Annotated in this window: 53 protein-coding genes and 8 pseudogenes (1 of these 61 running past the window's edge); 41 read left to right on the forward strand and 20 right to left on the reverse strand. The window is 61.0% G+C overall.

The window, feature by feature from the left end:
• Positions 1-87 precede the first annotated feature (87 nt).
• The 7 genes and pseudogenes from ACIGFL_RS17555 to ACIGFL_RS17585 all read left to right on the forward strand — a co-directional run.
• Positions 88-792, forward strand: a pseudogene (locus ACIGFL_RS17555) (tyrosine-type recombinase/integrase); the annotation flags it as partial.
• A gap of 10 nt (positions 793-802) precedes the next feature.
• Positions 803-2419, forward strand: a complete 1617-nt coding sequence (locus tag ACIGFL_RS17560; RefSeq protein ID WP_397498003.1) for a hypothetical protein — start codon at positions 803-805, stop codon at positions 2417-2419.
• Positions 2400-4253: a site-specific integrase gene (locus ACIGFL_RS17565; RefSeq protein WP_010794483.1), complete on the forward strand. Its 1854-nt coding sequence runs from the start codon at positions 2400-2402 to the stop codon at positions 4251-4253. The genes ACIGFL_RS17560 and ACIGFL_RS17565 overlap by 20 nt, the downstream gene beginning before the upstream one ends.
• Positions 4254-4324: 71 nt before the next feature.
• The gene (locus ACIGFL_RS17570) at positions 4325-4654 is read left to right on the forward strand and encodes a TetR family transcriptional regulator (protein ID WP_195883221.1); all 330 of its coding nucleotides are present in this window, start codon (positions 4325-4327) and stop codon (positions 4652-4654) included.
• A gap of 309 nt (positions 4655-4963) precedes the next feature.
• On the forward strand, positions 4964-5539 hold the full coding sequence (locus tag ACIGFL_RS17575; protein WP_195883222.1) for a recombinase family protein: 576 nt from the start codon (positions 4964-4966) through the stop codon (positions 5537-5539).
• Positions 5540-5543: 4 nt separating this feature from the next.
• The gene (locus tag ACIGFL_RS17580) at positions 5544-7181 is read left to right on the forward strand and encodes an IS481 family transposase (protein WP_254348506.1); all 1638 of its coding nucleotides are present in this window, start codon (positions 5544-5546) and stop codon (positions 7179-7181) included.
• Positions 7171-8142 carry an ExeA family protein gene (locus ACIGFL_RS17585; protein WP_195883223.1) on the forward strand — a complete coding sequence of 324 codons (972 nt, stop codon included), beginning with the start codon at positions 7171-7173 and terminating at the stop codon, positions 8140-8142. Before ACIGFL_RS17580 ends, ACIGFL_RS17585 begins: the two co-directional genes overlap by 11 nt.
• Positions 8143-8207: 65 nt before the next feature.
• On the opposite strand, the pseudogene ACIGFL_RS17590 reads toward ACIGFL_RS17585, so the two are convergent.
• Together ACIGFL_RS17590 and ACIGFL_RS17595 are read right to left on the reverse strand one after the other, a co-directional pair.
• A pseudogene (locus ACIGFL_RS17590) lies at positions 8208-8456 on the reverse strand (cointegrate resolution protein T); the annotation flags it as partial.
• A gap of 9 nt (positions 8457-8465) precedes the next feature.
• Entirely contained in the window at positions 8466-9362 is an 897-nt protein-coding gene (locus ACIGFL_RS17595; protein ID WP_375136126.1) for a cation transporter, read from the reverse strand.
• Positions 9363-9459: 97 nt separating this feature from the next.
• Between ACIGFL_RS17595 and cadR the strand changes: the two genes are divergently transcribed.
• The 5 genes from cadR to ACIGFL_RS17620 all read left to right on the forward strand — a co-directional run bounded on the left by cadR (position 9460) and on the right by ACIGFL_RS17620 (position 12721).
• A complete protein-coding gene (cadR, locus tag ACIGFL_RS17600) occupies positions 9460-9873 on the forward strand; it encodes a Cd(II)/Pb(II)-responsive transcriptional regulator (RefSeq protein ID WP_107320920.1) in 414 nt (137 codons plus the stop codon).
• 310 nt (positions 9874-10183) lie between these two features.
• Complete coding sequence (locus tag ACIGFL_RS17605; RefSeq protein ID WP_107320934.1) at positions 10184-10531, forward strand: DUF3703 domain-containing protein; 348 nt, start codon at positions 10184-10186, stop codon at positions 10529-10531.
• Positions 10528-11040, forward strand: a complete 513-nt coding sequence (gene lspA / locus ACIGFL_RS17610) for a signal peptidase II (RefSeq protein ID WP_107320919.1) — start codon at positions 10528-10530, stop codon at positions 11038-11040. The genes ACIGFL_RS17605 and lspA overlap by 4 nt, the downstream gene beginning before the upstream one ends.
• On the forward strand, positions 11037-11783 hold the full coding sequence (locus ACIGFL_RS17615) for an AraC family transcriptional regulator (RefSeq protein ID WP_107320918.1): 747 nt from the start codon (positions 11037-11039) through the stop codon (positions 11781-11783). Before lspA ends, ACIGFL_RS17615 begins: the two co-directional genes overlap by 4 nt.
• Positions 11784-11851: 68 nt before the next feature.
• Positions 11852-12721, forward strand: coding sequence for a sterol desaturase family protein (locus ACIGFL_RS17620; protein ID WP_107320917.1), 870 nt, complete (start codon positions 11852-11854; stop codon positions 12719-12721).
• Between the two features lie 276 nt (positions 12722-12997).
• On the opposite strand, the pseudogene ACIGFL_RS17625 reads toward ACIGFL_RS17620, so the two are convergent.
• A pseudogene (locus ACIGFL_RS17625) lies at positions 12998-13185 on the reverse strand (DUF4113 domain-containing protein); the annotation flags it as partial.
• A 33-nt stretch (positions 13186-13218) separates the two neighbouring features.
• Between ACIGFL_RS17625 and ACIGFL_RS17630 the strand changes: the two are divergent.
• The gene (locus ACIGFL_RS17630) at positions 13219-13401 is read left to right on the forward strand and encodes a hypothetical protein (RefSeq protein WP_008567184.1); all 183 of its coding nucleotides are present in this window, start codon (positions 13219-13221) and stop codon (positions 13399-13401) included.
• 142 nt (positions 13402-13543) lie between these two features.
• Here ACIGFL_RS17630 and merR read toward each other — a convergent pair whose 3' ends face one another.
• Positions 13544-13954 (reverse strand): Hg(II)-responsive transcriptional regulator, encoded by a 411-nt coding sequence (gene merR / locus ACIGFL_RS17635; RefSeq protein WP_008567182.1) that lies wholly within the window; start codon positions 13952-13954, stop codon positions 13544-13546.
• A 71-nt stretch (positions 13955-14025) separates the two neighbouring features.
• On the opposite strand from merR, the gene merT reads away from it, so the two are divergent.
• From merT to lhgO, 8 genes are all read left to right on the forward strand, one after another.
• The gene (gene merT / locus ACIGFL_RS17640; protein ID WP_008567181.1) at positions 14026-14376 is read left to right on the forward strand and encodes a mercuric ion transporter MerT; all 351 of its coding nucleotides are present in this window, start codon (positions 14026-14028) and stop codon (positions 14374-14376) included.
• Positions 14377-14389: 13 nt separating this feature from the next.
• Positions 14390-14665, forward strand: coding sequence for a mercury resistance system periplasmic binding protein MerP (merP, locus tag ACIGFL_RS17645; RefSeq protein ID WP_008567180.1), 276 nt, complete (start codon positions 14390-14392; stop codon positions 14663-14665).
• A 12-nt stretch (positions 14666-14677) separates the two neighbouring features.
• Positions 14678-15112 (forward strand): organomercurial transporter MerC, encoded by a 435-nt coding sequence (gene merC, locus ACIGFL_RS17650; protein WP_008567179.1) that lies wholly within the window; start codon positions 14678-14680, stop codon positions 15110-15112.
• A gap of 32 nt (positions 15113-15144) precedes the next feature.
• Positions 15145-16827, forward strand: coding sequence for a mercury(II) reductase (merA, locus tag ACIGFL_RS17655; protein WP_008567178.1), 1683 nt, complete (start codon positions 15145-15147; stop codon positions 16825-16827).
• 18 nt (positions 16828-16845) lie between these two features.
• Positions 16846-17262 (forward strand): hypothetical protein, encoded by a 417-nt coding sequence (locus tag ACIGFL_RS17660; RefSeq protein WP_008567175.1) that lies wholly within the window; start codon positions 16846-16848, stop codon positions 17260-17262.
• A 374-nt stretch (positions 17263-17636) separates the two neighbouring features.
• Positions 17637-17840 carry a hypothetical protein gene (locus tag ACIGFL_RS17665; protein WP_397498004.1) on the forward strand — a complete coding sequence of 68 codons (204 nt, stop codon included), beginning with the start codon at positions 17637-17639 and terminating at the stop codon, positions 17838-17840.
• Positions 17841-18259: 419 nt separating this feature from the next.
• A complete protein-coding gene (locus tag ACIGFL_RS17670; RefSeq protein WP_397498005.1) occupies positions 18260-18958 on the forward strand; it encodes a FadR/GntR family transcriptional regulator in 699 nt (232 codons plus the stop codon).
• A 92-nt stretch (positions 18959-19050) separates the two neighbouring features.
• A complete protein-coding gene (lhgO, locus tag ACIGFL_RS17675) occupies positions 19051-20241 on the forward strand; it encodes an L-2-hydroxyglutarate oxidase (RefSeq protein ID WP_397498006.1) in 1191 nt (396 codons plus the stop codon).
• Positions 20242-20333: 92 nt separating this feature from the next.
• Here the strand turns inward: lhgO and ACIGFL_RS17680 are convergent.
• The 3 genes and pseudogenes from ACIGFL_RS17680 to ACIGFL_RS17690 form a co-directional block, all read right to left on the reverse strand.
• A pseudogene (locus ACIGFL_RS17680) lies at positions 20334-20714 on the reverse strand (IS1595 family transposase); the annotation flags it as partial.
• A gap of 101 nt (positions 20715-20815) precedes the next feature.
• Complete coding sequence (gene istB, locus ACIGFL_RS17685) at positions 20816-21571, reverse strand: IS21-like element helper ATPase IstB (RefSeq protein WP_317527411.1); 756 nt, start codon at positions 21569-21571, stop codon at positions 20816-20818.
• Between the two features lie 17 nt (positions 21572-21588).
• Positions 21589-21954: pseudogene (locus ACIGFL_RS17690) on the reverse strand (IS21 family transposase); the annotation flags it as partial.
• Positions 21955-22442: 488 nt separating this feature from the next.
• Between ACIGFL_RS17690 and ACIGFL_RS17695 the strand changes: the two are divergent.
• Both ACIGFL_RS17695 and ACIGFL_RS17700 read left to right on the forward strand, forming a co-directional pair.
• Positions 22443-23252 (forward strand): AraC family transcriptional regulator ligand-binding domain-containing protein, encoded by an 810-nt coding sequence (locus ACIGFL_RS17695; protein ID WP_397498007.1) that lies wholly within the window; start codon positions 22443-22445, stop codon positions 23250-23252.
• Between the two features lie 235 nt (positions 23253-23487).
• Positions 23488-24468, forward strand: a complete 981-nt coding sequence (locus ACIGFL_RS17700) for a GntR family transcriptional regulator (protein ID WP_397498008.1) — start codon at positions 23488-23490, stop codon at positions 24466-24468.
• Positions 24469-24475: 7 nt separating this feature from the next.
• Here ACIGFL_RS17700 and ACIGFL_RS17705 read toward each other — a convergent pair whose 3' ends face one another.
• Positions 24476-26011, reverse strand: coding sequence for a UxaA family hydrolase (locus tag ACIGFL_RS17705; RefSeq protein WP_397498009.1), 1536 nt, complete (start codon positions 26009-26011; stop codon positions 24476-24478).
• 228 nt (positions 26012-26239) lie between these two features.
• Here ACIGFL_RS17705 and ACIGFL_RS17710 point away from each other — a divergent pair, with 228 nt between their 5' ends.
• The 7 genes from ACIGFL_RS17710 (at position 26240) to ACIGFL_RS17740 (ending at position 33471) form a co-directional block, all read left to right on the forward strand.
• The gene (locus ACIGFL_RS17710) at positions 26240-26743 is read left to right on the forward strand and encodes a TRAP transporter small permease (RefSeq protein ID WP_397498010.1); all 504 of its coding nucleotides are present in this window, start codon (positions 26240-26242) and stop codon (positions 26741-26743) included.
• A 66-nt stretch (positions 26744-26809) separates the two neighbouring features.
• Complete coding sequence (locus ACIGFL_RS17715; RefSeq protein WP_397498189.1) at positions 26810-28087, forward strand: TRAP transporter large permease subunit; 1278 nt, start codon at positions 26810-26812, stop codon at positions 28085-28087.
• A gap of 103 nt (positions 28088-28190) precedes the next feature.
• On the forward strand, positions 28191-29210 hold the full coding sequence (locus ACIGFL_RS17720) for a TRAP transporter substrate-binding protein (protein ID WP_397498011.1): 1020 nt from the start codon (positions 28191-28193) through the stop codon (positions 29208-29210).
• A gap of 65 nt (positions 29211-29275) precedes the next feature.
• On the forward strand, positions 29276-30193 hold the full coding sequence (locus ACIGFL_RS17725; protein ID WP_397498012.1) for an NAD(P)-dependent oxidoreductase: 918 nt from the start codon (positions 29276-29278) through the stop codon (positions 30191-30193).
• Entirely contained in the window at positions 30190-31038 is an 849-nt protein-coding gene (locus ACIGFL_RS17730; protein WP_397498013.1) for a fumarylacetoacetate hydrolase family protein, read from the forward strand. The genes ACIGFL_RS17725 and ACIGFL_RS17730 overlap by 4 nt, the downstream gene beginning before the upstream one ends.
• A gap of 50 nt (positions 31039-31088) precedes the next feature.
• Positions 31089-32294, forward strand: coding sequence for an alpha-hydroxy acid oxidase (locus ACIGFL_RS17735; protein WP_397498014.1), 1206 nt, complete (start codon positions 31089-31091; stop codon positions 32292-32294).
• 202 nt (positions 32295-32496) lie between these two features.
• A complete protein-coding gene (locus ACIGFL_RS17740) occupies positions 32497-33471 on the forward strand; it encodes an IS1595-like element ISAchd1 family transposase (protein WP_397498015.1) in 975 nt (324 codons plus the stop codon).
• Positions 33472-33495: 24 nt separating this feature from the next.
• Here the strand turns inward: ACIGFL_RS17740 and ACIGFL_RS17745 are convergent, their stop codons facing one another.
• Entirely contained in the window at positions 33496-33801 is a 306-nt protein-coding gene (locus ACIGFL_RS17745; RefSeq protein ID WP_317527421.1) for a hypothetical protein, read from the reverse strand.
• Between ACIGFL_RS17745 and ACIGFL_RS17750 the strand changes: the two are divergent.
• Positions 33735-34118: pseudogene (locus tag ACIGFL_RS17750) on the forward strand (alpha/beta hydrolase); the annotation flags it as partial. The gene ACIGFL_RS17745 and the pseudogene ACIGFL_RS17750 sit on opposite strands and share 67 nt — an antisense overlap.
• A gap of 47 nt (positions 34119-34165) precedes the next feature.
• Here the strand turns inward: ACIGFL_RS17750 and ACIGFL_RS17755 are convergent.
• From ACIGFL_RS17755 to araD1, 3 genes are all read right to left on the reverse strand, one after another.
• A complete protein-coding gene (locus tag ACIGFL_RS17755) occupies positions 34166-35452 on the reverse strand; it encodes an OprD family porin (RefSeq protein WP_397498016.1) in 1287 nt (428 codons plus the stop codon).
• Positions 35453-35557: 105 nt separating this feature from the next.
• Positions 35558-37141, reverse strand: coding sequence for an aldehyde dehydrogenase (NADP(+)) (locus ACIGFL_RS17760; RefSeq protein WP_397498017.1), 1584 nt, complete (start codon positions 37139-37141; stop codon positions 35558-35560).
• 217 nt (positions 37142-37358) lie between these two features.
• A complete protein-coding gene (gene araD1, locus ACIGFL_RS17765) occupies positions 37359-38360 on the reverse strand; it encodes an AraD1 family protein (RefSeq protein ID WP_317527424.1) in 1002 nt (333 codons plus the stop codon).
• A 136-nt stretch (positions 38361-38496) separates the two neighbouring features.
• On the opposite strand from araD1, the gene ACIGFL_RS17770 reads away from it, so the two are divergent.
• Positions 38497-39441, forward strand: coding sequence for a LysR family transcriptional regulator (locus ACIGFL_RS17770; RefSeq protein WP_104728415.1), 945 nt, complete (start codon positions 38497-38499; stop codon positions 39439-39441).
• 8 nt (positions 39442-39449) lie between these two features.
• On the opposite strand, the gene ACIGFL_RS17775 is transcribed toward ACIGFL_RS17770, so the two are convergent.
• Positions 39450-40589, reverse strand: coding sequence for an iron-containing alcohol dehydrogenase (locus tag ACIGFL_RS17775; protein WP_397498018.1), 1140 nt, complete (start codon positions 40587-40589; stop codon positions 39450-39452).
• A gap of 162 nt (positions 40590-40751) precedes the next feature.
• Between ACIGFL_RS17775 and ACIGFL_RS17780 the strand changes: the two genes are divergently transcribed.
• On the forward strand, positions 40752-41684 hold the full coding sequence (locus ACIGFL_RS17780; protein WP_397498019.1) for a LysR substrate-binding domain-containing protein: 933 nt from the start codon (positions 40752-40754) through the stop codon (positions 41682-41684).
• Positions 41685-41687: 3 nt separating this feature from the next.
• Here the strand turns inward: ACIGFL_RS17780 and ACIGFL_RS17785 are convergent, their stop codons facing one another.
• Complete coding sequence (locus ACIGFL_RS17785; protein WP_397498190.1) at positions 41688-42869, reverse strand: fumarylacetoacetate hydrolase family protein; 1182 nt, start codon at positions 42867-42869, stop codon at positions 41688-41690.
• Positions 42870-43028: 159 nt separating this feature from the next.
• Between ACIGFL_RS17785 and ACIGFL_RS17790 the strand changes: the two genes are divergently transcribed.
• The 5 genes from ACIGFL_RS17790 (at position 43029) to ACIGFL_RS17810 (ending at position 48232) form a co-directional block, all read left to right on the forward strand.
• On the forward strand, positions 43029-43985 hold the full coding sequence (locus ACIGFL_RS17790; RefSeq protein ID WP_013713423.1) for a LysR family transcriptional regulator: 957 nt from the start codon (positions 43029-43031) through the stop codon (positions 43983-43985).
• Between the two features lie 155 nt (positions 43986-44140).
• On the forward strand, positions 44141-45124 hold the full coding sequence (locus ACIGFL_RS17795; RefSeq protein WP_013713422.1) for a tripartite tricarboxylate transporter substrate binding protein: 984 nt from the start codon (positions 44141-44143) through the stop codon (positions 45122-45124).
• A 66-nt stretch (positions 45125-45190) separates the two neighbouring features.
• Positions 45191-45643, forward strand: a complete 453-nt coding sequence (locus ACIGFL_RS17800; protein WP_397498020.1) for a tripartite tricarboxylate transporter TctB family protein — start codon at positions 45191-45193, stop codon at positions 45641-45643.
• Between the two features lie 10 nt (positions 45644-45653).
• The gene (locus ACIGFL_RS17805) at positions 45654-47189 is read left to right on the forward strand and encodes a tripartite tricarboxylate transporter permease (RefSeq protein ID WP_397498021.1); all 1536 of its coding nucleotides are present in this window, start codon (positions 45654-45656) and stop codon (positions 47187-47189) included.
• The gene (locus ACIGFL_RS17810) at positions 47186-48232 is read left to right on the forward strand and encodes an Ldh family oxidoreductase (protein WP_397498022.1); all 1047 of its coding nucleotides are present in this window, start codon (positions 47186-47188) and stop codon (positions 48230-48232) included. Before ACIGFL_RS17805 ends, ACIGFL_RS17810 begins: the two co-directional genes overlap by 4 nt.
• Before the next feature lie 162 nt (positions 48233-48394).
• Here the strand turns inward: ACIGFL_RS17810 and tnpA (ACIGFL_RS17815) are convergent, their stop codons facing one another.
• Complete coding sequence (tnpA, locus tag ACIGFL_RS17815) at positions 48395-48826, reverse strand: IS200/IS605 family transposase (protein ID WP_003460108.1); 432 nt, start codon at positions 48824-48826, stop codon at positions 48395-48397.
• A gap of 127 nt (positions 48827-48953) precedes the next feature.
• Between tnpA (ACIGFL_RS17815) and ACIGFL_RS17820 the strand changes: the two are divergent.
• Positions 48954-49466, forward strand: a pseudogene (locus ACIGFL_RS17820) (IS1595-like element ISAchd1 family transposase); the annotation flags it as partial.
• 315 nt (positions 49467-49781) lie between these two features.
• Here the strand turns inward: ACIGFL_RS17820 and tnpB are convergent.
• Both tnpB and tnpA (ACIGFL_RS17830) read right to left on the reverse strand, forming a co-directional pair.
• A complete protein-coding gene (tnpB, locus tag ACIGFL_RS17825; RefSeq protein ID WP_397498023.1) occupies positions 49782-50105 on the reverse strand; it encodes an IS66 family insertion sequence element accessory protein TnpB in 324 nt (107 codons plus the stop codon).
• 5 nt (positions 50106-50110) lie between these two features.
• A complete protein-coding gene (gene tnpA, locus ACIGFL_RS17830; protein WP_397498024.1) occupies positions 50111-50428 on the reverse strand; it encodes an IS66-like element accessory protein TnpA in 318 nt (105 codons plus the stop codon).
• Between the two features lie 95 nt (positions 50429-50523).
• Here tnpA (ACIGFL_RS17830) and ACIGFL_RS17835 point away from each other — a divergent pair.
• Positions 50524-51581: pseudogene (locus tag ACIGFL_RS17835) on the forward strand (ISL3 family transposase); the annotation flags it as partial.
• A 441-nt stretch (positions 51582-52022) separates the two neighbouring features.
• On the opposite strand, the gene ACIGFL_RS17840 reads toward ACIGFL_RS17835, so the two are convergent.
• The gene (locus ACIGFL_RS17840; protein ID WP_397498025.1) at positions 52023-53453 is read right to left on the reverse strand and encodes an HD domain-containing phosphohydrolase; all 1431 of its coding nucleotides are present in this window, start codon (positions 53451-53453) and stop codon (positions 52023-52025) included.
• Between the two features lie 116 nt (positions 53454-53569).
• Between ACIGFL_RS17840 and ACIGFL_RS17845 the strand changes: the two genes are divergently transcribed.
• Positions 53570-54346: an alpha/beta fold hydrolase gene (locus tag ACIGFL_RS17845; protein ID WP_397498026.1), complete on the forward strand. Its 777-nt coding sequence runs from the start codon at positions 53570-53572 to the stop codon at positions 54344-54346.
• 93 nt (positions 54347-54439) lie between these two features.
• Here the strand turns inward: ACIGFL_RS17845 and ACIGFL_RS17850 are convergent, their stop codons facing one another.
• Positions 54440-55045: a glutathione S-transferase gene (locus ACIGFL_RS17850; protein WP_397498027.1), complete on the reverse strand. Its 606-nt coding sequence runs from the start codon at positions 55043-55045 to the stop codon at positions 54440-54442.
• Between the two features lie 233 nt (positions 55046-55278).
• Positions 55279-56228, reverse strand: the 3' portion of a protein-coding gene (locus tag ACIGFL_RS17855; RefSeq protein WP_397498028.1) for a sensor domain-containing diguanylate cyclase. The gene runs 25 nt beyond the window's last position; 950 of the gene's 975 nt are visible here — the last part of the coding sequence; its start codon lies beyond the right edge, outside the window; its stop codon occupies positions 55279-55281.

The following is a 56228-nucleotide window of genomic DNA, read 5'->3' on the forward strand; positions in this document are numbered from 1 at the left end:
GCCGGCACAGCAGCGCTATGCAGCTATCGCCAGTGGAGTTTGAAAAGCGTTATTTCCAGAGCTTGGAGAGTGTCTAGGAAAGCCGGGGCGATTCATACGAAGCCCTCAGTGATGGTGCGAGAGCGTAAGCGATTGACCAAATTCCTGACCAAAGATCAGGCTAAGGTTTGCCTCGCCCTCGATGCCGATCCAAGTCACCGGATCTTGTTCCATCTGATGGTTCGCACTGGTCTTCGCTCCTGCGAGGCGCGCACTTTCCCTTTCAAGTACGTCTTTAATCCTCGGCTGAAGAAGGGCCTCCGCCCTGGGCAAATGATCAGCGTGGCTCTCGAGCCATCGGACATGCATCTCAAGTACGGCCGCCCTCGAACAATTGACGTGCCTTGGTCGCTGATGGAGGAAATGTGGTCGTACACGCTTCATGAGCGCGAAGTACGGAAAGCGGCCGGCAACGGGCGCGCCACGGCCTTGGTGCTGACAAGGGAGGGGCGGCAGTACACGAAAGACTCCATCGTCGACGTGATGAAGGCGTATGAGCGCAAGTGCGGATTTTATGTTAGGGCCCACATGCTTCGTCATACCTATGGGACTTATACCCTTCTTGCCCTGAGGAAAAGCCGAGACTTTAAAGGAGAGCCATTGCTCTATGTCCGAGACAGGATGGGACACTCCGACGTTCAAACAACGATGGTGTACCTGCATCTCATTAATCAGCTAGAGGCTCAGTCTGTCCTTGCTCATGAAGACGAGATAGACATGATGTTTATGGCCGTCTCTACTCCAAGCATCTGAGGTACTACTGTTGGCCCGAAAGAAAAACTATAAAGCTGAAATGCAATCGGTCACTAAAGGATTCGAGACCGTAGAGAATGAGCTTAGAATCGATCTTCCGAAAAATCCCCGGAATGTAACTAAGATTGATCACTCTCAGTACATTGGGTTTGGCTTTGACGCATGGGCTATTCAGAGTATTCATGTAATCAGAGCACTGGTCAATGGAGGGAATTTCTCCCTGGCCACTCTTGTAGGGTACTCCAGCAATGGCCTTCGATATTTCATGGCCTTCCTGAAAAGCGGAACGATTGATTCTCCGCCGTCAACCCCGAACAGCCTGACCAAGCGGCATCTTGAGCGATATGTTTCGTGGCTTAAGCTCAAGTATCCAAACGGGTCAACTGCGAAGAACTATTACACGTCGCTGAAGTCATTGATCATCAGCCTAATTGAATACGGATTCGTTGAGGCGGATAAAGATGATCTACTTCCAGCCGTTCCTTTCCCCCATACCGCGAAATCGACCAATGACGCGAAGCCGCTCAGTCTCTCGGAAATGCAGGGGCTCATCACTGCGCTAAAGTCAGATTTAGTAGCCATTCATAAGGGCTTATTCTCTGGAAATGACGCCGAAGCAATGACGGTCTTATTGCTGATTACTGCGGCCAGATCTGGAATTAACACTACGCCGCTTCTGGAAATTTCTAGAGATGCACTCCAGCCGCATCCATTCATCCCCAATCTTCGGCTCTTGAACACCGTAAAAAGACGCGGCAAGGGTGCTCAGAGCAAAACCATTCGACAAACTGAACTGCATGACGGATATAACCCAATTCCTTTAGATGGGGTGGCTGTTGTAAATAAGGCTTTGGCAATTTCTGAGCCACTGGTTGGGTTTGCGCCTGAAAAGCTTAAGTCGCATGTTTGGCTTTACCGCGCCGGACAGAATGGGCATGGTCATAGGGTAGTCGCGCTGGCTTCCAGTACGCTATTTCAATCAACAAAGAGTATCTGTGCGCGGCATGCTTTGAAGGACGATCAGGGCCAACCGCTGATCGTTAATCTCAGTCGTCTTCGAAAGACTATGGAAAGTAGGCTTTGGAAGCTCAGCGGCGGCGACCTACTGGAGGTGTCCGCTGTGATGGGCCATTCCCCTAGCGTTGCTGATAACCACTATTTGAAGATAAATGACGAGATCAAGGTTGAGGGTGCCACCTTCGTAGGGGAAGCATTCACCGATCAGCTGCGTGGCATCAACGTCACACCGACACCCCCAGGAGGTTGCAAAGATAGCCTCTATGGAAGCCTGGCACCCAAAGATGGCGTTACCCATTGTTCCGAGTTCATTCATTGCTTGACATGTCCTAGTTACGCAATTGTAGGGACTCTCGGAGACTTGTATCGACTGTTCAGCTATCAGCAGTTTTTGCACGCTGAGATGGAGTATTTTTTAACGGATGAGTGGGCGGCATGGCGGAAACGCCAGGGCGATTTCATCAGGCTTATTGACGAGTTTACGTCTCGAAAATTCAAGATTGAACTGATCGAAGCGGCTAAAGCCAAAGCGAAAGCGTCCCCTCATCCGTTCTGGGGATGCAAGATTGAGTTTATGAGGAAAGTTCGAGGTGACGCTCTTGTCGGCTAATCGGAACTCTAGGGCCGCCCTTAAGGCCTATGATGTGCTATTCGCGCAACCTGTAACTGCCTCGGGCCTCAGCAAGGCTGAGCGTGATGCGATAGTTATTAGTGCCATTGTTAATGATCGTGGCGAAACTCTTGTATTAAGCCGCTTTGGCGATGCTCGCTGGGATCTTCGACCTTTCTTTGATCAATCTAACGTAAACGAGGGGCACAAGTACGTCAGTTGGGATTTTAATCTCCCACCTGAGATGATTGATGACTGCAAAGCAGTTGCGTATGCATGGTTCAAGAGAGGGCTTCCAGGGTCAAAGCCACCTGTCGCACGGGGTATTACAACTCTCGTCAGTGCCAGTGTCATTCCATTTATTCGTTGGCTTAGCGATTTAGAGCTTGAACGATTTTCCGATGTTCGGCCCATACACATTAGTAATTATATTCACCATTGCAAGTCAGAGTCGTTAAGACCAATGCCTCTTTATTCCAGGCTGCGGATAATTGACTTTTTATGGATATTCTCTGCCGAAACCCTTTCCCCTCTTCAGTGTTTTCCGTGGGGGGACTCGTCCCTGTGGCGAGTCAGCGGAATTGGAGAAGCAAGGGGTACTTCGGCTGCCAATAAGAATACGGGTAGAACGGATATAATTCCGCCAGATGATCAGGCGAAGATCTTCAACTATTGCGAGCAGATCGTTCATAAGACGAAAGAAGATCTGAAAGCCACCGGAATTGACACTTTCACTCGCCGCAGCCCCAAAATGATTCGTTGCCGCGATGCTGTTTTGTACATTGCATCCATTACCAGTGGCATGCGTAACGAAGAGGTCATCGGGATTGAAGTCGGTGCGTGGCGAAAAGAGGTAGTGGATGGCGTTACTTACTGCTGGGTAACCACGACCGAGCATAAAACGGGAAAGGGACGAGTCGACTATCTTGTCCCTGAGCTTACGCTGGATGCGTTGAATCTCTTCGCCATGTGCTCAACCCCCATGAGAAGGGAGCTCGAGGCGGAGTTGAGTGACCTTGAACTGTCATGCAATTCAGTTGACTCCGCTGATCTTTTGCTTCGATTGGAGAAAGCCAGAAAGGACTCGAAGAGACTGTTCCTCTGCTTGAATGGGTACGGCAACAAAGCCGAACGTGTTGGACACATCGAAGTGCTCAGCGCCGCAGGTTCCAATGAAGCCTTCAAGCGCGTCGCAAAAGCGGCTGGAAGTGATTGGCCATTGCGGACTCACCAGTGCCGTCGCACCTATGCCCGGTGCTTCGTTGAGTCTCGCATGGGGCGTACCTCGCTCGTCTTCCTCAAGTGGCAGTTCAAACACAGCAGTATGAGCATGACTCAGCTCTATGCCTCCAACCCCCTACAGGATCTCACCCTGTTCGATGAAATCCTCCAACAGATGACGGAATTCAAGATCGATCTCATCGAGTCGTGGTTGGATGATCAGCCACTTGCTGGAGGGGCGGGTGAGAGGATCATGGAGCTACGTGCCATTCCGATCAAAGATCGGAGTGCCTTGCTGGCCCAGACAGCCCCCCATGCAAACATTCGAGCGACTGGTCATGGCTGGTGCATCGCGACAGAACGGGGCTGTGGTGGGGCTGGTTTGTATGAGGCAACCCGTTGTCCTGGCTGCAAACACTCTGTGATTGACGAGACCTTTGCCACCACGTGGCAGGGGATCTACTCGCATCAGCTGGAGCTGATGGAAATCGACGATGCCGGGCCGGCTGTAAGGCAACGGGCAAAACGTGATATGCAGGTCGCATTCGACGTAATCAGCAGCCTTGGCCTGTCTCCTTTGGACGCTCGCGACAGTGACCCAACGCGAACTTGAAGGTGCCGACTTTGACCAATAAGCCAACTGCGCAACGATCCTCCGGACGCTCCAGACAGAAGACCTCGGAGATGCTCGATAAGGTCATCGACGGCATCCTTTCAACAAACGGAAAGCTGTCCATTTCTGGCGTAGCGAAAGCGGCAGGGGTCACTCCAGGTCTCATCCACAACACCTACCCAGCCGTGGCTGAACGCATTCGTGGTCTGATGGGGAAATCAGTCCGAGCACAGCGCGATTCGAAGCACCAAGCATTGTTGAAGGAGAGGGAGCTGAACAGAGCATTGCGCGCGGAGAACGCACAGCTAAGCCAGGATCTGGCTCGACTGGCCTCAGTGAATCAGACCCTGATTCTCGAACTAGCTCAACTGAAGGGCGTAGCTGTAACGGCTCGCATTTGAAAACCGCCGGGCTCGCAATCAACGCGATTCCCGGCTCAGATTAACTGCAACTAACGGAGCCGCCGGGCTCACATTAACTGCGAGCGAGCTTGCATTCAGCTGCACCGGCTTGCATTCCATCTCCGTGGGCTCACGCTTTCTGCAACTGAACACCCCCTCGCTCAGGCCGTCCAACAAACCAGGGTTTGTTGGACGGCCATCTCTCAGCAGGCAACCCTCGCACAAACCCGCATTGCTGACATCCAGCTACAGTCTCCATCTTTCAATATCCGACTACACTGGACTTTCACTGAATAGTTGGACAAAGCCATGCTGATTGGGTACGCCCGTGTCTCGACCGACGATCAACTCCTCGATCTTCAACGAGACGCATTGGAGAAAGCTGGTTGCGAGCGCGTGTTCGAAGACACCGCCAGCGGAGCCAAGGCCGAGCGGGTTGGTTTGACCGCCTTGCTGGCCACGCTACGCCGTGGCGACACCGTGGTGATCTGGCGCCTGGATCGCCTTGGCCGCTCGCTGAAGGATCTGATCCGGCTGGTTGAGCAACTGGACGCCGCCGGCGTCGGCTTGCGCAGCTTGCAAGAAAACATCGATACCGCCTCGATTGGTGGCCGCCTGGTATTTCACCTGTTCGGCGCCTTGGCTGAGTTCGAGCGCAACCTGATTCGCGAGCGCACCCAAGCCGGCCTATCCGCTGCGCGGGCCCGTGGCCGCAAGGGTGGGCGCAAGAAACGGCTCGATCCGGCCAAGCAAGAACTCGCCCTGCGTCTCTATCACGAGCGGAAACACACCGTGGCGGAAATCTGCCGGATGATGGGCATCGGCCGCTCTACGCTCTACAACTATCTCACCGAGGCCGAGCGTGATGCCCAGCGGGCGGCGTAAAGCCATCCCGACCGATTCGCTGATGCAGCTGCGGCAGCGGCTCGACCGCCTGCCGAAGAAAAGCCCAGAACGGGCCGCTCAGGTGACTGCGATAGCTGAGTTGTATGGCGTGTCCCCGAGCACTGTGTACCGGGCGCTGAACTTCATCCATAAACCCCACGCGGCCCACCGGGCCGATCACGGTAAACCGCGCGTGTTGCAGCAGGCTGAGCTGGAACGCTACTGCGAGCTGATTGCAGCGCTGAAACTGCGCACCACCAACAAGCAAGGGCGGCACCTCTCTACCCGCCGCGCCATCGAGCTGCTGGAAGACTACGGGGTGGAGACCATGCAAGGGTTGGTCAAGGCGCCTAAGGGTGTACTCAGTCGACCAACCGTCAACCGCTACCTATCCCTGTGGCGACTGGACCAACCGCGGCTGTTGCGGCAGCCGCCCGCGACGCGCTTTCAAGCGGCACACAGCAATGACTGTTGGCAGTTCGACCTGTCGCCCTCTGACCTCAAACACATCGACAAACCAGACTGGATCGATCCGGCCAGAGGTGAGCCAACGCTGATGCTTTTCAGCGTGGTGGATGACCGCAGTGGTGTGGCCTATCAGGAATACCACTGCGTATACGGCGAGGACGCAGAGTCCGCGCTGCGCTTCCTGTTCAACGCCATGGCGCCGAAGGCTGACCCCATCTTTCCGTTCCAAGGCCGCCCCAAGATGATCTACCTGGACAATGGCCCGGTGGCCAAGCGCCGAGTCTTCCAGAACGTCATGCAGTTGCTGGGCATCGAGTGGCAGACACACATCCCGGCCGGCAAGGATGGCACTCGTACCACAGCCCGCTCCAAAGGCAAGGTGGAGCGCCCTTTCCGTACCGTGAAAGAAGCCCACGAGACGCTGTATCACTTCCACAAGCCTGAAACCGAAGCACAGGCCAACGAGTGGTTGATGCGTTATCTGGTGCGCACCTACAACGCACAGGGCCATCGTTCCGAGCCGCATTCGCGGATCGAGGACTGGCTGGCTAACCTGCCCGCCGAGGGCCTCCGCGAAATGTGCACCTGGGAGCAGTTCTGTCGGTTCGCCCGCGAGCCTGAACGACGCAAGGTCGGCGTTGATGCCCGCGTCACTATCGACGGCACGGCCTACGAGGTTGAGCCGGACATGGCGGGCGAAACCGTGGTGTTGCTCTGGGGCTTGTTCGACGACGAACTCTATGCCGAATTCGACTGTGAGCGCTTCGGGCCTTACTACCCGGTCTCTGGGCCGATTCCGCTGCATCGCTACCGTGCCTTCAAGCGTGGCAAGGTGTATGAGCGGGCCGAGCGCATCCGTTCGCTGGCTGACCAGCTCGGCCTGCCGATTGCCGCACTGGCTGGTGACGATGTGCGACTGGCGCCGTCCGCGACAGCGGTGGAACTGCCGCGCCAACCATTCGACCCAGCGGCACACGAGTACCGGTTTCCCAGCGTGATCGCGGCTAAGCTCGCCGTTGCCGATGACTTGGCTCAGCCGTTAGCCAAGCTCTCGCCCGAGGATCAGGCATTCATCCACCAGGTGCTGAGCGAAACCCTGACACGACGCATCGTGTTGGAGCGCGTGCGGGGCTACTTCCGCCATAAGAAAACAGGAGAAGAACATGCGGGTTGAAGTGATGCAGCACTACGGACTGACGTTGCCACTGAACCAGGCCGGGTACTTTGAGACCGCCCACCACCAGCAACTGATCAAGGATATCAAGGCGGCGATCTTCGAAGGTCGGCTGATCGCGCTCTGCGGCGTCATTGGCAGCGGCAAGACCGTGATGCTGCGCCGGCTTCAGCAGGCGATGGAAGAGGAAAAGAAGATCACGGTATCCAAGTCGCTGGCGATCGAGAAACACAGCATCAAACTGGCCACCTTCATCGCCGCGCTCTTCTACGACCTTTCCACCGAGAAGCAGGTACGCATCCCGACCCAGGGCGAAAAACGTGAGCGTGACCTGCGCGAGCTGGTGAGGAAGAATAAGCGCCCGGTGGCCCTGTTCGTTGATGAGGCACATGACCTCAACGGCCATACGCTGACTGGTCTCAAACGTTTGATGGAGCTGGTAGAGGATGGCGACGGCCGACTGTCGGTGGTACTGGCCGGGCATCCCAAGCTGCGTAACGACCTGCGCCGGCCGACGATGGAGGAAATCGGCTACCGCACCGACATCTTCTCGCTCGACGGCATCGCCGGCAGTCAGCGCGAATACATTCATTGGTTGCTGGAAACCTGCACTAAAGGGAAGGTCGAACCCGAGTCGATCCTGAGTGAAGACGCCATAGACCTGCTCGCCACCAAGCTGCGCACACCACTGCAAATCCAACTGCACATCAGTTTGGCACTGGAAGCGGGCTACCTGACCGGCGAGAAGCCCGTTTCGGCGGAGCTGGTGGAATCGGTGCTGTCGCGCCAACTGGATGACCTGGAACCGACCCTGACGCGCCACGGCTACCGCATCAAGGATCTGGTGGAGCAGTTCGACGCCAGGCCTACCGAGATCAAGGCGCTGCTCAGTAACGCGCTTGACCCCGCGCGCGCTGCCGAGCTGCGTGACAAGATGCTGGCGGCGGGGCTGCCGATCTGATCACTGGCTAATTTCACGTTTTCGGGGTTGGGCAAAAATAGCCAACTTCGACGCTGCACTGCAAGTTCGCCAGTCTGTCGCTCCAACCGATCCTGCTGAGTGGCCTGTTCCTTCAGCAGTAGTCGGGCCTCGGTGAGCAGGCGCTCATTGTCGCGGTTCAACCGGGTCAGTTCGTCTTGTTTAACGATTAGCGTCTGCTGTAGCTGGTGAGCCTCCAGCTGCAGCACCTGCGCTTCGTGCCGGCGCTGCTCCTGCTCACGCTGATCCTTGCTTGTACGTCGGTAGTGCTCAAGTGAATCACGGGCATGTCGGTGTCCGGTTGGTCAGGCTTTCAATGCCAGTATTCGGCGCGCACCGTTCAGTACGATGAGGCCCACGACAGTACCAATCACCAAATCTGGGTAGGAAGAACCTGTCCAGGCAACCAATGCACCTGCTGCAATAACACCAATGTTCGCGAGCACATCATTGGCTGAAAAAATCCAACTCGCTTTCATGTGTGCACCACCTTCGCGGTGGCCATAGATCATCAAGAGACAGCTGACGTTTGCGACTAGTGCGACTGCGCCAATCCCCATCATCAGCATCGACTCAGGTTCGCTGCCGTAGAGGACGCGTCTAGCCACTTCCACGAGCACGCCCAGAGCCAACACGATCTGAAAGACCCCCGCCAGGTGGGCAGCCCGAACTTGAAGCCGTGCACTCCGGCCGACCGCATAGAGAGCCAGCCCATAGACGGCAGCATCAGCAAACATGTCCAACGAGTCGGCAACCAGGCCAGTCGACTGGGCGATCAAACCTGCACCCATCTCGATGACAAACATCGCGGCATTGATACCGAGCAGGATCTTCAGCGTGCTTGCCTCTTTCGAAGCAGTCAGCTCTTCATTGGCACTATTGGCCGAGGCTGCTTCCTGACTGGCCGGCTCAGTACCCAGCAACGCTGCACCCAGGCCAAGTGACTCCAGCTTGGTAGCGATCTGGTCAACCGCCCCGTCATGGAAAGCGCGTACCTGTCTGCTGGTCAAATCAAAGGACAACGAATTGAGCTCAGGCAAGCCATTCAGTGCGAGCCGAATCATTCGTTCTTCTGAAGGGCAATCCATCTTGGGTACAGAAAAACTGCTGACCCATGTTCCTTCATTCGAAGGCGCGGTTGCCGCTTCTGTGGTTGCCGAAACTGGGCCACAGCCACAGGACTTCTCACAAGAACTCATGATTCGCTTCTCCTATCGGGCTTTATTTTGTCGATTAAAAACCATATAGCAGGTATAGGGTCAAGCATGGATATACTGAGTTTTCACTCAGGAGAAGGCCATGCGCATAGGCCAACTTGCAAAGCTGACGGGGGCGGACATTCAGACGATTCGTTTTTATGAACGTCAGGGACTGCTCCCACCTCCTAACCGTCAGGACAATGGCTACCGAGCCTACGAAGCGGATCATGTGGAGAAACTGCTGTTCATTCGCCGATGCCGCTCTTTTGGCATGTCACTGGAAGAAATTGGTGTTTTACAGGGCTTTCAGGAGCAGCCGCAGCAACCATGCACGGCGATCAATACGCTCCTTGATAGACATATCGCCCAGGTAAGGGCTCAGATCGCATCCTTACATGCCCTCGAAAACCAGTTGGTGACGTTGCGGGGCTGCTGCGATGACGAACGACAAAGCCTGGACTGCGGAATACTTTCGGGTCTGGTGGAGGGCGGCACTCCACTTCTTCAATCCTGAGGTCGAAGACCCTGCTTTTGATCGAGGATCAAGCGGCAGACCTCTTTCCTATTCACGGCTTAAATTCTTTTTTTGCATCGCCTCAATCCATAGCGCTTGACCCTATTGCGACTACAGGGTGTTCACTTGGCACATCTGACCAAGGAGTATTTCATGTCCAGTTGCTGTGGCGATGACCCTAAGCCCACTACTTCCTCTGGGACTTGCGCCTTGCAGCAAGCCGGCCCGTCCCCATGCGGCTGCGCGTCTATGGGCGTCAGCTTGCTGGTTGTCCTGAATGGCCTTCGACCGCTGCGCAAGTGAGATCCAGATGAATACAGCCCTCCGCATTGCCATTGATGAAGCCTTCTCACGAGCAAAGCAGGCCCTCCGAGAAAAGGATGAAGCCGGAACCTTTCCCTGGTTGGAGCGGGCCCACATATTGAGCCAGCGAATGCCAGTCCTTCACGCTCGGAGCCATTGGCTGATGCTGAGGGCTGGCTGGCAGTTGCGCGACTATCGGGAGGTGCTCGGCCAAGTGCCTCGGATCATTGCGGCACTGCTGTTCTCCTGGATCTGGGTGCCACTCGGAAACACCGGGCGGGCCAGGGTTAGTGCTTTCGCGCCGATGCCCGTCTCCCAGGAGTTGCAGCGACTTCTTCAAGGAGAGTCGCGATGAGCTCTTCTCCTGAAAGGTCACTTTTCGGCGCTCCTTGGCTTTGGTGGTCGTTATCGCTAGCAATTGCGTTAGCCGACCAGGTGTTCAAGAGCACAATTGAGGGTTCGCTCCCGGTCGGCTCCGTGACTCCTATGGCCACGTTCTTCAATCTGGTTCATTTCTGGAATACCGGCGCTGCGTTCAGCTTCCTGGCTGACGCGGGCGGTTGGCAGCGATACGTCTTCATCGCCCTGGCCGTCATCATTTCGATAGTGCTCGCGCTGATCCTGCGTAAGCCCAGGCCCAAGAGCGAAGCGCTGGGCTATAGCCTCATACTGGGCGGTGCAGTTGGGAATCTGATTGACCGCGCATTCCGTGGTCATGTGATCGACTACCTGGATTTCTACTGGCAGTCCTGGCATTGGCCGGCGTTTAACCTGGCGGATATCGGTATCGTCGGTGGCGCCGCCATGTTGATCCTGAGCAGTTTGCTGAACCCAAAAGCGGAAGTGGACCGAGCCAGAGAATGAAAAGCTCGCCTTCGACGGACACAGTGCGCTGGGTAGGCCATGCATGGGTCGGACCCGGTATCGGAGTCTTTCATGGGCGTGCCGGTCACCAAGGCTGGCACCACCATCAGGCGCATCAGATCTCAGTGGGCCTCGATTCAACCGTAGCGGTCGAAACCCCGCTGGGTATTCATTCAGGGGCAGCCATCTTCATTCCGGCAGGCTTGAAACACCGGCTGAGCGCCGGTCGAGTTCTGTCGATCTATGTGGATGCGCTGTCCGAGGAAGCTCGTGCTTTGCGGGGTACCGAAGAAGCGAGGGTGATTGAGATCACGCCGGCGGATGTAGCGGCGATTATCGGCGCGCTGCGCGAGACAGGACACAGTGCTGTACAGCTGAAGGCTGGGGTGCGCCAGGCGCTGCGGCTACCCGACCCACCGATCTCAGATCCTCGCTTGACCAAGGTGATTGAAGCGCTGCGTAGAGGCCAAATGAGACGCGAAGAAATGGCCGCACTGGTGCATTTATCACCCACACGGTTTTCCCATTGGTTCGTGGAACAGACAGGTCTGCCGCTTCGCAGCTATGCGAAATGGTTACGTCTCACGCAAGCCCTACAGCACCTGGCCAAAGGGGGGCGGCTGACCGAAGCGGCGCATGAGGCGGGCTTTTCTGACTCGGCGCATTTCTCCCGAACATTCCGGACGCTGCTGGGCATCGATCCATCATCTGCCCTGGCTGAAGTCGATCTCCAGGAATCCTAGCTCTTTCGTTCAAGTCGAAAGCTGGAATCTCCGAATAGAGTCATGGCTCCATCACAGGGAGCTGAACGATGTCGACCTTTCTTCGATTTGTCATACGGTGGGTGAGCTATCCACTCGTGTTTGGTGGCGCTGCCGCCTTCATGATCTGGGCGCTGTATGCCGGCGTACCGTATTGGCCCACCACTCCCATAGCCGCCGCGATAGGACTGTTGAGCATCGCTGGCTTGGAGCGCATCCAACCTTTTCGCGAAGCCTGGCTTGAGGATCATCAAGACACCGCGACAGATCTGCTGCACATGCTGGTGAACCTTTCCGTCATTCAATTCACCGCGGAAATCCTGGCCAAACTTGGCGATGCGGTGCCGGCTTCGGTTCGTCTCTTTCCGATCGAGAGTCCGCTGTGGCTCCAGTTGCTACTGGTCGCTGCCGTGCTCGATCTGGGCCTGTACGCCATGCATCGAATTAGTCACCGAGTGCAATGGTTGTGGCGTTTTCATATGATTCATCACAGCGCCGAGCGGTTGTATTGGGTGAACGGGGAGCGACGCCATCCCCTGCACGCGGCGCTCATGGCCGGCCCGGGGCTGGTGATTCTGCTCGCATTAGGCGCCCCGTCTGCCGTAGTCGCCACCTGGTTTGGCATTCTGACCGTGCACTTGGCTTTCCAACATTCGAACCTGGACTACCGGCTTGGATGGCTGCGTCATTTGATCGGGGTTGCTGAAATTCATCGCTGGCATCACAAGCGCGACTTTGAAGATGCCCAGGTCAACTTTGGTGAGTTTCTGATGGTCTGGGATCGACTGTTCGGCACCTTCTTCGACAGTGCGGGGAAGCTAGGGGAGGCCGAGGTCGGGTTGCATGAAAAGGACTACCCCAAAGGCTACCTTGGGCAGTTCGCCGAACCCTTTGGGCTAGATCGTAGAAGCAAAGGCTAGCGGGTTCTCTTGCAGTGGCACGATGTCTCTGGATTGCTCTGGTTAGTTGCAGAAAGCGTGAGCCCATTGAGATTGAATGCGAGCCGAAGCGGCTGAATGCAAGCTCGCTCGCAGTTAATGTGAGCCCGAGGGCTTCGTCAGTTGCAGTTAATCTGAGCCGGGAATCGCGTTAATTGCGAGCCCGGTTGTTTTCAAATGCGAGCCGTTACACGTAGCCACTGGTAAGGTGGTTCTTCTGAGCAGTAAGCCGGCTTCCTAGCAGCGCTGGGGTGTGCCTCACCTCACTGTCCAGAGCTGATCTAACCGTGTGGTATAGCTTGGGCCGAGCATTTCCCGACACATCCCCAGTCAGGAGTCACCGGCACCCCGCCCAGGCGGAGCGTGCCTCGACCCCACTTGGAATTGATCCGATCCATCACCTGCATGACCTTCTCAGAGGCGACGGGCTGTACGGCGGCGATCACGATGTCACGAGAGCGACCGAGCAGATTGTCTCCATGCGCGACAAGGCTGACGCAATCCTAGTGGCGGAAACCGTCAAGAAGATTGAACAACTGGGCGCCACGGCGGCAGGCCGTGGCGAAGCGAAGCGCAGCCCGGCTGTCCGCCTGCAAGGTAGATATGTGCTACTCGACCAGATGCAACGTGGGCCCGCCCCACTGATGCACAAGGGCAAATAGCAGTACCAACCTAGGGCCTTTGCAAGTGCTCCTTTGCCCAGTCAGCGGCGCTCAATGAGCGCCGCTCTTTCCACCTTCAGACCGACAAACAGAGAGCCCTGACAAACGGGAAATCGTGGGCTAACGCGCGAAGTGCGGGCGGTCACTTGCTCGCTTGCAGCGAAACGATCAGCGGACAGCTCACTGTCCCTTGGCTCGCGCAACAGTCATCAACCAGCTGCGCCAAGACCGACTCGATCCGCTGAAGATCCGCGAGTTTCTCACGCACATCCTCAAGCTTCTGCTCGGCGAGCACACGCGCTTCGTCGCAGTGCGCGCCGTCGTCCAGTCGCAACAGTCCGGCCACTTCATCAAGGCTAAAGCCCAGCCGTTGCGCGGACTTCACGAATCTCACCCGTGCGACATCCGCCTCGCCATAGCGGCGAATGCTGCCGTAGGGCTTGTCCGGTTCGGGTAACAGCCCCTTGCGTTGATAGAACCGAATGGTTTCCACGTTAACCCCGGCTGCCTTGGCAAAGGCGCCGATGGTCAGGCTTTCCACCGCGTTGTGCATGCCGCTTGACCCCGTACCTAACTACGGAAATAACCTTAACCCATCGATCAACCACTCGGAAGGATGAACGTATGTCTGAATCGCGAAATGGGCGCGGTGCACTCCTCACTGGAGGTCTGGCGGCAATCCTCGCGTCCACGTGCTGCCTGGGGCCGCTGGTGCTGATCGCCTTGGGCTTCAGCGGTGCCTGGATCGGCAGCCTCACCGTTCTGGAACCTTACCGCCCGTTCTTCATTGGCGCGGCACTGGTTGCGCTGTTCTTCGCTTACCGGCGCATTTTCCGCCCGGCTCAAGTCTGCATACCCGGTGAGGTCTGCGCTGATCCCCAGGTAAGCACCATCTACAAGCTCGTTTTTTGGGTCGTGACGGCCTTGGTGCTGGTCGCGCTCGCTTTCCCCTACATCCTCCCCTTGTTCTACTAATCAGGAGTTGGTCATGAAAAAGCTGCTTGCCGCTCTCGCCCTCATTGCCGTGGTTTCCCCAGTGTGGGCCGCCTCCCAAATCATCACCCTGTCGGTGCCGGGCATGACCTGCGCCGCTTGCCCAATCACGGTGAAGAAAGCGCTGACCAAGGTCGAGGGCGTGACCAAGGCCGAGGTGAGTTATGAGAAGCGCGAAGCCATCGTCACCTTCGACGATGCCAAGACCAGTGCGCAGGCGCTGACCAAGGCGACAGAGGACGCCGGCTACCCGTCCAGCGTCAAGCAATAGGCGGGCATTCCGATGGCAAATTCTTTCAATCTGTTCACACGGATCGGTGACAAAGCCGGTTCCGTCGGCGTGCTGGTTTCCGCCATAGGTTGCGCCTCGTGCTTTCCCGCCCTTGCCAGCCTGGGCGCCACGATCGGACTGGGCTTTTTGAGCCAATGGGAAGGCCTGTTCATCACCACGCTGTTGCCGTTGTTTGCCGGCGTGGCTCTGCTCGTCAATGCCCTCGGCTGGTTCAGTCACCGGCAGTGGCGACGCGCTGCGCCTGGCCTGATCGGCCCGGCCCTGGTGCTGGTAGCGGTGTTTTTGATGCTGGCTCACGGCTGGCGGAGCGGCTGGCTGCTCTATATCGGCCTGGCCGTCATGTTTGGGGTGTCCATCTGGGACTTCGTGTCGCCCGCGCACCGCCGTTGCTCCCCGGCGTCCTGTCCGACGCCGCCAAACCAGTGAACCTGACAAGAGACGATTCAATGAGTAACGTTATGACCGAACTGAAAATCATTGGCATGACCTGCGCATCCTGTGTCGTGCATGTGAAAGAGGCCTTGGAGAAGATTCCGGGCGTGCATCGGGCGGATGTTTCCTACGCCAGTGGGAGGGCCGAATTGAAGGTCGACGAGGCCGTAAGCCGTGAACAAATGCAGGCCGCCGTCGAGGCCCTGGGGTATCGAGCGGCGTTCGAAGACATCACGCTACCTACCCGTCCCGGCCTGCTCGATAAGGCACGGGGCTGGCTGAGCGGTGGCACTGACGCCGGGAAAGAGGGTGACAGGCTTCACGTGGCGGTTATCGGCAGTGGTGGCGCCGCCATGGCGGCCGCGCTCAAGGCGGTAGAAAGGGGGGCCCGCGTCACCCTGATCGAGCGCGGCATCATCGGCGGCACCTGCGTCAACGTCGGCTGCGTGCCCTCCAAGATCATGATTCGCGCCGCGCACGTGGCCCATCTGCGCCGCGAAAGTCCGTTTGATGGCGGACTGCCCGCCACGCCGCCGCTTGTCTTGCGCGAACGGTTGCTCGCCCAGCAACAGGGTCGTGTCGACGAACTGCGCCACGCCAAGTACGAAGGCATTCTGGAAAGCACCCCAGCCATCACCGTGCTGCGTGGCTCCGCCCGCTTCCAGGACAGCCACACGCTCAGTGTGGAACTGGTCGAGGGGGGCGAGCGCATCGTGACCTTCGACCGCTGCCTGATTGCCACCGGCGCCAGTGCGGCCGTGCCGCCGATTCCCGGACTGCAAGATACCCCCTTTTGGAACTCGGAAAAGGCGCTGGCAAGCAGCAGTATTCCGCAACGGCTCGCCGTGATCGGCTCATCCGTGGTGGCCTTGGAGCTGGCGCAAGCCTTTGCCCGGCTGGGTAGCCGCGTCACCATCCTGGCGCGCAACTCGCTGTTCTTCCGTGAAGATCCGGCCATCGGCGCAGCGCTGACGGCGGCCTTCCGCCTGGAGGGCATCGAAGTGCTGGAACAGACGCAAGCCAGCCAGGTGGCCCATGCCAACGGCGAGTTCGTGCTGACCACCAAGCACGGTGAAGTGCGGGTCGACCAACTGCTCGTCGCCACCGGACGCACGCCCAACACCCACGGCCTGAACCTGGAAGCGGCCGGCGTGCAGCTGGATGAACGCGGTGCCATCCAGATCGACCAGGGCATGCGCAGCAGCAAAGCGGATATTTATGCGGCCGGCGACTGCACCAACCAGCCGCAGTTCGTCTATGTCGCGGCGGCGGCCGGCAATCGCGCGGCGATCAACATGACCGGCGGCGAGGCAATGCTCAATCTCGACACCATGCCGGCCGTGGTGTTCACCGATCCGCAGGTGGCCACCGTCGGCTTCAGCGAAGCGGAAGCGCACCAAGCCGGCCTCGAAACCGACAGCCGCACCTTGACCCTGGACAACGTGCCGCGCGCTCTGGCGAACTTTGACACACGGGGGTTCATCAAGCTGGTCGCCGAAACGGGCTCGGGCCGACTGCTGGGCGTGCAGGCAGTGACCCCGGAAGCGGGCGAGCTGATTCAGACGGCCGCCCTCGCCATCCGCGCCCGGATGACGGTGCAGGAACTAGCCGACCAATTGTTCCCCTACCTGACCATGGTCGAGGGCCTGAAGCTCGCGGCGCAAACCTTCAGTAAGGACGTGAAGCAATTGTCCTGCTGCGCCGGGTAAAGAATGCGAGGTGCAAACATGAACATTAAGACTAATGAACTCGGCAGGGGTGACAGCCTGCGCCAGACATGGCAGGTGATCAGCTTCTGGGGGCTGCCTGCCGTTGTCGCGACGCTAACCATTCTTCTGGCAGATCGACACCCCACGCTATTCCTGGCCGCAAGCGCCGCGCTGGCGGTGATGGGTGGCGCCTGCCTGGTCAATGCCGCACGCTGCCGCCGACTTCACTGCTACCTCACGGCGCCGTACTTCCTGTTGCTCGCGCTCGGCGGGCTGCTGGCTTATGGCTTCGACCCGCATGGCGAGCAGTTCTCCAGACTGTGGCTATTGCTGGCACTGGGGGCGGCACCCTTGCTCATCTGGCTGCCCGAGCGCCTGGCCGGCCGAAAGTACCTTGGCGCTCCAGGGTGCGGAGAAGGCCGGGAGTGTCGGTGATGTAGGCCCTCTCAGCAGCCCTGATTGGCCGGGAACGCTTCGGTCTCCGTAATAGTGCTGCGAGCCAAGGACGTTATGCGAGGACTCCGTGTGCTTTTCGGTTTCGCCTGCTCTTCCGAACAACCGAACGACTCCAGCCGACAACAGATGTGCACGCTCATGAAGTTCATTCAAAGTTTTTTGGGGCCTCGCGGCCCCAGGGACACGACATTCGAGGCGGGCAGCTAGTTGGCCGCATGGGGGTGGGTCGGACTGAAAAGCCCTGATTTAGGCTGCGAAGGACGAAAAATTGTTAGCGTAACAATATCGTTAAATATCAATATGTTATGCACTACTAACTGTTAGCGTCATTCAGATACAACGATGGCTGTGTGGTGAGCCGCAGCAATGAAGCCAAAGCGCTGGGCATCAAGATGGGCGAACCATTCTTCCAGGTGCGCCATCACGTCCTGGAGAACGGGCTGGAGGTGTGCAGCTCGAACTACGCGCTGTACGACAACCTATCGGCCCGCGTGATGCGCCTGCTGCGCGGCATGGCTCCGCTGCCACGCGGTGCCGGGCAACCTGCTCCGCCTTGACGGTTTTCGGGCAGCTGTCTGCCGCCTATGGCGGCAAGCTCTCAAGCGGCGCAGCCAGCGTAACCGACTCCAGTGGTCACGCTTTGGTCGTCTCGCAGACATCTACATACCGAAGCCCAGAACTGCACATCCCTATCCGGAGGAACGCTTCGCGTCACGAACCTGAGGCAGGAGCCGTATGCGGTAGTTCCGCACGTACGGATCTGTGCGGGGGGTGGCAGGTAACTGCCATCCCTACCGCGACCTCCGAATGGACTTGCGCGAGACTAGTTCATGGCAGGTCATCACTGGTGGTCCGCTCACGAGCTGAAATCTATTAGAGAAACGGTATGGCGGGAGAAATGCAGAAAGGCGAATGGCACTTGCGGTTTCTGGTTCACAATGCAATCATATTTGTCTGACAATCAGACGATGATTCTATGATCCAACTTGTCCGCCCAGATTCCCTTGTAGATCGCGTAGTGGCTGCTATCCGCGCCGAAATTAGCTCGGGCCGCTTGTCAGCAGACTCAAGACTCCCCACTGAGCATCAGCTTTCTGAACAGCTGAATGTTAGTCGATCGGTTGTGCGAGAGGCAGTTTCCCAGTTAAAGGCGGACGGCATTCTTGTGAGCCAGCGAGGGAACGGCTCTTTCATCTCGAGAACCCCGACCGGTACTGTGTTTCGCTTGCCTGGCACATCAAGGGGGGCAACTGACCTGGCCCAATTGTTCGAAATGCGATTGTGGATCGAAATTCAGGCAGCAAGCGTTGCCGCGGCTCGTCGGAACGCGGGTGATCTATTGAAGATGCGCAACGCGCTTGAGGTGATGCAAGAGCACCCTAACGACTTTACCAAGTCGTCTGCGGCTGATGTCGACTTTCACCAAGCCATAGTCGCCGCTTGTAAAAACGATTATTTCATGGCTTTCCATGATTTCTTAGGCGGGCAGCTTGCTCAGGGTAGGCTTATAGCATGGCAAAACTCCGCGCGGCTTCCGGGTGGCGCGCGCCCTGCCAGCAATGAACACACAATGATGTATCAAGCGATTGAGGCGGGGGACTCCCAGGCCGCTGCAGATTGCGCGCGCGCGCATTTAGAGTCTGCTGCCTTGCGGTTCGGGATCAAGCTGGGATAAGCCAAGCGCAGGCGCGCCAAGCTGTGGGTACGTAGGTCTGACAACCTGATTTATAATTTTATTTGTCTGACAACCTGATAATGGATGTAGATGTGACATACGACTATTGCGTGATCGGGGGCGGCATCGTTGGTTTGGCAACCGCGCTGGAATTGCTAAAAGCTCGGCCGGCGTCATCACTGGTACTGGTTGAAAAAGAAAATGAGCTTGCACGGCATCAGACAGGGCATAACAGCGGGGTAATACACGCCGGTGTTTATTACGCCCCAGGCAGTCTCAAATCAATGCTTTGCAAACTCGGTGCGCAAGCGACCAAAGAGTTTTGCGAAGCGCACGACATACATTACGAGACATGCGGAAAACTTCTCGTCGCCACAGATGCCGTTGAGCTGGCTCGCCTGGACGCGCTTGAGGAACGGTCACGTCTGAACCAGCTGGAGGTTGAGCGACTTAACGCACGCCAACTGCGGGAACGCGAGCCGAACATCGTTGGTCTGGGCGGTCTATTTGTCCCGAGTACGGGCATAGTCGACTATCGCCAAGTTTGCAGAGGCATGGCCAATGCCATCACTGCTGCGGGAGGAGAAATCCACTTGGGTCATACGATCATGTCGATCCAAGAGACACCCCTTCACGTCAATGTCAGCTCCGAACGCAGTAGCTGGACAGCATCGAAGCTAATCGTATGCGCGGGCTTGCAGTCTGACCGACTTGCATTACTCGCAGGACTGAAAATCGACCACCAGATCGTACCGTTTCGCGGTGAGTACTATCGCCTGCCAGCAAGCAAGAATGACATTGTCAATCACCTGATCTACCCCGTGCCAGACCCTGATCTTCCTTTTCTAGGTATTCACCTTACGCGGATGGCTGACGGCGGCGTCACCGTTGGCCCTAATGCTGTTCTGGGTTTTTCCAGAGAGGGGTACGAAAAATATTCCGTGAACATTCGCGACGTCACTACGTTCGCAGGCTTCCCCGGCTTTTGGAGAACGATCAGAGCCAACTTGGGATCCGGTCTGAAAGAGATGAGGAACTCTATCTTCAAAAAAGGCTACCTGGAGCAATGCCGGAAGTACTGTCCGTCGCTGACCATTGAAGACTTGCAACCTTGTGAAGCAGGCATCCGCGCCCAAGCAGTGATGCGCGATGGCACGCTCGTTCACGACTTCCTATTTCTGCAAACCGCCCGAATGCTACATGTCTGCAATGCCCCTTCGCCTGCCGCTACCTCCGCCATCCCCATCGGGGAAATGATCGCGAGGAAGCTGCTGAGCGCCTGATTTTTGTGCAGTAAGCACATGACAACAACAAGGAGCTTTCCAATGAATACAACTAGCGCTCTGACCCACAAAGAAACCAATGCTCATGGTTAGGCATTCACGTTCTGGATGTGGAAAGCACCATCAACCCGTCGATTCTGGCTCGGGTTAATCGGTCGGTGAGTGATGCCTTCAACCTTGGCGAAATGGGCGTAGACACCTGCGCTGTCAGTACAGAGAATCGCATCCGCGTCTATCAGCGGGCGTAGCCGCTCCCCTATGTGCTGTGCATCCAGCTTTTCCAACTTGAAGTCTGCCTGCTGACCACTGCGATCTCTTACCACCAGCACAGGAATTTGCTCGGCAGACAGTCCGCGTCGTTTGGCGCTGCCACCGCGCCGACGAGGCGGTCGAGGCAGTTCGCGTTGCCCCTTGAAGGACTCCAGGAAGAAGGTTTCATCTGCTTCAACAATGCCTGACGCGTGCTGGGTGCGGATTCCACGCCATTCGGACACTCAGCCCACGCTGATCCGGACACCTGTTCCACGGCCATTCGGACAGGCATTCGGAGCGCAGCGACGCAGGGGTTGCATTGTTAGTCTGAGGCGCTCGGCGCCGTCAATGTCTTCGCCTTCCGGCGCATCGATTCCCCCTTCAGATTGATCCGGTAGGCGTTGTGCACCAGGCGGTCGAGGATGGCGTCGGCCAGAGTCGGATCACCGATCAGTTCGTGCCAGTTGTCCACTGGCATTTGGCTGGTCGCGATGGTCGAGCGCTGGCCGTAGCGGTCGTCCAGTAGCTCCAGCATGTCGCGGCGCTGTTCAACGGTGAACGGGGCCAGGCCCCAGTCGTCGAGGATCAGCAGGTCGGTCTTGGCGTAGCTGCTCATCAGCTTGGCGAAACGCCCGTCGCCATGGGCCAAGCCCAACTCTTCCAACAGGCGCGGCAGACGCAGGTAGCGCACGCTGTAGCCGTCCCGGCAGGCCTGGTGTGCCAGGGCGCAGGCCAGCCAGGTTTTACCCACGCCGGTGGGCCCGTTGATAATCAGGTTGAGCCCGTCGCGCAGCCACTGGCAGCTACCCAGTTGCAGGATCAGCGCTTTGTCCAGCCCGCGCGGGCTGCGGTAGTCGATGTCTTCGAGGCAGGCGCTGTGCTTGAGCCGGGCCTGACGCAGGCGGCTGCTGAGGCGCTTGTCGTCGCGTTCGGTCAGTTCGCGGTCGACCAACAGGCCGAGGCGTTCTTCGAAGCTCAGGCTGTCGATGTCGGGGGTTTTCAGTTGCTCGGCGAGTGCCTTGAGCATGCCGGTCAGGCGCAGGGTCTGGAGTTTGTCCAAGGTCGGATGGGGCAGCATGGTGGGATTCCTTGGGGTCAGTGGTAGTAGCCGGGGCCGCGCAGGTTGGCGTGGTCGTCCGGCAGCAGGGGCAGGTGCTGCTGGGCCAGCGGCAGGTTTTCCAGCCCCTGGCGCAGGATCGATTCGAGGCTCTTGTAGCTGCACGCGCCGAGGCTGAGGGCGCGTCGGCAGGCCAGCTCCAAGCGCACTTCGCCATGGGTCTTGCCCAGGCGCAGGATGCCCAGGCAGGCCCGGTAGCCGTGAGTCGGGTGGATGCGCCGTTCGAGGATGTGGCTGATCACGCCGGCCGTGTTCGGCCCGGTCTGCTCAGCCCAGCGGATCAGCCGTTGTGGCGTCCACTCGGCGTGCTCGCGATGGCTCTTGGGCATGTGCTCGGCCTGTGTGCCCGATGTCGTGGCCGTATGCTGATGCTCCATTAAGCATGAATGCGGTCCAGCCTTGGACGAGATCGGCAAGCTCTGCGTGGGTCTCGGCCTGCAGTGGTGTTTCAACCGGCTGGCCTGCCCGGATCCGTTGACAGAGATCCAGCAGCCATTCGGGTACATCGGGGCTATCAGTGGCGGTATCCGAGCGTTGGTTATCCCCATAGGCCCCGGCGGGGTCTTCCAGATCGGTATGACCGAATATGTCGCCCCAGCTTGACGGGCGTATCGATTGGGAGACGAACGCTTGGCGGCAAGCGAAATTCACCAGTATCTGGGGCAGGCGCAGTTGCATCTGCATTCGCAGCAGATCTAGCAGCTCGGTCAGGCTGTGCGGTAGATCCTGTTCAGGTACGTCCCTGACCAAAGCGCCACGGTGATTGCCATGTACGAATCTTTGATGAAGGGGTTACCGGCTGCTGGAGACCTTGGTCAGTGAAAGCGGTGATGTGGATATCGGCCTGCGCGCCTATCAACACTTCCATCCGAGCGTGCTTCGTGTGAAAAGCTATGTCCTGATGTCCAGCCCAACGCTGGCCCAGGCGTTGCAGCGCCTGGCTGACTATCACCCGATGACCAGCGATGGCTCGCACATGTTTCTGGAGCGCTATGCCGACCGCCTCGAGTTGGTGGGCGTGGAGAACTCCACCGTTGCCCAGCGTGCGCCACGCGCGTTCATCGACGCAGGGGCCGCGTTGGTCTTGGCCATCGTGCATTGGCTCGCGTCCTTTCAGAAGCCGATGCCGCAGCGGCTTGAACTGACCTATCCAGAGCCGCAGGACAGCCGACAGTTGCACCGACTGTTCGGTGAAAACCTGTGCTTTTCCGCGCGGAGCAATTGCATGACATTCGGCCTGGAGGCCGGCGCGATCGAATTGCCCACCGCTGCCGCCGCGTTGCATACGTTGCACGTTGAATACGCCCAGGCGCAAATGAGCGAACAGGTAGATGGTTCGTTGGAAGCGCGGGTGCGGCGCATCCTTGCGGAGCAATTGAGCCAGTGCATCAGCCCCGGCCTGAGCAACGTGGCCGACCAGCTCGGCATGAGTCGGCGCAGCCTGCAGCATGGTCTGGTGCGTGACGAGGCGAACTTCACCTTGCTGCTCGACCAGGCACGTCAACGACAGGCTGCGAGCTTTCTGCGCAATACCACGCGCAGCCTCAAGTACATTTCGGCGCAACTGGGCTTTCGCGATCAGAGCAGTTTCCACAAGGCCTGCGTACGCTGGTTCGGTATTTGCCCAATCAGTACCGATTGATGCATGGTGATGGCGGAGCGACTTCCTGATTTTTTGCTTACCTCGTGATCCTTTCTGCTATGAGGTTTCGCTCACGACCGGGACAAGCCATTACACTCCAGTGGTCTTTTCCGGCCATGGGAGGGCGGTGTTAAGGTACATTGCGTGCAAAGTGATAATTAGACTGCGCGCATACCCGTGGAGCTGCAGGACGAGTGCCCGTAACACCGACAAGGTGACCAATTCGAAAACAATAATGATGAAAAAGCACCTCAACGATCAGCTATTCGAAATCATCGCGACGAGCATCAAGAGCAAGCGACTGAAAGCCGGCACCTTGTTGCTGGAGGGACCCTTGGCGGAGCTTTTCGGCGTCAGTCGGTCACCCGTGCGCCAGGCGCTGCTCAACCTGCATCAGGCAGGTCTGGTCTGCAAGTTCGACGGCCGTGGTTATCTGGTCGGGGCGCAGCCTGGCAAGGTGCTGCGGCGCAAGCTGGAGGCGAGCGATTTCAAACTGACGGATGATCGCGCTCAGGCTCCGCGCAAGACGGAAACCTGGAAGTCCGTCTACGATCAGATCGAACGTGACTTGCTGCACCAGTCGCTGTTCGGTACCTATCGCATCAACGAGCTCGAACTGTCCCGCCATTACGCCATTAGCCGCACGGTCTCCAGCCAGGTGCTCACGCGCTTTTCGCTGATGGGGTTGGTCGAGCGCGACGAGCGCTCCCGTTGGCAGCTCGGGCAGTGGGACGAGGCGCGTTTGGCTGAACTGTACGAAGTGCGTCGGCGCCTGGAGCCCTATGTGCTGGTGCGCGCAGCGGAGTTCATCAAGCCCGAGCGGATCGAGGGGTACATCGAGCGTCTGCACCAGGCCATGGCGCTCTACCCAGACATGGACAGTCGCCAGTTCGACGATCTGGAAAGCGACCTGCACATCGAAACGCTCGGCTGCTGCCCCAACCGGCAGATGTTGCAGATCCTGCGGCGTACCCACTCGTTGCTGCTGTCGGGTAAGCACATCCTGCTGGACAAGAGCTACTTCCCCGATGAAGAACCCTTCTTCCGTGAGCACCTAAGCATCTTCGAGAATCTGCACGCCGGGCGGGCCGACCTGGCGGCGCGGAGCATGGAGGAGCACCTGGTTACCGCCGAGCGCAAGGTCAAGCAACGCGTGGCGTACTTCCGCGAGCACAACCGCATCGCGGCCGTGCCCTACCTGGAGTTGCAGGACTGAGGGGCGGTCAGGTGATCGCACCCACCTGCCACGGCACGAACTCGTTGTCACCGTAGTTGTACAGCTCGCTCTTGGACGGCTCGCCCGAGGCGATCTCGATGATGATGTCGAAGATCTTCTGCCCGGCTTCGGCGATGCTCAGTTCGCCGTCGACGATACCGCCGCAGTTGATGTCCATGTCCTCTTCCAGCTTGCGATACATCTCGGTGTTGGTCGCCAGCTTGATGCACGGTGCGGGCTTGAAGCCGGACACCGAACCGCGCCCGGTGGTGAAGCAGATCATGTTGGCGCCGGAGGCCACCTGGCCGGTCACCGACACCGGATCGTAGCCGGGGCTGTCCATGAACACGAAGCCGCGCTCGGTGATCGGTTCACCCCACTCATACACGCCGTTGAGCGAGCTGGTACCGCCCTTGGCCGCAGCGCCCAGGGATTTTTCCAGGATGGTGGTGAGGCCGCCGGCCTTGTTGCCGGGCGAGGGGTTGTTGTTCAGCTCGGCGCCGTTGATGCGCGTGTACTCCTCCCACCAGCTCAGGCGGTCGAGCAGTTTCTGGCCGACTTCATGACTGATCGCTCGGGCGATCAACAGGTGCTCGGCGCCGTAGATTTCCGGCGTTTCGCTGAGAATCGCGGTACCACCGTGCTGGGCCAGCAGGTCGGCGGCGTAGCCCAGCGCCGGGTTGGCGGTGATGCCGGAGTAGCCGTCCGAGCCGCCGCACTGCATGCCGACCATGATGTGCTCGACGCTTTCCGAGGTGCGTTCCAGGCGGCCGATGGCCTCGAGCATATCGGTCACCTGCTCGATGGCGCGCTGGATGCTGGCACGGGTGCCGCCAGCGTTCTGGATGTTGAAGACGCGGAAGTTCGGCCCTTCGCTGATGTTGTAGCGCTTCATCAGCGAGGAAATCTGGTTGGTCTCGCAGCCCAGGCCGATCACCAGCGCGCCGGCGATGTTGGGGTTGCAGGCGTAACCCCAGATGCTGCGCTCGAGGAACTTGAAGCCTTCCGACTCGGTGTTGATCGCGCAGCCGCTGCCGTGGGTCAGCGCCACCACGCCATCGATGTTGTAGCGCTTGAGCAGCTCCGAGCCGTTGAAGTGCGCGGCCACCGCGCGTGACACGGTCGCTGAGCAGTTCACTGTCGACAGAATGCCGATGTAGTTGCGCGTGCCGACGCGGCCGTCCGGGCGGCGATAGCCCATGAAGCGGCGGCGTTGTTCCGGCGGCAGCACTGGCGTGCGTTCGATGGTCGGTGGCAGTTCACTGCTGGCGTGGCTTTGCGGCATCGACACGTTGTGTGTGTGCACGTGGGCGCCGGCGGCAATGTCCTGGCTGGCGGTGCCGATGACCTGGCCGTACTTGAGCACGGCCTCGCCGGCGGCGATGGCGCGGCGGGCAATCTTGTGCCCGGCGGGGATGTCGTCCACGGCGGTCAGGCCGAGCTTTTCCACATGGCTGTTACGGGCCAGGGCACGGCGGGCGACGGCCACGGAATCGATGTCGCTGAGGATAACCACGGTCGGGCTATTGGTGATGAGTTGCATGGCTCGTTCTCATTGTTGTTGTGATCGACTGCTGACGATACTGACGAAAATGAACATTGCACGCAATAAATTCCGGTGTTAGTGTCAGCGCCACACAGCTGCTCGACAGCACACAAAAACAACAATGTGAGGCCTACCTGATGGATCGTTCCCATCACTCGGGGCGCGTCGGCGCCCAGCCGCTTCCCTGTCCATCCGCCCCTGCCGCCTACCTCTGGGGCGCGCGCCATGCATAAACTCATCGAGGGTTACTTCACCCTGCTCAAGGTGCTGGGCATCATCTGCCTGGTGACCATGGTGGTGCTGGTGTTCGGCAACGTCATGCTGCGTTATGGCTTCAACGAAAGCATCCTGGTGTCCGAAGAGGTTTCACGCTGGGCCTTCGTCTGGCTGACCTTCATCGGCGCGGTGATTTTGCTGCGCGAGCGTGGCCACATGGGTGTCGACCTTGCCTTGCGTGCCTTGCCGAGCTGGGGCGAGCGTGGCTGCCTGATCCTCTCGCAGTTGCTCATGCTGGCCTGCTCGGGGCTGTTCTTCTGGGGCAGTTGGCAGCAGGTCGAGATCAACTGGAACATGCCGTCACCCGTCACCGGCTGGTCGATGGGGATGTTCTATGCCTCGGGCGTGTTCTTCGGCCTGTCGGCCTGCCTCATTCATCTCTACGAGATCGCACGGTTGGCCGTCGGCGGCGAAATCCATCGCCCGGACATTTCCGCCGAGATCCATCAGTAGTACGCCCGCTGGCCTGCGCCTGCCACGGGTGGGCGCGCCACATAATAAGAACGGAGTGGTGTGATGATCATCATCGCGATTTTCGTGTTTTCCCTGCTGGGCGCCATGGCGATTGGCGTACCGATTTCCTATGCGCTGATCCTCTGCGCGCTGGCCATGATGTATCACCTCGATCTGTTCGACGCGCAGATCGTGGCACAAGGACTGATCAATGGTGCCGACAGCTTTCCGCTGATGGCGGTGCCGTTCTTCATGCTGGCCGGCGAGCTGATGAATGCCGGTGGTTTGTCCAAGCGGATCGTTACCATGGCCGTTGCCCTGGTTGGCCACATCAAGGGTGGCCTGGGTTACGTGACCATCCTGGCCGCCTGTGTGCTGGCCAGTCTGTCCGGCTCGGCCGCTGCCGATGCCGCCGCGCTTGCTGCGCTGCTGGTGCCGATGATGGTCAAGGTCGGCCATGACCGCGCCACCTCGGCTGGCCTGGTCGCCGCCTCCGGGATCATCGCGCCGGTGCTGCCGCCGTCGATTGGCCTGATTCTGTTCGGCGTTGCCGCCAACGTGTCGATCACCAAGCTGTTCCTCGCCGGCATCGCTCCGGGTCTGATGATGGGCCTGTCGCTGTGCGTTGCCTGGTACCTGGTTTCCAACCGCGAGACGCTGATCACCCGCCCGCGTGCGCCGTTCAAGGAAGTGCTCAAGGCGTTCTATGAAGGCGTCTGGGCGCTGCTGTTGCCGGTGATCATTCTGGTCGGTCTGCGTGCCGGCATCTTCACCCCGACCGAGGCCGGGGTGGTCGCGGCGGTGTATGCGCTGTTCGTGTCGCTGGTGATCTACCGTGAGTTGACCTGGAAGAGCATGTATCAGGTTCTGCTGTCGTCGGTGCTGACCACTGCGATGGTGATGTTCCTGGTGGCCTCGGCGATGGTCGCGGCCTGGATGATCACCGTCGCCGACCTGCCAAGCTCGGTGGTCGCGGTGCTGGAACCGCTGATGGACAGCCCGCGCCTGCTGATGCTGCTGATCGTGGCGATCATCGTGCTGATCGGCATGGCCATGGATATGTCGCCGATCATCCTGATCCTGGCGCCGGTGATGATGCCGGTGGCGGTGGAAGCGGGCATCGACCCGATCTACTTCGGCGTGATCTTCGTCATGACCTGTGCGATTGGCCTGATCACGCCACCGGTCGGTCTGGTGCTCAACGTGGTCGCCGGGGTTTCCAAGATCGACTTCCTGGCCACGGCGCGCGGTGTGCTGCCGTTCCTGCTGGCCGAGCTGCTGATCATTGGCCTGCTACTGCTCTTCCCGCAGCTACTGCTGGTACCGGCGCAGTGGTTGTACTGATGACCTATCACCCTGCACCGGGCCGCCTCTGGCGACCGGTGCAGGCGGGCTTCTGCCCATCTTTCTGCCTATCAAGCCGTCATAAAAACAAGAGGACGTAGTCATGAAATTCATTCCCAAAGCCCTGACCGCACTGCTGTGCTCGTCTGCCATGCTGTTGAGCGCTGCCGTACACGCCGAGGAAATCAACCGCCACAACTTCAAGGTCGCCTTCGTCATGGCCAAGGATCACCCGCACGGGCTGGGGGCGAACAAGTTCGCCGAGATCCTCAAGGAGAAGAGCGACGGCAAGATGAAGGTGATGGTGTTCGCCAGCGGTACCCTGGGTGGCGATGCGCAGGTGATTTCCTCTGTGCAGGGCGGCACCGTCGACATGACCATGGTGACCCCCGGCCTGCTCACGGGCATTGAGAAGAGCTTCGGTCTTTACGGTATGCCGTTCCTCTTCAAGAACTCTGCCGAAGTCGACGCGGTACTCGACAGCTCGGTCGGGCAGAGCCTGCTGACCAAGCTGGAGCCGCATGGCCTGATCGGCCTGGGCTACTGGGATCACGGTTTCCGCCATGTCACCAACAGCAGGCGTCCGGTGCAGACAGTGGAAGACATCAAGGGCCTGAAGCTGCGCCTGATGCAGATTCCCTCCGCCATCGAGTCGTTCAGGGCCTTGGGCGCCAACGTGGTGCCGCTGTCGTACACCGAGCTGTACACGGCGATGGAAACCCGCACCGTCGACGGCCAGGAAAACCCGCTGGCGGCCATCGAGGCCTCGAAGTTCTATGAAGTGCAGAAGTACCTGTCGCTGACCGGCCACTTCTACGACCCGCTGGTCGTAATCTTCAGCAAGCGTACCTGGGACAAGCTCAACGAAACCGAGCGTGAGCTGGTTCGCAGCGCGTCCCTGGAAGCCCAGGCTTACGAGCGCAAGGTATCCCGCGACATGGCGGTGAGCTCCCTTGAAGCACTGGCCAAGCATGGTATGCAGATCAACGAAGTCGCCCCGGCAGAAATCGAGCGCATGCGTGAAGTGGTGCGTCCGACCGTCGAGAAGCTGGTGGCCGAATATGGCCCAGAGCTGATGGCGGAAATGAATGCCGAGATCGCCAAGGTCCGCAACGCCCAGTAACCCTTTACGCCTGTGCTCGGCACGGCTGGTGCCGGGCACAGGCGCTACATGCAAGGTGGGGTCTCATGACCGCTATCAATGTTGGGTTCATCGGCCTCGGGTTGATGGGCCATGCCATGGCCAGCAACATCCAGAACAAGGGCTTCAGCCTCGGAGTCACGGCGCACCGCAACCGTCAGCCGGTCGAGGATCTGGTCAGCAAGGGCGCCCGCGAGTTCGCCAATGCCGCCGAGCTGACCCGCGCCGTCGACGTGGTGCTGCTGTGCCTGCCGGGCACGGCCGAAGTCAGTCGCACCCTGGCTGGCGAGCAGGGCGTGCTGGCCGGTCTGCGTCCGGGGCAGATCGTGGTCGACTGCAGCACGGGCGACCCGAATCGCACCGCGGAGGTGGCGGCGCAGGTCGCCGCACAGGGCGGTCACTACCTCGACGCGCCGGTCAATCGCACGCCCAAGGATGCCCAGGCCGGGCGCCTCAACGTGCTCGCCGGAGGCGATGCCGAGGTGCTCGACAAAGTGCGTCCGGTGCTCGAGTGCTTCTCCGAGACCATCCATCACCTCGGCCCGCTGGGCTCGGGCCACAAGGCCAAGGTGATCCACAACTTCATCTCTCAGGGCAACGCCACCATCCTCGCCGAGGCGTTCTGCACGGCGGCGAAGAATGGCATCGACCTGGCCGCATTCGCCGAGATCTGCAGCATGAGCGGCGGCTACAGCCGCACCTTCGAGCGGATCATCCCCTACGTCCTGCACGGCGATGACTCCGGGCAGCAGTTCGCCCTGGCCAACTGCGAGAAGGACATGCGCTATTACACCGAGCTGACCAAGCTGACGCCGACCACCGGCATCGTTTCCGACGCGGTGTACCAGACCTTCATGCTGGCCAAGGTGCTCGGCCACGGCGACAAGTACGTGCCGCGCCTGTTCGACGTGCTGGGCGAAATCAATGGTGTACGGGTCAGCGCCCGTCAGGAGGACAAGGTATGAAACTGCTGCGTTACGGCCCGTCGGGCCAGGAAAAACCGGCTCTGGTCGCGGCCGATGGCAGCCTGCGTGACCTGAGCCAGCACGTGCTCGACATCAACCCGCGGACACTGGAGCGCAAGGCGCTCGACGAACTGCGCGCACTCGACCCACTCAGCTTGCCGCGAGTCGAGGATGGCGTGCGCATCGGTACGCCCATCGCCAACATCGGCAAGCTGATCTGCGTCGGGCTGAACTACGCCGACCACGCCAAGGAATCCAACCTGCCGGTGCCCAGTGAGCCGGTGCTGTTCATGAAGGCTACCAGCGCCATCTGTGGTCCCAACGACGCCGTGATTATTCCGCGTGGCTCGGAAAAGACCGACTGGGAAGTGGAGCTGGGCATCGTCATCGGGCGCAAGGCGCAGTACGTCGAGCGCGAGCAGGCGCTGGAGCATGTCGCCGGCTACTGCATCGTCAACGACGTGTCCGAGCGTGCCTATCAGCTCGAAAGGGGCGGCACCTGGGACAAGGGGAAAGGCTGCGACACCTTCGCTCCCATCGGTCCCTGGTTGGTGACAGCGGATGAAATCACCGACCTGCGCAACCTGGACCTGCGCCTGAGCGTCAACGGCGAGCTGCGTCAGCAGGGCAACACTCGCACGATGATCTTCTCCATCGACGAGATCGTCAGCTACATCAGCCAGTTCATGACGCTCAACCCGGGTGACGTGATCTGCACCGGCACGCCTCCGGGCGTCGGCGCGGGCATGCAGCCGCCGCAGTTCCTCAAGCCCGGCGACCGCATGCGCCTGAGCATCAGTGGCCTGGGTGAGCAGCGCCAGAACGTGGTGGCCTGGCAGCGTTAAACATTGGGCGGCGCCTGTCGCCCCGTACCTGAACGAGATGAGGTTTGAATATGCAACGACGCCTGTACCCAGGGCGCGATTTTCGCCGTGCGCAGAATATTGACGAGTTGCGCGAGATGGCTCGTCGCCGGTTGCCGAACTTTTCCTTCGAGTATGTCGAGGGCGGCGCCGACGATGAGGTGACGCTCAGGCGTAACCGCAGCGTATTCGAGGGCATCACCCTGCAGCCGCGCACACTGGTCGATGTTGGCCAGCGCGATCTGGGGTGTCATTTCTTCGATCGTCCATCGAGCATGCCTTGTTTGATCGGCCCGACTGGTTTCAACGGCCTGCTGACCGATCGTGGTGATTGGCACCTGGCCCAGGCGGCCACCCGTGCCGGTATTCCCTTCGTGCTGAGCAATGCTTCCACCGTCGCCATCGAAGAGATCGCTGCCATCGACGGGGTGCGTGCCTGGATGCAAATTTACCTGTACCGCACCCGCCAGCACGTTGCCGATCTGGTGGCCCGCTGCAAGGCACTGGAATTGGAGGCCATAGTGGTCACCACCGACAGTGCGATTCTTGGCAATCGTGAATGGGATCGGCGCAACTACCGCCGGCCGCTGAAGCTCGACCTGCGCAATACCTTGGACGTCGCGGCCCATCCTGGCTGGGTCTGGGATGTGCTGGTACCTCATGGCGTGCCGCGCTTCAAGAACCTGGGCAATCTGTTGAAGCCAGGACAAGACTCGGTGAAAGGCGCGGCCAGTGCCATCGGCCAGGAGCTGGACGCCACCCTGAGCTGGCAGGACATCGCCTGGTTGCGCGACCTGTGGCCCGGAAAACTCATCATCAAGGGCCTGATGCATCCGGACGATGCGCCCCATGCACTCAAGTACGGCGTCGATGGCGTGGTGCTGTCCAATCATGGCGGTCGCCAGCTCGATGGCGCAGTGTCGGCCATGGAGGTGCTGCCGCTCATCGCGCGGCAGCTCAAGGGGCGTGTCAGCGTATTCCTAGATGGTGGCTTCCGCCGCGGCACGGACATTCTCAAGGCCCGCCTGTTGGGCGCCGATGGGGTGTTCCTGGGGCGTGCGGGTCTGTATGGCCTGGCCGCGGGCAAAGGCCCGGGGGCCAGTCACGCGATCGAGATCCTGCGTAGCGAGATGGACCGTTCCCTGGGGCTGCTGGGCTGCCGCAGCCTGGAGGAACTGACACCCGATCTGATCCACGATCCCGTATGGCGCGGCTTGGCCGAAGCCATTCGTCGCTAGTTTTCCAACTGCCTCGCACCCACCCACGAATCTTCAGGTGCGAGGCAGCTTTTTATGACCTGCCATCCTTGGTAGCCACCCTTTCGGGGGCTTCGCACGCCACGTTGAAAATGGCTCCCGGCTATTTTTTAGGCTCTGTCTGAGTTAGCTGTTGCAGTGGTCTAAACTGAATCGTGATCTTTCCCAGCATGAGGGATCTATCATGAAAGCGGTTCAGTTTTCGCGGTGGATGGCACAGCTCTCCAGCCTCAACCCAGAGCAACGCGACCAGTTGAGATCCAAGCTCTTGCCAGCTGCCAGGCACTCGCAGGACGCAATCAAGGCCCCAAGTCATTGCCCGCATTGTCAATCGCGGGAACTGCGCCCCTGGGCTTCCAGTGGTGACTTGCCGCGATACCGCTGCAAGGTTTGCGGTAAAACCAGCAATGCCCTGACGGGCACCCCAATGGCGCGACTGAGAAAGCGCCATCTCTGGCAAGACTATGCGGACGCACTGACCCAGAGCCTGAGCGTGCGCAAGGCCGCCGTTCATTGTGGCGTCAGCAAAAACACAGCTTTCCTGTGGCGACATAGGTTTCTTTCGCGGATTGCCGATCACCAGGCCCAGCACGCGTCAGGCATTGTTGAAGCAGATGAAACCTTCTTCCTGGAGTCCTTCAAGGGGCAACGCGAACTGCCTCGACCGCCTCGTCGGCGCGGTGGCAGCGCCAAACGACGCGGACTGTCTGCCGAGCAAATCCCTGTGCTGGTGGTAAGAGATCGCAGTGGTCAGCAGGCAGACTTCAAGTTGGAAAAGCTGGATGCACAGCACATAGGGGAGCGGCTACGCCCGCTGATAGACGCGGATGCGATTCTCTGTACTGACAGCGCAAGTGTCTACGCCCATTTCGCCAAGGTTGAAGGCATCACTCACCGACCGATTAACCCGAGCCAGAATCGACGGGTTGATGGTGCTTTCCACATCCAGAACGTGAATGCCTACGACAGCCGACTCAAGAGCTGGATGATTCCTTTTCATGGTGTAGCCACCAAGTACCTAACGAACTATCTGGGCTGGCGCCGCCTGCTTGAGCGCTACAAAACACAGCTCAACCCATTGATTTGCTTGAAAGAGGCGTTGGGGTATAGGGATATGCAACAGCTAACTCAGACAGAGCCTTTTCGTTTATCTGCGTAAGCTTGCAGCTGGCTACATGCTGGGTCAGTAATGACCTTCAATATAGGCATAAGCCTTTTCAAACAGACTTTTGTCCTTGCTCAAACCAAACTGCGCCAGGGTCAGCATCAGAGCCTTCTGGATTTCACGCGGGCCGCTGTTGGAGTTCTGCCAGCCTTCAAAACGAGTGACTTTCACGATTTTGTCGATCTGCTCGACCACATCGCCAATCAGTTTCGGCGTGGTTTCCGGACGGGTCTCCAGGAAGAGCTTGGTCAGCGCCTGGTTACCCCACCGCGCCGGGTTCGAGCCAGATCGCTGCGGACAAGAATGGCTTCCTCTACCTGACACCGCAGGGCATGGCCGCCGACTTCGCCCAGGACCTGCCAGCCGCGCAGACGGCGGTGATGACCACCACGCAAGGCCCGATACGCGCGGCAGCGTTCGATGAGCGCACCAGCGTCGCGGCCTGGAAGCAGAAGCCGTCCTGGTACCTCGTCGCCAGCGATGACCGCATGATCGTGCCGCAGATGCAACGCGACTTCACCAAGAAGATCGGCGCGCAGACCACCGAGATCGCAGCCAGCCACGTACCGCAGCAGTCGCGCCCAAGCGATGTAGCCAAGGTGATCATTCAGGCGGTGGAGAAGACGCAGGCAGCGCGTTGAACGAGGGAGTGAGCGCAGGGCGAGCGGTTGCTCGCCCTGCGCTCGTCTTACAGGATCGACAGCGGGTAGTTGATGATCAGACGGTTCTCGTGCAGATCCTGGCCCACGTCGCGGCGCACGTCGGAGTTGCGCCAGCGGATGCTCAGGTTCTTCAGCGTGCCTTCCTGGATGGTGTAGGCCAGCTCGGATTCGCGGCCCCACTCTTCGGCGTTGTCACGGTTGGCGGTCTTGATGTTATCGCCGCTGACGTAGCGGTTCATCAGGGTCAGACCGGGGATGCCGAGGCCGGCGAAGTTGTAGTCATGGCGAACCTGCCAGGAGCGCTCTTCCGGGTTGTCATAGCTGTTGGTGAAACCGTCGTTGACCAGAGTGCCGCCGCTGGTGCCGTCGACACGCATGAACTTGGTATCACCGCTGAGCTTCTGGTAAGCAACCATGAAGGTGTTGTTGCCGGTCTTGGCAGTGAACGCCCCCTGATAGACCTTGTTGTCCAGGTTGCCGGCCTTGGCCGAGCCTTCTTCCTTGCCGGTGACGTAACCCAGGTTGGCACCGAGTACCCAGTCACCAACCTGCTGGCTGTGGGTCAGTTGCACGTAGCTCTGCTGATAGACGTTTTCCAGGCGGGCATGCCAGGCGCCGACCATGGTGTTGTTGCCGTTGAAACGGTACTCACCACCGGCGAAGTTGAAGTCATCGCCCTCGACGAGACCAAAGGGAGTGCCCGAGTTGAACGCCATCTCTTCGCGGCTGGCATCGTTACGCTGGCTGTTCTTCCAGAACTGGCCGCCGTACAGGGTCAGGCCATCGATCTCGTTGGACGTCAGCTGTGCGCCCTGGAAGGTTTGCGGCAGCGAGCGGCCGTCGTCGGCACGCAGCATCGGCAGCACGGCGAACCACTCGCCGACCTTCAGTTCGGTCTTGGAGAGCTTGGCTTTGGCGGCCACAGCAGTACGGCCGAACTGATCAGCCGCCTGGCCGTCATCGTGGATCGGCATCAGCTGGGTATTGGCGGCGCCACGGTTGCCGTCCAGCTTGATGCTGTACAGGCCCAGCACGTCGAGGCCGAAGCCGACGGTGCCTTGGGTGTAGCCGGAGCGGGCATCGAGGATGAAGCTCTGCGTCCAGCCTTCGGCCTGGCCCTGGAGTTCGCCCTGAATTCGCGGGTCGGTGCCGTTGAGGTAATTGCGGTTGAAGTAGTAGTTGCGCAGGCCGAGGGTGACCTTGGCATCTTCGACGAAGCCGGCGGCGTGGACATTGCCAAAAGGTAGAGCAGCGATGGCGCTGACCAGGCTACAGGCGGCAAACAGTGGGGTACGGCAGAAAGTAGGTGTCATATCTTGTTGTTCTCTTCGACAGGTTAAAAAAAGCGGTGCCAAAGCACCGCGAGGGATAACGCTGCGCCGGGACGGGCGCAGCATCATGGGGTCGAGCTGAAAGACTCAGCTCAGGGCATCACGGGTGTGCACACCGTCAACCAGACGCTGGATACCCAGCGGGTTGGCGTTCTGCAGCGCCTCCGGCAGTACCTCGTCCGGGTAGTTCTGGTAGCAGACCGGACGCAGGAAGCGGTGGATCGCCAGGGTACCGACCGAAGTGCCGCGAGCGTCGGAAGTCGCCGGGTACGGGCCGCCATGCACCATGGCGTCGCAGACTTCAACGCCAGTCGGGTAGCCATTGAGCAGCACACGACCGGCTTTGACTTCCAGCAGCGGCAGCAAGTCGCGGAAGGCGCTCAGGTCTGCACGCTCGGCGATCAGGGTCGCGGTCAGCTGGCCGTGCATGCTCTGCAGGGCACGGGTCAGCTCGGCGCTGTCGGCCACTTCGACGACGATGCTGGTCGGACCGAAGACTTCTTCCTGCAGCAGATGGTCGCCTTCGAGCAGCATGCTCACGTCAGCCTTGAACAGTTGCGGTTGCGCCTGGTTGCCGGCCTGCTCGTTGCCCGCCAGGTGGCTGACTTTTGCATGGCCTTTGAGCTGCGCCACACCGTTGGCGTAGCTGCGCAGGGTGCCGGCGTTGAGCATGGTCTGTGCCGGTTGTGCGCCGATGGCATCGGCCAGGCCGGCGACGAACTCGCTGAACTCGGCGCTGCGAATGCCGATGATCAGGCCAGGATTGGTGCAGAACTGACCGCAGCCCAGTACCACGGAGCCCGCCAGCTCCTTGGCGACAGTGGCACCACGCGCTTTCAGGGCGCCCGGCAGGACGATCACCGGGTTGACGCTGGACATCTCGGCGAATACCGGAATCGGCTGTGGACGGGCAGCGGCCATATCACACAGGGCGCGGCCGCCTTTCAGCGAACCGGTGAAGCCGACAGCCTGGATGGCCGGGTGCTTGACCAGGATCTCGCCGACGCCGCCACCGAAGATCATGTTGAACACGCCCTTGGGCATGCCGGTTTTCTCGGCGGCGCGAATCACTGCGTCGGCCACGCACTCAGCGGTGGCCATGTGGCCGCTGTGCGCCTTGAACACCACCGGGCAACCGGCAGCCAGCGCAGAGGCGGTATCGCCACCCGCGGTGGAGAAGGCCAGCGGGAAGTTGCTGGCACCGAACACGGCAACCGGGCCAACACCGATCTGGTACTGACGCAGATCCGGACGCGGTAGCGGCTGGCGATCCGGCAGGGCGCGGTCGATGCGCGCACCGTAGAAGTCACCACGACGCAGCACCTTGGCGAACAGACGCATCTGGCCACTTGTACGACCACGTTCGCCCTGGATACGGGCCGCCGGCAGTGCGGTTTCGCGGGTGACCAGAGCGACGAATTCATCACCGAGGGCATCGAGTTCGTCAGCGATGGCGTCGAGGAACTCGGCGCGGCGCTCGGCCGACAGGTTGCGGTAAATCGGGTAAGCGGCGGCGGCAGCCTGGGCAGCAGCGTCGACTTCTTCGGCTGTGGCCTGGATGAAGGTGTAGGGCAGCGCTTCACCGCTGCTGGCGTCGAGGCTCTTGTGCACGACGGTGCCGGCAGCGCGGCGCTCACCGCCAATGTAATTGTGGCCAGTCAGACTCAGCATGGCGTTCTCCTGTCAGGTGGGGCGATGGGGTCGCCGCCAGGGACAATGAAAATGAATGAGGCCCCGGCTTTTTGGGCCAGGGATTGGCAACTGGCTATACAGTTGTCAGACGTATGATAAGTGATAACTTCGGCATTCGTCCCCTTGTGAGGGCGCAATCCGAATCCGCCGAGCGGAATTTCGACCCGACAGCAGTGCTGCCGGGCCTGGCAGATCCTTACAGCTGACGTACACCGCCGACCTTCACCGCTGGCGCATGCACGCTGATCCCGTTGCGCAGCGGCTCGCCCAGCGCATCCAGGCTGACTTCGAAGGTATCCCCAGGTTGCGCCTTGATGCCGTCGGCGAACGACAGGGTCGCAGTGCCGAAGAAGTGCACGTGCACGTCACCCGGACGCAGGAACTGGCGATACTTGAAGTGGTGGTACTCGAGGTTCTCCAGGCTGTGGCACATGTTGTCCTCGCCGGAGAGGAACTCCTTCTCCCACAGCACCTGGTCGCCACGACGGATGCGGCTGATACCGGACAGGTGACGCGGCAGCTCGCCGATCAGCATTTCCGGGCCGAAGGAGCAGAAGCGCAGCTTCGAGTGAGCCAGGTACAGGTAGTTCTTGCGCTCGACCACGTGATCGGAGAACTCGTTGCCCAGCGCGAAGCCGATGCGATAGGGCTGGCCATCGTCGCCAATCACGTAGAGGCCTGTCAGCTCGGGCTCCTCACCGAAGTCTTCGGCGAAGTCCGGCACCGGGAAGTCCTCACCGGGGCGAACCACGATGCTGCCGTCCCCCTTGTAGAACCACTCCGGCTGTGCGCCTTCGCTGCCTGCAGCCGGGCGACCGCCGGCCATGCCCCACTGGAACATCTGCATGGTGTCGGTGAGCTTGCCTTCGGCCTGCTGCGCTTCCACCTGCTGGTGCATCTTGTCGCGCGTGGAGGCGCTACCCAGATGGGTCAGACCGGTACCGGAGATCAGGCAGTGAGCCGGATCGCTGTGATCCAGCGGAGCCAGCAGACGCTTCTGCTCGATCAACTCGGCGTAGACCGGGCCCTGTTCGACGCCCAGACGCTCGATCTCGGCGATCAGGCCGTGACCGTTACGGATCGCCTGCAGCGCCAGCTCACGAGTGCTGCTGACGCCCTTGACCACGCTGATGCGTGAGTCACCGACGACGCCGACCTGGCGCTGGCCCTGTTCGTTCTCAAACTGAATCAACCGCATCGCTGTGCTCCTGTTGTTCTTGTCCGGTTGTTCTTGCGCCGACCCTGCGGCGTTGCTTGGCCAGCACTTTAAAAATTGCCCGCAGTGCTGCCTAATGAAAGCTTCTGATTAGGTGATAACTTTTCGTCATCCCACTATGTTGCAGCCACTGAACTACATCGTTTCACGCCTGCGTATTCGCCAGTTGCGTCTGCTGATCGCCCTCGACGAGCTGGGCACCCTGCACCGTGCCGCCGAGCGCATCGCCATCAGCCAGCCGGGTGCGACCAAGGCGCTGCACGAGATCGAAACCACCTTCGGCACGCCCCTGTTCATACGCACGGCCCAGGGCCTGCAGGCCAATGACATGGGCCGCTGCGTGATCCGCTACGCGCGCCTTATCCACAACGACCTGGCACACCTGCACGACGAGATGCAGGGCATCCTCCAGGGCCATGGTGGTCACCTGGCAGTGGGCACCATCGCCGGCTCGGTGCCGCTGGTCCTGCGCGCCCTCACCCGGCTGCGCCAGGCGCAGCCGGATATTTCCGTGCAGATCGTCGAGGAGATCAGCCCGCGACTGCTCAAGCTGCTCGATGAAGGCCGCCTGGATCTGGCCATCGCCCGCACCAGTGGCAGCCAGCATCCGGACGCCTACGAGTGTCTGAGCCTGCACGCCGAGCGCCTGGCGCTGGTGGCCGCCCCGCAGCATCGGCAACAGGGCAACCCCGCGCTGAGCCTGGCCGATCTGCGCGACTGCAGCTGGGTGGTCTACCCCACCGGCACGCCGATGCGCACGGTGCTGGAGCGCGAATTCGGCGAGGCCGGCCTGGAGTTTCCCCGCTACCCGCTGGAAACCTCGTCGACCTTCACCATGCTCAGCCTGCTGCAGGAGGACCCACAGCTGGTGGCGGTGATGCCCTACTCCATCGCCTGCTCCAGCGAAGGCTTCGGCCTGCTGCGTCGACTGCCGCTGGAACTGCAGTCGCGCAACGAGCCATGCTCGATCATCCATCGCCGCGGCAGCAGCCTGTCACCACTGGCGAGTCTGCTGCTGGAACACCTGCGCAGCGAGCAGGACGCCCTCTACGAAGGCGCATAGACCGCCCCTCACATGGACTGGCGCAGCAACTCGGCGTAGTCCTCAGCACTCGCCAGACGCGGGTTGGTCTTGTGGCTATGGTCGGCCAGCGCCCCTTCGATGATCGCCGGGAACATCGACTCATCCACGCCCATCTCTGCCAGACCCGCCGGCATGCCGAGGCGACGATTCATCTCGCGGATTGCCGGAATGATTTCCTCGGTGCTACCCAAGCCCATGGCCTGCGCGATGCGCTGCAGCTTCTGCTCGTCGCGTACCGAATCGGACTGCGCGTTGAAGGCGATCACCGCCGGCAGGAATACCGCGTTGAGGGTGCCATGGTGCAGCCTCGGGTTGATGCCACCGAGGGAGTGGCTGAGGCTGTGCACGCAACCCAGGCCCTTCTGGAAGGCCAGGGCGCCCTGCATCGAGGCGCTCATCATGTTCAGCCGCGCCTCGCGATCTCCGGGGGTACGGGTTGCACGCTCGATGTGCCGCCAGGCGCGCCACAAACCATCCAGGGCGATGCCGTCGGCGGGTGGGTTGAACGCCGGCGCCATGAAGGTTTCCAGGCAGTGGGCGATGGCATCCATGCCCGTGGCAGCGGTCAGTTGCGCCGGCAAGCCGAGGGTCAGTTCGGGATCGCAGATCGCCGAACGCGGGATCAGGTAGGGCGAGATGACACCGACCTTGCGCCCATCATCGAGAATCAGGATGGCGCCACGACCGACTTCGCTGCCGGTGCCGGCGGTGGTGGGGATGGCGATTACCGGCGCGGTGGCGGCGGTGATGCGGGTCAGCCCACCTTCGATGACGGCGAACTGCTTCAGCGGGCCTTCATGGGTGCCGCATACGGCAACACCCTTGGCCAGGTCGATGGAAGAACCGCCACCGACCGCGATGATGCCGTCGAAGCCGCCATCGCGATAACGCGCAGCCGCAGCACGCACCACACCTTCATTCGGGTTCGGCGGCGTCTGGTCGAATACCTCGGCAACGGCAGGCTCGGCCAGTTGCGCCAGCACCTTGTCGACGATACCTGCAGCACGCACCCCGGTATCGGTGACGATAAAGGGCCGAGTGATACCAATGCGCTGACACTCGGCAGCCAACTGGCCGAGGGCGTCGTAGCCGAACTGGACTTGGGTGAGGTAGTTAATAAGTGCCATGGGAAGCCTCTGCTTTGTTTTTTGTATTAGCAGGCAGCGGAAAACGTCGAGTAAGATCACTCGGACACTCTCACGGATAGCCTTGCCACCCTGACAAACTATGAGATAGAGGCGCCCCTGACTAATGAGAGGCGCTGATACTGCTATAAGGGAAAGCTATATATGCTGCCATCGGTGTCCTCCATTTTTTCCCGCCTGCGCTTCCGCCAACTGCGTCTACTGATCGCCCTTGGCGAGCAGGGCTCGTTGATCAAAGCCGCGGAACTGGTCTCGATCAGCCAACCCGGGGCAACCAAGGCGCTGCAGGAAATAGAGACCACGCTGGGCGCGCCGCTTTTCGTACGCACCAACCGCGGCCTGGAGGCCAACGAGCTGGGGCATTGCGCAATTCGCTATGCCAAGCTGATCCAGACCGACCTGACCCATCTGCGCGAGGAAATGCTGGGTATTCTCCAGGGCCACGGCGGACGGCTGTCGGTCGGCGTGATCATGGGCGCAGTGCCGTTCATGACGGATGCGCTGACCCGGCTGCTGGAGGAGCACCCGGATCTTTCAGTGGAAATCGTCGAAGACACCAGTGCGCGCCTGCTCAGCCTGCTCGACCAGGGTCGTCTGGATTTGGCGATCTGTCGTACCAGCATCAGCCGCCAGCCGGAGCAATACGACTGCATCGACGTGCGTGACGAAACCCTGGCCGTGGTCGCCAACCGTGATCATCCGCTGGCCGGCCGCGCGCAACTGGAACTGGCCGAGCTGGCTGACAGCCGCTGGGTGGTCTACTCGGCCAACATGCCGATGCGCCTTTCACTGGAGCGGGAATTCCAGCAGGCGGGGCTACGCTTCCCGTTGCACCTGCTGGAAACCACCTCGGCCTTCACCACCCTGTCGCTGCTGCAGAAGAACCCGGAACTGGTCGCCCTGCTGTCGACAGACGTGGCGCGCTTCTGCACCGGTTTCGGCATGACCTGCATCCTGCCGCTGCAACTGAAGAGCCGCAGCGAGCCGTATCAGCTGATCACCCGGCGCGGTGTCAGCCTGTCTTCGATCAGCCGCCTGTTCATCGAGCAGCTCACACCGGCGCAGGGCAACACCTGAGCATCAGACCAGGCCGCGTGCCGCCAGGTTGTTGATCAGCGCGTTGAGACCGAATTGCCAGACCGGCGCCTTGTCGCTGTGGTTGACGCTGTTGTGCAGGGCGCCCAGTTGCTCACTGCTGATGATCACCCGATCGGCGAGCTTGTGGGTGAAGCCGCCACCCGGCGCATCACGATCCTCGGTCGGCGCGAACAGGGTGCCGAGAAACAACAGGAAGCCATCCGGATACTGGTGATTGCGGTTGAGCGCCTGGCCGACCAGATCCAGCGGATCGCGGCTGATCTTGTCCATGGAGCTGGTGCCTTCTAGCACATAGCCGTCAGTGCCCTCGACGCGCAGGCGAACCACCGTGTTGCGCACATCATCGAGGCTGAAGGTATCGTCGAACAGGCGGATGAACGGGCCGATGGCGCATGAGGCATTGTTGTCCTTGGCCTTGCTCAGCAACAGGGCACTGCGGCCTTCGAAATCCCGCAGGTTGACGTCGTTGCCCAGGGTTGCACCCAGCACCTCGCCCCGGCTGTTGACGGCCAGCACGACCTCCGGCTCCGGATTGTTCCACACCGAGCCGGGATGAATGCCGATCTCCGCCCCGCTGCCAACGGCAGCCAGTACCGGTGCCTTGGTGAAAATCTCGGCATCCGGGCCGATGCCGACTTCCAGGTACTGCGACCACAGGCCCTGTTCCTGCAATAGCGCCTTGACCTGCTGGGCCTTCTCCGAGCCCGGCTTGATGCTGGCGAAATCGTCGCCCAGTACCTGCCTGACCTTGGCTCGCACACCTTCGGCCAGGCTGGCGTCACCACCGGCGCGCTCCTCAATCACACGCTCGACCATGCTGGACGCGAAGGTGACGCCGGCAGCCTTGAGCACTTGCAGATCGGCCGGCGCCAGCAGGCTGGGCAGCTGTGGATTGAAATCAGCACCGCTGTTGCACAGCAATGCCTCGACGCTGCACAACGGGCTGCCGCCAACGCTCGCCAGACTGGCCAACAACTGCTCGCGCTCGAACAGCCCGCTGAGGGTCGGCGCGAGAGTGGAAAGATCGTAGACGCCATCTTCACGCAGCAGGATAGGCGCAGGCCCCGCGTGCTCTCCGGGCAGCCAGGCCCGGCCGACGAGGGTTCCGCGCAGGCCGTCGGATGGCAAAGTGTTACTGGTCGAAAGGCTGAGAGCATGTGACATGGCAGTGTCCGTCTTGTTATGCGAAGGGGATGCCTGCATGGGCACCCAGTGGTGCAGTCAGGCCGGCCGACCTTATCCCCCCAATCGCGATAACCACCAATGACTATTAGTCAGTACGCGATATGATCCGGTTATCGAGTCTTTCTGAGCACATCCGTCATGAGCCAAACCGGCAATCTCCCGACGCTTCACAACTGGCTGCGCTATCGCCACCTGGCCTTGATCGACAGCCTGGCCCGCACCGGCAACATGCACAGCAGCGCCCAGCAGCTGGGGCTGAGCCAGCCTGCGGTGAGCAAGATGCTGCGCGACATCGAGAACCAGTTCGGCTTCACCCTGTTCGAACGTCTCAACCGCGAACTGCCGGCAACCGAGCTGGGCGCGGAAGTGATCGCCTATGCACAGCGCGCCCTGAATGATTGCCAGACCTTCAGCTATCGCCTGGAAAGCCTGCGCCAGGGCGGCCATGGCTACCTCAAGGTGGGCGCCATCTTCGCCGCCACTGCCCACGCCCTGCCTGAAACCCTGTTGCGCCTGAAAGGCAGGCGCCCGCTGCTGACTATCGAACTGCTGGAGGACACCAGTGACCATCTGCTCAAGTTGCTGGAGCACAAGCAGCTGGACCTGGTGGTCGGGCGCTTCACCGATCATCCGCAGCGCCAGCGCTTCGATTTCACCGCGCTGGCCGAAGAGCCCTTCCTGCTCATCGCCCGCCCCGAACACCCGCTCTGCGCGCGGCAACGCGTCAGCCCGGCGCAACTGACCGAATGGCCCTGGGTGCTCTACCCGCTCAACACCCCGCTGCGCCAATCGCTGGAGCAGTCGTTCAGCGACGCCGGGGTCAACCCGCCAGCGAACAGCATCGAAACCACCTCCGTGCAAACCACGCTGAAACTGCTGTGCAACAGCGACACCCTGGCCCTGCTGCCGGAAGCCGTGGTGCGACAGAACCTGCTCGACGGCAGCCTGAAACAGGTACAGACAAACTTGGCCCCGCCGCCGCTCGCCTACGGTGTGCTGCTGCGCAAGGACGAGCCCATATCCTCCGCAGTCCGCGACTTCATAGAGGCGTTGCGGGCAGCCATTCGCGACGAATCATCAGCGAATAACCCCTAGTTATGATTCGATGAGAAAGCCTCATTAGACACCTCCCCCAGAGTTGCCTAGTTTCGGCCTGGCTTTGATTCCACGCCGCGCCATCTGCCTGGCCGACTCGTTCAAGCGGAACCTAGCTGCACCTCACTCAAAATAACTTCAATAGGTGACCTTTCATGATCAAGCTAAGCACTCTGCTGCGCCCGCTCAGCCTCGCCCTCGGCTTTTCCCTTCTGGGCGCCCCAGTGGCAGCCATGGCCGAATACCCGAACAAACCCATCCAACTGATCGTGCCGTGGGCCGCCGGTGGCGGCAGCGACTCTGCCGCACGTGGTATCGCCACGGCGCTGGAGAAGGAGTTGGGCGTCACCATCAACGTGGTCAACCGTCCCGGCGGTGGCAGCGTGGTGGGCCACACGGTGATGGCCAGCGCCAAACCCGACGGCTACACCCTGGGCTTCGTGACCGGTGAGCTGAACATGATGCACTGGCAGGGGCTGACCAAGATCACCCACGAGGACTTCACGCCCCTGGCCATGACCAACTACGACTACCCGGGCGTACAGGTCAGCGCCGATGCGCCGTACAGCAACGTCGAAGAGCTCCTGAAGGACATTGCCGACAAGCCGAAGGGTACCTTCAAGGCCTCCGGTACCGGCCTGGGTGGCATCTGGCATGTGGCCTTCGCCGGCCTGCTGATGGATCGCGGCATCGAGCCCAACAAGGTCACTTGGATTCCCAGCCAGGGCGCGGCTCCGGCCATGGTAGAACTGGCCGCTGGCAGCATCGAACTCGTCCCGTCCTCGGTACCCGAAGCCCGCTCGATGATCGAAGCCGGCAAGGCCAAGGGCCTGGCGATTCTCTCCCCCGAGCGCAACCCGGCCTTCCCGGATATCCCGACGATCAAGGAAAGCATCGGCAGCGACTACTCGCTGGGTGAGTGGCGCGGTGTCGCCGGCCCCAAAGGCATGGACCCGGCCGTGGTGGCCAAGCTCGAAGACGCCCTGGAGAAGGCCTACAACAGCGAGTTCTACCAGGACTTCATGAAGCGCCAGGGTTTCGGTGTCGAATGGCACAAGGGCGAGGACTTCAAGAAATTCCTGGTCGACAACAATGCGTACATGGGCGGCATCATCGAAAAGATCGGCATGAAGAAGTGACTTCATCCGATGCGACGCCCCGCCGGGGCGTCGCATGCTTTTGTTCCAGCGGTTCGAGAACGCACCATGAAAGACCTTCTGTTCGGCATCATTTTCATCGCCCTTGGCATCACCGTATGGCTGCTCGCGCGTGAGTTCCCCGCCGTACCGGGCATGCAGTACGGGGCCGACCTGTTTCCTTCCCTGATTGCCATCGGCATGACCGTAGGCGGTCTGCTGCTGAGCATCAGCGCCCTGCGCCAGCTGCGCGCCAGTGGACCGGACCAAAGCACACCCCGCCTGCCCCTGCCCAGCTTCGCGGTGATTCTGCCGGGCATCCTGGTGGTGGCCTACATCTACCTCAGCGATGTGCTGGGCGCGGCCACGATGATGCTGCTGATCATGCTGGTGCTGCTTGTGCAACGCGGTGTTCGCGTACTGCCCGCCATCATCATCGCTGCGCTGGCCACGGCGGCTATCAGCCTGTCCTTCGGCCACCTGCTCAAGGTCCCTTTGCCCGTCGGCCCTCTGGGTTTCTGAGGAAACACGCATGAACGAACTACTCGACGGCATCTTGCTCGTTTTCAATTTCCAGACGCTGTTTGTGATCATCATCGCAGCGCTGTTCGGCGTTTTCGTCGGCGCCATTCCAGGCCTCTCGGCGACCATGGCCGTGGCCCTGCTGGTACCGATCACCTTTGCCATGGATCCGGTCGCCGCCATCGCCGCGATCATCACCACTGCGGCCATGGCGATCTTCGCCGGGGACATCCCCGGCACCTACCTGAACATCCCCGGCACACCGGCATCAGCGGCCTACGTCGCCGACTCGGCCGCGCTCGGGCGCATGGGTCGTGCCCGCGAAGCATTGGGGGTAAACGTCACCTGCTCGGTGATCGGCGGTCTGACCGGCACCCTGGTGCTGGTGATGATTGCGCCTTCGCTGGCCGAGTTCGCGCTGAACTTCAGCTCCTTCGAATACTTCTGGCTGGCCGTGCTCGGCCTGGGCAGCGCGGTGTTCATCTCCACCGGTTCGGCGATCAAGGGATTCCTGTCACTGCTGGTTGGATTGCTGCTGGCCACCGTCGGCCTGGACCTGGTCACCGGTGCGCCGCGCTTCACCTTCGACGTGCCGGACCTGATGGCCGGGATCAACTTCATTCCGGTGATGATCGGTTTCTTCGCCATGTACGAGGTCATGAAGCTCTACGCTCAACCGCGGGACAAGGCCAATGACAACGGCTCGGCCCAGGACATCGCCCCCCAGAGCGGCAGCGTCTTCGGCCTGGTGCCGATGCACCTCAAGCGCTACTGGAAGAACGTGATCCGCGGCAGCAGCCTGGGCGCCTTCATCGGCGCACTGCCGGGTGCCGGCGCGGACATCGCCGCCTGGATCTGTTACGCCGTCAGCAAGAAACGCTCGAAGACGCCCGAAGCCTATGGCAAAGGTCATATCGAGGGTCTGGTCGACGCCGGCTCGGCGAACAACGCTGCGGTAGCGGGTGCCTGGGTGCCGGCTCTGGTGTTCGGCATTCCCGGCGACTCGATCACCGCCATCGTGATCGGCGTGCTGTACATGAAGGGCATGAACCCCGGCCCGACCATCTTCATGGACAACAGCGCCATGGCCTACGGTCTGTTCACCGCATTCTTCGTCGCCAACCTGATCCTGATCCCCATCGGCTACCTGGCGATTCGCAGCGCCCACGTCTTTGCCGTCACGCCAACCCGCGTGCTGATGCCGATCATCCTGTGCTTCTGCATCGTCGGCGCCTTCGCCATCAACAACAGCATCACCGACGTGTGGATCATGTTGATCTGCGGCGTGGTCGCCTACCTGATCGCCAGCGCCGACTTCCCCATCGCCCCGGCGATCCTGGGCCTGGTGCTGGGCAATATTCTGGAAAGCAATTTCATGACCTCGATGATCAAGGCCAACGGCAATCTGCTGGCCTTCGTCGAACGGCCGATCAGCATCGGCCTGGCGCTGCTGGTGCTGCTGATCGCCCTGTTCCCGTTGCTCGCCAAGCTCTGGCGCACACGCTACCCCGGCCCCCTCCCCCCGACCAAGGAAGCCATCGAATGAGCCGTATCGCCCCGCAACAACTCGAGCGCTTCGTCGAGCGACTGTTCCTCGACGCCGACGTCAGCCCGGAAGTGGCCAGCGTGGTCAGCCGGGTGCTGGTGGAAGGCGACCTGCTCGGCCACCACACCCACGGCGTGAAACTGGCCCAGGGCTATCTGCGCGATCTGCGCAACGGTCACGCCAAGGGCCAGGCCGCCAGCCTGCAGGTCGTGCGCCAGAGCCCGGCGGCGGTGCTCTACGACGCCGACTACCTGCTCGGCCCCTACTGCGTGGAACAGGCGCTGGACTTCACCGCCCGAGCCGCCCGCACCTTCGGTATCGGTGTGGCGACCATTCGCCGCTCGCACCATATCGCCTGCCTGGCCGCCTACCTGCAACGCTATACCGAGCAGAACCTGATTCCGCTGGTGCTCACCTCCGACCCGGCCGTGGCCTCGGTGGCGCCGCACGGCGGGCTGGACCCGGTGTACACGCCGAACCCGCTCGGCATCGGCATTCCCACCGGGGACAAGCCGGTGCTTATCGACGTCAGCATGTCGACCATCACCAACGGCCTGGTCAACAAGACCCACCAGGCCGGCGGCCAGCTGGAACACGCCGCGCTGATCGACCAGGACGGCCAGCCGACGCGCGACACCGCGACCTTCTTCGCCACGCCGCCGGGCGCCATCCTGCCCCTGGGCAGCCTGGAGTTCGGCCACAAGGGCTTCGCCCTCGGCACCCTGGTGGAAGCGCTGACCGCCGGCCTGGGCGGCTTCGGCCGCAAGGACGGCGTCAAGCAGTGGGGCGCCGCCGTCACCGTGCTGACCTTCGACCCGGTGTTCTTCGGTGGCGTCGATGAGCTGAAAGCAGAGATGGATCACTTCGTCGCGGCCTGTCTGGAAAGCCGCCCGCGCGTGGCGCAGAGCCCGGTGCGTATGCCGGGTCATGCCGGTATCGCGCGCCGGGCCAAGGCCTTCGAGCAGGGGCTGGAGCTGCCGGAGGATGTGCTGGCGGCGTTGCGCACCGCGGCCAACGAGGCCGGCAGCGATTGGCCGTTCTGATTGCTCCGATCGGTTAAACAAGGCTATGTCTGAGTTAACTGTTGCATATCCCTATACCCCAACGCCTCTTTCAAGCAACTCAACAACCACCGACTGAAGTCGGTGGGTTAGTGACTTACGGACTGAAAGTCCGGATACGCGTCGACTGAACGACGCGTCGGATCAGTCAGGCTCCATCCTGAAATTATCGTTCGGGCTCGGCTCAAAATGATGCTCCAGATACTGCTTGATCATCTCTTCCGTCATCTGCCCAACCGTCGCGCAAAAGTACCCGCGAGCCCAAAAATGCTGCCCCCAATAGCGCTTTTTCAGATGGGGAAACTCCTCGAAAAGCTTGCTCGCCGTACGCCCCTTGATCCGCCTCATGATCTCACTCGGCGCCAAATTCGGCGGACTGCTCACCAGAATATGCACGTGATCCTTGCTCACCACACCTTTCACAATCCGAATTTCAAATGCTTCGCACGTCTGTCTCACCAGCTCTCGCACTCGCTCAGCAACCTCACCGCTGAGCACCTTGTATCGGTACTTAGTCACCCAAACAAAGTGATACTCGATCTGGTAGACCGTATGACTGCCGTATCTGTAATCCATGCGCTTGCCCTCCAGCCCCGCATGGTGGCGCTAAAGCTCACCGGCTGAAAGCCGGTGGTTTTAACCTTTCGATGGAAAATCAATGGGTTGAGCTGTGTTTTGTAGCGCTCAAGCAGGCGACGCCAGCCCACTGGAGTCCTTCAAGGGGCAACGCGAACTGCCTCGACCGCCTCGTCGGCGCGGTGGCAGCGCCAAACGACGCGGACTGTCTGCCGAGCAAATTCCTGTGCTGGTGGTAAGAGATCGCAGTGGTCAGCAGGCAGACTTCAAGTTGGAAAAGCTGGATGCACAGCACATAGGGGAGCGGCTACGCCCGCTGATAGACGCGGATGCGATTCTCTGTACTGACAGCGCAGGTGTCTACGCCCATTTCGCCAAGGTTGAAGGCATCACTCACCGACCGATTAACCCGAGCCAGAATCGACGGGTTGATGGTGCTTTCCACATCCAGAACGTGAATGCCTACGACAGCCGACTCAAGAGCTGGATGATTCCTTTTCATGGTGTGGCCACCAAGTACCTAACGAACTATCTGGGCTGGCGCCGCCTGCTTGAGCGCTACAAAACACAGCTCAACCCATTGATTTGCTTGAAAGAGGCGTTGGGGTATAGGGATATGCAACAGTTAACTCAGACATAGCCTTTTTGTTTATACCCCGGGGTTACACCGGGGTTACATTTCCGGCAATTTGACCAGCTCCCCGAGCCCCCTCGATTCTCCGGTCAAAACTCAATCTGCCTCAACCGTACTCGACGTAAATTGCCACTCTGCCGCGAAACGGATCCCATGCCTCGGCACCTGCTCGGTACAGGCTGGCCGGGGCTGGTCTATAGCGCAGGCACGATCAGGGATCTGTCGAGTTCAGCTCCAGCGCTAGCCACCCAGTCATATTCCTGCGTCAGTGCGTCAGTGCGTCAGTGCTGCGTCGGTACTTATTGACGCACAAGCCAGCGCCTAGGCGCGCTGCGTTGCTGCGCAGGGGGGGGTATGGGGGGGTAGACCCAGCACCAAAGCCTGAAGTTGCTCGGTGTCGAGTTCGACTTCCGAGCCGTGCCGGATGCCTGGCCAATGAAACTTGCCCTGGTGCAAGCGCCGTGCGGCGAGCCAGATACCCACGCCGTCATGCACCAGCACTTTCATGCGGTTGGCGCGGCGATTGGCGAAGAGATAGGCGCAGTGCGGCTTCGCCGCACCGAATACAGCCACCACGCGGGCCAACGCGGTTTCAGTACCCGCACGCATATCCATGGGTTCGGTGGCGAGCCAGATACTATCCACGCGGATCACTGGGCAAGCCCCCGGACAAAGCGGGCGCAGCCGTCAGGATCGGACACTGGCCATTTCACTGTGACTGACTGCTCGCCAAGCGATAGCTCAATAATCACCGATGCTGCAGTCGGCCGTTTGGGCGTAGCCCTCAATGGAACGAACGCCGGCAACACCGCGGGTAGCTGATCTCGGTAAAGCGGTAGCCATTTTCGAATGACGTTGGCGTTGATGCCATGGCGGATGGCAACGCTGGAGACGGTCGCACCCGGTTGTAGGCATTCCTGAACGACCTGGACCTTGAACGGTTTGGGGTAAGAGCTTCGTTGGCGCATGGAAATCCTAACGTTAAGGACGAACGCGTCCGCTTAAAAATACGCGGACACCATCGCCCTTAATGCTGGAGTTCGGAAGGTGACTTGGCTGGACGCTTACCCATGACCGACGCATTCGCCTCGTTCGTGACCGGGATCTGTTCGATCAGCGCGTCCAGTTGCGACTCCCTGTACGCCGAGTGGATTGCCTGACGTGTGGGCGAGTGACCGAGCACATTTCCTGGCTGGCCCCGGCCTCACGGATGACCCGCCGGCTGTGCACCTGGATCGAAAGCCTGCTGCAGCTGCTAACCATCAGCCATGTCAGCCAGCTCACCGGGCTGCACTGGCACACCATCAAGACGCTGGACAAGCGGCGTCTCCAGGCCGCATTTGGCACCTTCGAGCCAGGCGATGTGCGCCGCCTGGTGATGGACGAGTTTGCCCTGCACAAAGGCCATCGTTACGCGACGGTGATCATGGATGCCGAGCGTACCCGTGTTCTGTGGGTTGGCCTGGGCAACAGCCGAAAGCCATACGCCCCTTCTTCGAGCAGCTCGGCAAACACTGCCAACAGATCGAGGCTGTAGCGATGGACATGAACACGGCCTTCGACTTGGAAGTAAAGCAGCACTGTCCACAGGCGGAAGTCGTGTACGACCTGTTCCACGTGGTCGCCCGCTACGGGCGCGATGTAATCGACCGTATCCGGGTAGACCAGGCCAATGCCTTGCGTCATGACAAGCCCGCTCGCCAAGTAGTCAAGCAAAGCCGTTGGCTGCTGCTGCGCAATCGAGACAACCTGAAGGAGGATCATGCTGTTCGGCTGCAGGAATTGCTGGCGGCCAACCAGCCACTGGCTACGGTCTATGTACTCAAGGATGCACTGAAGGAGGTCTGGTACGCGCCCAGCGTACGGGAGGGCTGGAGGCGCTGGCGAACTTGGCTTAGGCATGCTCAGGAAAGCGACCTGGCGCCGCTACAACGCTTTGCCCGCAACCTCCAGCGTTATGCTCGGGGCATCCTCGCCAGTGCGCGATTCCACATGCACACCAGCCTGCTGGAGGGGGTAAACAACCGGATCAAGGTGATCAAGCGCATGGCCTATGGCTTCAGGGACGTCGATTACTTCTTCCTGAAAATCAAGGCCGCCTTCCCCGGGAAAATGCGATGAACCAAATATTTGGCATGATCAGATCTCAGCTGAGCCGCGCTCTGCTTCAGAAAGATCTCGGTGTTTGAAGCCTGAGCCAGGGCGATCTTAGATCGTCTTTATTTCCAGATTATCGTATTCCACGCTGACCGGCTGACCATGCGATAGATCTGGCCAGTGGTCAAAGATCGAAATATAGAATTTCGGTTTTGTGCCTAAGGTGACTGCCCTTAAGTGCCCCCAAGAGTCATAGACGGTCGATTGGGTTAGAGGTCGGAAGCCTTGCCACACGGCACTTAGAGGCACTTAACTGTGCTTGCCGCCAACCAAGATTCCTGTACCGCATTGCCCTCCGAAGGAGGGGTCGTGGGTTCGAATCCCGCCGGATGCGCCAGATACCAAAGGCCCCAGGTGCAAACCTGGGGCCTTTTCTTTTGTTCGGGCGGCGGCTCCGCAGGGGGCTCAGATCACTCCCAGGGTCAGCGCCTTCAGCGTCGCGGCCGCGCGGGTCGAGCACTGCAGCTTGCGGAACAGGCTCTCGACGTGGGTGCGCACCGTGCTCGGGCTGATGCCCAGGTCGCGCGCCACTTCCTTGTTGCTCGCCCCGCTGCTGATGCGCCGCAGAATTTGCGTCTCGCGCTCGCTCAAGAGGCCGTTGCCCGCCCTGGCAGCCATTGGCCGTTGCTCGCCGCGCGCCGCGGCGATCACCGCCTGGCAGGCAAGCGGGTCGAAGCGGCCCCGCTGCGCCTCGTCCTGCAACAACCGCGCGGCCTGTTCCTCGCTGAACGCCGGGCGCCAGGGGCGTGCGCCACGCAGTGCCTGCCAGGCCAGGCTGGCGGCCAGCAGGCGGTGTTCGGCCTGCAGCGCATCGCCGGCGAGGGCGCGGAAGTAGCCGCTGCCATCGAGCCGCTCGTAGGCATGCGCGGCCAGTTGGCCCGCTTCGACCAGACCGCCCGTCTGGGCGCAGGCGCGCTGGGTCCAGTAGGGCACCAGGCGTACCTGCTCCAGGTCACCGGCGAGCAGCGGCCCCGGCAGGTTCCAGATGCGGTTGGCCACCGAGGCGCGGCCGATGCCGTGGAGCAACGCCGCCCGGCCCAGGCGCTCGACGCCCGCCTCCGCCAGCCCCCAGAGCCGCGCCGCCGCACGCGCCAGTTCGGCGGCCTGGCGCGAATAGCCGGCCAGCCAGGGCAGCTTGAGGTCGATCACGTCGCCCACCAGGGTCAGCGAGACCTGCGGCCCGCTGTCGGACGCAACGGGCTCGGGCTCGCGCAGCGCCTCGAGCCAGTCCCGCGCATGACGCATGAGTTCGCCGGCCAGCGCGGCCGGGTAGAGGCGATCGCCCTGGCCGTCGATCCACTCAAGCGCGGCGTCCAGTCCGTGCACGCGGGAGAGAATCTCCAGGTCGCCGGCCAGCACCACCTGATAGACCACCTCCGGCACCTCGGGATGGCGCAAGCCGGCGGGGCGGCCCTGGCCGTCGAACTGCTCGAACACGTGGCGCAGGCCCTGCTCCACGGCCGTGTCGAGGCCGAGGGTGCGGGCGATATCGCCGGCGACCTCGCAGTGCACCTGGGCCAGCGGCGTGGTGCGCAGCATGGCGCGTTGCCCCGCCGCATCCAGGGTTTGCGCAAGCATGGCGCGGCGCCCGCCGACGTCGTCGCCGAGCAAATGCATGAAGCCCTCGGCGTTGGCCGTGCAGCCGGACCAGCGCAGCAATGCCACCTGGCGGGCGGCATCCGCCTGCGCCCGATCACCACCGCAGGCCTGCACCAGCCATTGCGCCAGGCGTGCGGTGCGGCGCGACTGGTCGATGGGCTGGCCCATGCTCAGATCGCCGACCATGGCCAGCGCCAGCATGGCGTCCTGCAGCGCGACGCCCTCAGTCTCCTGCATCTTGGTTCCCCACCCCTGTTCTGCACATTTTCGCGCCGCCCTCGGATAAACGACCGATACCGGGGCCGGCAAGCCCGCCCGACACTGGCGTCTCCCACTACTCAGGAGAATCCGCCATGCACCTACCCAAGCCCCTCGCCCTGGCCCTGGCCCTATCCGCCACGCTGCTGAGCGCCGCCAGCCAGGCCGCCACCGCTCAGCCCGCGGTGGTCATCGTCCACGGCGCCTTCGCCGACGGCTCCGACTGGGCCAAGGTCGTGCCGCTGCTGCAGGACCAGGGAATCGCCGTCACCGTGGTGCAGAACCCGCTGACCTCGCTGGCCGACGACGTCGCCGCCACCCAGCGCGTGCTGAACAATCAGGACGGCGACGTGGTGCTGGTCGGCCACTCCTGGGGCGGCACGGTGATCAGCCAGGCCGGTACCGACGACAAGGTGCGCGGGCTGGTCTACGTCGCCGCCTTCGCGCCCAATCCGGGCCAGTCCAGCGGAGAGCTCTATGGTGGCTATCCCACCGCGCCGGGATCCAGCCAGATCGCCGCCGACAAGAACGGCTATCTGTACCTGACCGCGCAGGGCATGGCCAACGATTTCGCCCAGGATCTGCCACGCGAACAGACCGCGGTGATGAGCGCCACCCAGGGCCCGATCCGCGCCGCCGCCTTCGAGGAGCGCACCAGCGTCGCCGCCTGGCAGCAGAAGCCGTCCTGGTACATCGTCGCCAGCGACGACCGCATGATCGTGCCGCAGATGCAGCGCGACTTCGCCAAAAAGATCGGCGCTCAGACCACCGAGCTCGCCGCCAGCCACGTACCGCAGCAATCGCGCCCCGAGGAGGTGGCCAAGGTGATACTCCAGGCGGTGCAGGAGAGCCAGGCGCGAGCCGGCAAGTAACACCTGCCGCAACGGGCAAGACGCGCGCCAGCGATGGCGCGCGCCTTGCTCATGCCTGGGGGCGACTAGCCTCCGCGCAGCGGCGTATCTCGATCAGGCCGGCGCGCTGGCCAGCATCGAGGGACGTTGGGCAAAGGCCTGCTGGAACCGGCTCAGCGCCGGATGCGCGGCGCGCCAGTCGAGATCGGCGAAACGGAAATCCAGATAGCCCAGGGCGCAGGCCACGCCGATCTGCGCCAGATCGACGGGGCCCTGCAGCCGGTCGGCCTGGCGCTCCAGCTCGGCCAGGGCGCGCTGCACCTTGCCCAGTTGCCCCTCCAGCCAGGCCTGCGACTGCTGCTCGGCTTGGCGCACGGCCTTTTCGTAACGCGCCAGCAGCGCGGCGTCCATCAGCCCGTCGGCCAGCGCCGCCAGGCGCAACACCGGCCAGCGCGTATCGTCCTGCGGCAGCAGACGGGCGCCGTCGTGCAGGGTGTCGAGGTACTCGCAGATCACCCGGCTGTCGTACAGCGCCTCGCCGCCGTCGCTCAGCAGCACCGGGATCTTGCCCAGCGGGTTGAGCGCGTTGACCCGCTCGTTGAGGGTGGTCGGCAGCACGGCGGTGTCGAGCAGCTCGATGCGCGCCAGCAGCCCGGTCTCAAAGGCCAGCACGCGAACCTTGCGGGCGAAGGGGGAGGCGGCGGCATAGATCAGTTGCATGTTTCTACTCTCCTCATGGGGGCTCGGCGCATCTGCCGGCGAGCTCTAGCAGGCTGTTGAAAAACTACCTACGTTGCCATTGCTGCGTTAAAAACAGGCTCGTGCGCGAGTCCGATCAAAATGCTCATTTACAGCTCGTAAAGTCGCCTGTGACCCCAGCCGTCTTTCGCCTGTTTTTGCAGGGCCGCCATCGGTATTGCACTGGCTGCCTCGCCTACGTTTTTCAACGGCCTCTAGCCCGAACCACGCTCCTGCTCGGGCAGCGATTGGCCCTGCACCGGCGCCATTTCCAGGCGGTCGCGGCCGCGCTGCTTGGCGCGGTAGAGCAGCTTGTCCACCGCGTTGAGGAAGTCCACCGCGCGGTCCTGGGCCTCGGGCACCGTGGTGCCGACGCCGAGGCTGATGGTCAGCAGCGGCGCCACCGTGGATTTCTCGTGGGGGATGCGCCGCTGGCGCACCAGCTGGCGGCAGCGTTCGGCGATATGACGGGCGGCGGCGGCATCGGTTTCCGGCAGCACCAGGACGAACTCCTCGCCGCCGAAACGCCCGACGAAATCCCGCGGCCGGCTGGCGGCGCCGCTCAGCGCCTGGCCGACGCTCTTCAGGCAGTCGTCGCCCTGGATATGCCCGTAGTGGTCGTTGTACTGCTTGAAGTGGTCGATATCCAGCAGGATCAGCGACAGCGGCTGGCGGGTACGCTGGGCATTGGCCCATTCGCTGGCCAGCACCGAGTCGAACATGCGCCGGTTGGCCACGCCGGTCAGGCCGTCCTTGTAGGAGAGCTCTTCGAGCTGCTGCTGCAGGCTGAGCAGTTGCTGCTCGGTCTGCTTGCGCTCGCTGATGTCGAACATGAAGCCGATCAGCGAATCCACCTCGCCCTTGTCGTCGCGCACCACGTGCACCACGTCGCGGATCCACACGTAATCGCCGGCGGCGGTCAGCGCACGGTAGTCGGCCTCGTGATCGACGCCGTTCTGCGACTGCGACACGCAGAAGGCCACCACCTGCTCGCGGTCCTCCGGGTGCATGCGCGCCGCCCAGTCCTCGGCGCTGACCCAGCTGGACTGCGCCCAGCCCAGCAGGCTTTCGATCTGCGGGCCGATGTAGGCGAAGGTCATGGTCTTCCAGTCGATCTTCCAGGGGATCGCCTTGGTCGATTCGAGCAGGGTCTTGTAGACCGCAC

Origin of the sequence: Pseudomonas sp. NPDC077649, assembly GCF_044542855.1 — a bacterium.
In the GTDB taxonomy this organism is placed as follows: Bacteria; Pseudomonadota; Gammaproteobacteria; order Pseudomonadales; family Pseudomonadaceae; genus Aquipseudomonas.

Coding starts and splice junctions, on each gene's coding strand:
- ACIGFL_RS17770 (WP_104728415.1), top strand. CDS start 38,497: ATGTTGCAGCCACTGAACTACATCGTTTCACGCCTGCGTATTCGCCAG.
- ACIGFL_RS17785 (WP_397498190.1), bottom strand. CDS start 42,869: ATGTCACATGCTCTCAGCCTTTCGACCAGTAACACTTTGCCATCCGAC.
- ACIGFL_RS17810 (WP_397498022.1), top strand. CDS start 47,186: ATGAGCCGTATCGCCCCGCAACAACTCGAGCGCTTCGTCGAGCGACTG.
- lspA (WP_107320919.1), top strand. CDS start 10,528: ATGAGCTCTTCTCCTGAAAGGTCACTTTTCGGCGCTCCTTGGCTTTGG.
- cadR (WP_107320920.1), top strand. CDS start 9,460: ATGCGCATAGGCCAACTTGCAAAGCTGACGGGGGCGGACATTCAGACG.
- ACIGFL_RS17605 (WP_107320934.1), top strand. CDS start 10,184: ATGAATACAGCCCTCCGCATTGCCATTGATGAAGCCTTCTCACGAGCA.
- ACIGFL_RS17705 (WP_397498009.1), bottom strand. CDS start 26,011: ATGCAACTCATCACCAATAGCCCGACCGTGGTTATCCTCAGCGACATC.
- ACIGFL_RS17710 (WP_397498010.1), top strand. CDS start 26,240: ATGCATAAACTCATCGAGGGTTACTTCACCCTGCTCAAGGTGCTGGGC.
- ACIGFL_RS17720 (WP_397498011.1), top strand. CDS start 28,191: ATGAAATTCATTCCCAAAGCCCTGACCGCACTGCTGTGCTCGTCTGCC.
- tnpA (WP_003460108.1), bottom strand. CDS start 48,826: ATGGATTACAGATACGGCAGTCATACGGTCTACCAGATCGAGTATCAC.
- ACIGFL_RS17850 (WP_397498027.1), bottom strand. CDS start 55,045: ATGCAACTGATCTATGCCGCCGCCTCCCCCTTCGCCCGCAAGGTTCGC.
- merC (WP_008567179.1), top strand. CDS start 14,678: ATGGCAAATTCTTTCAATCTGTTCACACGGATCGGTGACAAAGCCGGT.
- ACIGFL_RS17780 (WP_397498019.1), top strand. CDS start 40,752: ATGCTGCCATCGGTGTCCTCCATTTTTTCCCGCCTGCGCTTCCGCCAA.
- tnpA (WP_397498024.1), bottom strand. CDS start 50,428: ATGCGCCAACGAAGCTCTTACCCCAAACCGTTCAAGGTCCAGGTCGTT.
- ACIGFL_RS17620 (WP_107320917.1), top strand. CDS start 11,852: ATGTCGACCTTTCTTCGATTTGTCATACGGTGGGTGAGCTATCCACTC.
- ACIGFL_RS17735 (WP_397498014.1), top strand. CDS start 31,089: ATGCAACGACGCCTGTACCCAGGGCGCGATTTTCGCCGTGCGCAGAAT.
- ACIGFL_RS17755 (WP_397498016.1), bottom strand. CDS start 35,452: ATGACACCTACTTTCTGCCGTACCCCACTGTTTGCCGCCTGTAGCCTG.
- ACIGFL_RS17730 (WP_397498013.1), top strand. CDS start 30,190: ATGAAACTGCTGCGTTACGGCCCGTCGGGCCAGGAAAAACCGGCTCTG.
- ACIGFL_RS17760 (WP_397498017.1), bottom strand. CDS start 37,141: ATGCTGAGTCTGACTGGCCACAATTACATTGGCGGTGAGCGCCGCGCT.
- ACIGFL_RS17670 (WP_397498005.1), top strand. CDS start 18,260: ATGATCCAACTTGTCCGCCCAGATTCCCTTGTAGATCGCGTAGTGGCT.
- istB (WP_317527411.1), bottom strand. CDS start 21,571: ATGCTGCCCCATCCGACCTTGGACAAACTCCAGACCCTGCGCCTGACC.
- merR (WP_008567182.1), bottom strand. CDS start 13,954: ATGCACAACGCGGTGGAAAGCCTGACCATCGGCGCCTTTGCCAAGGCA.
- ACIGFL_RS17795 (WP_013713422.1), top strand. CDS start 44,141: ATGATCAAGCTAAGCACTCTGCTGCGCCCGCTCAGCCTCGCCCTCGGC.
- ACIGFL_RS17570 (WP_195883221.1), top strand. CDS start 4,325: ATGCTCGATAAGGTCATCGACGGCATCCTTTCAACAAACGGAAAGCTG.
- ACIGFL_RS17805 (WP_397498021.1), top strand. CDS start 45,654: ATGAACGAACTACTCGACGGCATCTTGCTCGTTTTCAATTTCCAGACG.
- ACIGFL_RS17575 (WP_195883222.1), top strand. CDS start 4,964: ATGCTGATTGGGTACGCCCGTGTCTCGACCGACGATCAACTCCTCGAT.
- merA (WP_008567178.1), top strand. CDS start 15,145: ATGACCGAACTGAAAATCATTGGCATGACCTGCGCATCCTGTGTCGTG.
- ACIGFL_RS17615 (WP_107320918.1), top strand. CDS start 11,037: ATGAAAAGCTCGCCTTCGACGGACACAGTGCGCTGGGTAGGCCATGCA.
- ACIGFL_RS17700 (WP_397498008.1), top strand. CDS start 23,488: ATGATGAAAAAGCACCTCAACGATCAGCTATTCGAAATCATCGCGACG.
- merT (WP_008567181.1), top strand. CDS start 14,026: ATGTCTGAATCGCGAAATGGGCGCGGTGCACTCCTCACTGGAGGTCTG.
- merP (WP_008567180.1), top strand. CDS start 14,390: ATGAAAAAGCTGCTTGCCGCTCTCGCCCTCATTGCCGTGGTTTCCCCA.
- ACIGFL_RS17660 (WP_008567175.1), top strand. CDS start 16,846: ATGAACATTAAGACTAATGAACTCGGCAGGGGTGACAGCCTGCGCCAG.
- ACIGFL_RS17775 (WP_397498018.1), bottom strand. CDS start 40,589: ATGGCACTTATTAACTACCTCACCCAAGTCCAGTTCGGCTACGACGCC.
- ACIGFL_RS17800 (WP_397498020.1), top strand. CDS start 45,191: ATGAAAGACCTTCTGTTCGGCATCATTTTCATCGCCCTTGGCATCACC.
- ACIGFL_RS17725 (WP_397498012.1), top strand. CDS start 29,276: ATGACCGCTATCAATGTTGGGTTCATCGGCCTCGGGTTGATGGGCCAT.
- ACIGFL_RS17630 (WP_008567184.1), top strand. CDS start 13,219: ATGCGCGACAAGGCTGACGCAATCCTAGTGGCGGAAACCGTCAAGAAG.
- ACIGFL_RS17585 (WP_195883223.1), top strand. CDS start 7,171: ATGCGGGTTGAAGTGATGCAGCACTACGGACTGACGTTGCCACTGAAC.
- araD1 (WP_317527424.1), bottom strand. CDS start 38,360: ATGCGGTTGATTCAGTTTGAGAACGAACAGGGCCAGCGCCAGGTCGGC.
- ACIGFL_RS17845 (WP_397498026.1), top strand. CDS start 53,570: ATGCACCTACCCAAGCCCCTCGCCCTGGCCCTGGCCCTATCCGCCACG.
- ACIGFL_RS17840 (WP_397498025.1), bottom strand. CDS start 53,453: ATGCAGGAGACTGAGGGCGTCGCGCTGCAGGACGCCATGCTGGCGCTG.
- ACIGFL_RS17740 (WP_397498015.1), top strand. CDS start 32,497: ATGAAAGCGGTTCAGTTTTCGCGGTGGATGGCACAGCTCTCCAGCCTC.
- ACIGFL_RS17790 (WP_013713423.1), top strand. CDS start 43,029: ATGAGCCAAACCGGCAATCTCCCGACGCTTCACAACTGGCTGCGCTAT.